Annotated in this window: 40 protein-coding genes (2 of these 40 running past the window's edge); 18 read left to right on the forward strand and 22 right to left on the reverse strand. The window is 76.4% G+C overall.

Annotated elements, in window-relative coordinates:
• The 4 genes from EDC03_RS04550 to EDC03_RS04565 form a co-directional block, all read right to left on the reverse strand.
• Nucleotides 1-1,884, reverse strand: partial view of a glycoside hydrolase family 13 protein gene (locus tag EDC03_RS04550; RefSeq protein ID WP_123379013.1) — the 5' portion only. 27 nt of this gene lie to the left of the window's left edge; only the first 1,884 of its 1,911 coding nucleotides appear in the window; its start codon is at nucleotides 1,882-1,884; its stop codon lies beyond the left edge, outside the window.
• Complete coding sequence (locus tag EDC03_RS04555) at nucleotides 1,881-2,735, reverse strand: sugar ABC transporter permease (protein ID WP_123379289.1); 855 nt, start codon at nucleotides 2,733-2,735, stop codon at nucleotides 1,881-1,883. Before EDC03_RS04555 ends, EDC03_RS04550 begins: the two co-directional genes overlap by 4 nt.
• 109 nt (nucleotides 2,736-2,844) lie before the next feature.
• Nucleotides 2,845-4,440, reverse strand: coding sequence for an ABC transporter permease subunit (locus EDC03_RS04560; protein ID WP_123379014.1), 1,596 nt, complete (start codon nucleotides 4,438-4,440; stop codon nucleotides 2,845-2,847).
• A gap of 237 nt (nucleotides 4,441-4,677) precedes the next feature.
• Entirely contained in the window at nucleotides 4,678-5,982 is a 1,305-nt protein-coding gene (locus EDC03_RS04565) for a sugar ABC transporter substrate-binding protein (protein ID WP_123379015.1), read from the reverse strand.
• 239 nt (nucleotides 5,983-6,221) lie between these two features.
• On the opposite strand from EDC03_RS04565, the gene EDC03_RS04570 reads away from it, so the two are divergent.
• Nucleotides 6,222-7,283, forward strand: coding sequence for a LacI family DNA-binding transcriptional regulator (locus EDC03_RS04570; RefSeq protein WP_123379016.1), 1,062 nt, complete (start codon nucleotides 6,222-6,224; stop codon nucleotides 7,281-7,283).
• A 134-nt stretch (nucleotides 7,284-7,417) separates the two neighbouring features.
• On the opposite strand, the gene EDC03_RS04575 is transcribed toward EDC03_RS04570, so the two are convergent.
• Nucleotides 7,418-11,599 (reverse strand): ExeM/NucH family extracellular endonuclease, encoded by a 4,182-nt coding sequence (locus tag EDC03_RS04575; RefSeq protein ID WP_123379017.1) that lies wholly within the window; start codon nucleotides 11,597-11,599, stop codon nucleotides 7,418-7,420.
• Nucleotides 11,600-11,890: 291 nt separating this feature from the next.
• On the opposite strand from EDC03_RS04575, the gene EDC03_RS04580 reads away from it, so the two are divergent.
• Entirely contained in the window at nucleotides 11,891-12,958 is a 1,068-nt protein-coding gene (locus tag EDC03_RS04580; protein ID WP_123379018.1) for a DNA polymerase domain-containing protein, read from the forward strand.
• Nucleotides 12,959-12,985: 27 nt separating this feature from the next.
• Here EDC03_RS04580 and EDC03_RS04585 read toward each other — a convergent pair whose 3' ends face one another.
• Nucleotides 12,986-14,629 (reverse strand): phosphodiester glycosidase family protein, encoded by a 1,644-nt coding sequence (locus EDC03_RS04585; protein WP_123379019.1) that lies wholly within the window; start codon nucleotides 14,627-14,629, stop codon nucleotides 12,986-12,988.
• A 195-nt stretch (nucleotides 14,630-14,824) separates the two neighbouring features.
• Here EDC03_RS04585 and EDC03_RS04590 point away from each other — a divergent pair, with 195 nt between their 5' ends.
• Nucleotides 14,825-15,118, forward strand: a complete 294-nt coding sequence (locus tag EDC03_RS04590) for a DUF4190 domain-containing protein (protein WP_123379020.1) — start codon at nucleotides 14,825-14,827, stop codon at nucleotides 15,116-15,118.
• A gap of 42 nt (nucleotides 15,119-15,160) precedes the next feature.
• Nucleotides 15,161-15,934: a meso-2,3-butanediol dehydrogenase gene (gene budC / locus EDC03_RS04595; protein WP_123379021.1), complete on the forward strand. Its 774-nt coding sequence runs from the start codon at nucleotides 15,161-15,163 to the stop codon at nucleotides 15,932-15,934.
• 165 nt (nucleotides 15,935-16,099) lie between these two features.
• Here budC and EDC03_RS04600 read toward each other — a convergent pair whose 3' ends face one another.
• A complete protein-coding gene (locus EDC03_RS04600) occupies nucleotides 16,100-17,152 on the reverse strand; it encodes a LacI family DNA-binding transcriptional regulator (RefSeq protein ID WP_199719938.1) in 1,053 nt (350 codons plus the stop codon).
• A gap of 228 nt (nucleotides 17,153-17,380) precedes the next feature.
• Here EDC03_RS04600 and EDC03_RS04605 point away from each other — a divergent pair, with 228 nt between their 5' ends.
• From EDC03_RS04605 to EDC03_RS04645, 9 genes are all read left to right on the forward strand, one after another.
• Nucleotides 17,381-18,316: a carbohydrate ABC transporter permease gene (locus tag EDC03_RS04605; protein WP_123379022.1), complete on the forward strand. Its 936-nt coding sequence runs from the start codon at nucleotides 17,381-17,383 to the stop codon at nucleotides 18,314-18,316.
• Nucleotides 18,317-18,321: 5 nt separating this feature from the next.
• Nucleotides 18,322-19,254, forward strand: a complete 933-nt coding sequence (locus tag EDC03_RS04610; RefSeq protein WP_123379291.1) for a carbohydrate ABC transporter permease — start codon at nucleotides 18,322-18,324, stop codon at nucleotides 19,252-19,254.
• Between the two features lie 104 nt (nucleotides 19,255-19,358).
• Nucleotides 19,359-20,705 carry an ABC transporter substrate-binding protein gene (locus tag EDC03_RS04615; RefSeq protein ID WP_123379023.1) on the forward strand — a complete coding sequence of 449 codons (1,347 nt, stop codon included), beginning with the start codon at nucleotides 19,359-19,361 and terminating at the stop codon, nucleotides 20,703-20,705.
• A gap of 95 nt (nucleotides 20,706-20,800) precedes the next feature.
• Nucleotides 20,801-22,582, forward strand: a complete 1,782-nt coding sequence (locus EDC03_RS04620; RefSeq protein ID WP_123379024.1) for a glycoside hydrolase family 35 protein — start codon at nucleotides 20,801-20,803, stop codon at nucleotides 22,580-22,582.
• Nucleotides 22,583-22,675: 93 nt separating this feature from the next.
• On the forward strand, nucleotides 22,676-25,675 hold the full coding sequence (locus tag EDC03_RS04625; protein ID WP_123379025.1) for an RICIN domain-containing protein: 3,000 nt from the start codon (nucleotides 22,676-22,678) through the stop codon (nucleotides 25,673-25,675).
• 413 nt (nucleotides 25,676-26,088) lie between these two features.
• Nucleotides 26,089-27,408: an ABC transporter substrate-binding protein gene (locus EDC03_RS04630; protein WP_123379026.1), complete on the forward strand. Its 1,320-nt coding sequence runs from the start codon at nucleotides 26,089-26,091 to the stop codon at nucleotides 27,406-27,408.
• Nucleotides 27,409-27,555: 147 nt separating this feature from the next.
• Nucleotides 27,556-28,596 (forward strand): carbohydrate ABC transporter permease, encoded by a 1,041-nt coding sequence (locus tag EDC03_RS04635; protein ID WP_123379027.1) that lies wholly within the window; start codon nucleotides 27,556-27,558, stop codon nucleotides 28,594-28,596.
• On the forward strand, nucleotides 28,593-29,480 hold the full coding sequence (locus EDC03_RS04640; protein ID WP_123379028.1) for a carbohydrate ABC transporter permease: 888 nt from the start codon (nucleotides 28,593-28,595) through the stop codon (nucleotides 29,478-29,480). Before EDC03_RS04635 ends, EDC03_RS04640 begins: the two co-directional genes overlap by 4 nt.
• An 87-nt stretch (nucleotides 29,481-29,567) precedes the next feature.
• Nucleotides 29,568-31,427: a PP2C family protein-serine/threonine phosphatase gene (locus tag EDC03_RS04645; protein ID WP_123379029.1), complete on the forward strand. Its 1,860-nt coding sequence runs from the start codon at nucleotides 29,568-29,570 to the stop codon at nucleotides 31,425-31,427.
• A 24-nt stretch (nucleotides 31,428-31,451) separates the two neighbouring features.
• Here the strand turns inward: EDC03_RS04645 and EDC03_RS04650 are convergent, their stop codons facing one another.
• From EDC03_RS04650 to EDC03_RS04660, 3 genes are read right to left on the reverse strand one after another with little or no spacing between them, the layout of a single operon-like run.
• Nucleotides 31,452-33,443, reverse strand: coding sequence for an NHL domain-containing thioredoxin family protein (locus tag EDC03_RS04650; protein ID WP_123379030.1), 1,992 nt, complete (start codon nucleotides 33,441-33,443; stop codon nucleotides 31,452-31,454).
• Between the two features lie 57 nt (nucleotides 33,444-33,500).
• Nucleotides 33,501-35,693: a S9 family peptidase gene (locus tag EDC03_RS04655; RefSeq protein WP_123379031.1), complete on the reverse strand. Its 2,193-nt coding sequence runs from the start codon at nucleotides 35,691-35,693 to the stop codon at nucleotides 33,501-33,503.
• A gap of 55 nt (nucleotides 35,694-35,748) precedes the next feature.
• A complete protein-coding gene (locus EDC03_RS04660) occupies nucleotides 35,749-37,791 on the reverse strand; it encodes a bifunctional copper resistance protein CopD/cytochrome c oxidase assembly protein (RefSeq protein ID WP_123379032.1) in 2,043 nt (680 codons plus the stop codon).
• 805 nt (nucleotides 37,792-38,596) lie between these two features.
• On the opposite strand from EDC03_RS04660, the gene treS reads away from it, so the two are divergent.
• Genes treS through EDC03_RS04675 form a run of 3 tightly spaced genes read left to right on the forward strand, consistent with a single transcriptional unit; the run spans nucleotide 38,597 to nucleotide 42,713 of the window.
• Nucleotides 38,597-40,837 (forward strand): maltose alpha-D-glucosyltransferase, encoded by a 2,241-nt coding sequence (gene treS, locus EDC03_RS04665; protein ID WP_123379292.1) that lies wholly within the window; start codon nucleotides 38,597-38,599, stop codon nucleotides 40,835-40,837.
• Nucleotides 40,838-40,866: 29 nt separating this feature from the next.
• Complete coding sequence (locus tag EDC03_RS04670; RefSeq protein ID WP_123379033.1) at nucleotides 40,867-41,976, forward strand: Gfo/Idh/MocA family protein; 1,110 nt, start codon at nucleotides 40,867-40,869, stop codon at nucleotides 41,974-41,976.
• Nucleotides 41,973-42,713, forward strand: coding sequence for a ThuA domain-containing protein (locus EDC03_RS04675; RefSeq protein ID WP_123379034.1), 741 nt, complete (start codon nucleotides 41,973-41,975; stop codon nucleotides 42,711-42,713). The genes EDC03_RS04670 and EDC03_RS04675 overlap by 4 nt, the downstream gene beginning before the upstream one ends.
• Before the next feature lie 27 nt (nucleotides 42,714-42,740).
• On the opposite strand, the gene EDC03_RS04680 is transcribed toward EDC03_RS04675, so the two are convergent.
• From EDC03_RS04680 to EDC03_RS04715, 8 genes are all read right to left on the reverse strand, one after another.
• Nucleotides 42,741-44,078, reverse strand: coding sequence for a dihydrolipoamide acetyltransferase family protein (locus tag EDC03_RS04680; protein WP_123379035.1), 1,338 nt, complete (start codon nucleotides 44,076-44,078; stop codon nucleotides 42,741-42,743).
• Nucleotides 44,079-44,135: 57 nt separating this feature from the next.
• Nucleotides 44,136-45,152: an alpha-ketoacid dehydrogenase subunit beta gene (locus EDC03_RS04685; protein WP_123379036.1), complete on the reverse strand. Its 1,017-nt coding sequence runs from the start codon at nucleotides 45,150-45,152 to the stop codon at nucleotides 44,136-44,138.
• A complete protein-coding gene (gene pdhA, locus EDC03_RS04690) occupies nucleotides 45,149-46,360 on the reverse strand; it encodes a pyruvate dehydrogenase (acetyl-transferring) E1 component subunit alpha (protein ID WP_241967032.1) in 1,212 nt (403 codons plus the stop codon). Before pdhA ends, EDC03_RS04685 begins: the two co-directional genes overlap by 4 nt.
• A gap of 211 nt (nucleotides 46,361-46,571) precedes the next feature.
• Nucleotides 46,572-47,681, reverse strand: a complete 1,110-nt coding sequence (locus EDC03_RS04695; protein ID WP_123379038.1) for a histidinol-phosphate transaminase — start codon at nucleotides 47,679-47,681, stop codon at nucleotides 46,572-46,574.
• A gap of 220 nt (nucleotides 47,682-47,901) precedes the next feature.
• Nucleotides 47,902-48,867: a UDP-glucose 4-epimerase GalE gene (gene galE, locus EDC03_RS04700; RefSeq protein ID WP_123379039.1), complete on the reverse strand. Its 966-nt coding sequence runs from the start codon at nucleotides 48,865-48,867 to the stop codon at nucleotides 47,902-47,904.
• A gap of 108 nt (nucleotides 48,868-48,975) precedes the next feature.
• A complete protein-coding gene (locus EDC03_RS04705; protein WP_148058008.1) occupies nucleotides 48,976-50,748 on the reverse strand; it encodes a hypothetical protein in 1,773 nt (590 codons plus the stop codon).
• Nucleotides 50,745-51,266, reverse strand: coding sequence for a hypothetical protein (locus EDC03_RS04710; RefSeq protein ID WP_123379041.1), 522 nt, complete (start codon nucleotides 51,264-51,266; stop codon nucleotides 50,745-50,747). Before EDC03_RS04710 ends, EDC03_RS04705 begins: the two co-directional genes overlap by 4 nt.
• 143 nt (nucleotides 51,267-51,409) lie before the next feature.
• Complete coding sequence (locus EDC03_RS04715; RefSeq protein ID WP_123379042.1) at nucleotides 51,410-51,736, reverse strand: hypothetical protein; 327 nt, start codon at nucleotides 51,734-51,736, stop codon at nucleotides 51,410-51,412.
• Nucleotides 51,737-51,815: 79 nt separating this feature from the next.
• Here EDC03_RS04715 and EDC03_RS04720 point away from each other — a divergent pair, with 79 nt between their 5' ends.
• Together EDC03_RS04720 and EDC03_RS04725 are read left to right on the forward strand one after the other, a co-directional pair.
• A complete protein-coding gene (locus EDC03_RS04720; protein ID WP_241967033.1) occupies nucleotides 51,816-52,460 on the forward strand; it encodes a molybdenum cofactor biosysynthesis protein in 645 nt (214 codons plus the stop codon).
• A 187-nt stretch (nucleotides 52,461-52,647) separates the two neighbouring features.
• Nucleotides 52,648-53,697 carry an NAD(P)-dependent alcohol dehydrogenase gene (locus EDC03_RS04725; RefSeq protein WP_123379043.1) on the forward strand — a complete coding sequence of 350 codons (1,050 nt, stop codon included), beginning with the start codon at nucleotides 52,648-52,650 and terminating at the stop codon, nucleotides 53,695-53,697.
• Nucleotides 53,698-53,766: 69 nt separating this feature from the next.
• On the opposite strand, the gene csrA is transcribed toward EDC03_RS04725, so the two are convergent.
• The 4 genes in view from csrA to flhA are tightly spaced (at most 58 nt apart) and all read right to left on the reverse strand, a layout consistent with a single transcriptional unit that may run on beyond the window.
• Nucleotides 53,767-54,042: a carbon storage regulator CsrA gene (csrA, locus tag EDC03_RS04730; RefSeq protein ID WP_123379044.1), complete on the reverse strand. Its 276-nt coding sequence runs from the start codon at nucleotides 54,040-54,042 to the stop codon at nucleotides 53,767-53,769.
• A gap of 58 nt (nucleotides 54,043-54,100) precedes the next feature.
• Nucleotides 54,101-54,379 (reverse strand): hypothetical protein, encoded by a 279-nt coding sequence (locus EDC03_RS04735; protein WP_123379045.1) that lies wholly within the window; start codon nucleotides 54,377-54,379, stop codon nucleotides 54,101-54,103.
• Nucleotides 54,376-55,995, reverse strand: coding sequence for a hypothetical protein (locus tag EDC03_RS04740; protein ID WP_123379046.1), 1,620 nt, complete (start codon nucleotides 55,993-55,995; stop codon nucleotides 54,376-54,378). Before EDC03_RS04740 ends, EDC03_RS04735 begins: the two co-directional genes overlap by 4 nt.
• Nucleotide 55,996: 1 nt before the next feature.
• Nucleotides 55,997-57,671 carry the 3' portion of a flagellar biosynthesis protein FlhA gene (flhA, locus tag EDC03_RS04745; protein WP_199719939.1) on the reverse strand. The gene runs 404 nt beyond the window's last position, so 1,675 of the gene's 2,079 nt are visible here — the last part of the coding sequence; its start codon lies beyond the right edge, outside the window — the gene reads right to left on this strand; its stop codon occupies nucleotides 55,997-55,999.

Consider the following 57,671-nt stretch of genomic DNA (forward strand, 5'->3'; position numbering starts at 1 on the left):
GGCGGGGCCGTCGCCCGGCAGGACGACCGTGCCGTCGCCGCCGTCCGTCGCGCCGCCGCCGACGAGCGGCACGAGCTGGGACGCCGACCGCAGGCCGAGGGCCGCGAGGGGCAGCCGGACGGGCTCGTGGTCGGCCCGGGCGACGTGGACGAGGACGCGCTGCTCGGCGTGCTCGCGCAGGTGCACGAGGACGTCGTCGCGGGCCGTGACCCAGCGCAGGCCGCCCCGCCGCAGCGCGACCGAGCCGCGCCGCAGCCGGCCCCAGGTGCGGACGGCGTCGAGCGTCGGGGCGTCCCACGCCTCGGGGCGGTCCCACGGCATGGGGGTCCGGGAGTGCTCGCCGTCGAGGCCGGTGAGCCCGACCTCGTCGCCCGCGAAGAGCGTCGGGACGCCGGGCAGCGTCATCTGCAGGGCGAGGCCGGCGACGTACCGGTCGCGGCCGCGGCCCGTCAGGTCGGCGAGGCCGCTGCGCCCGCCCCCGGTCACGGTGCGGAAGCGGGGCGTGTCGTGGGTGTCGAGGTGCGACGTCGACGCCGCCCACGAGCGCCACGGCATCGCCGCGTGGACCGCGCGCATGGTCGCGACGACGTCGCCGCCCGGCTGCACGGGCACGGGCACCGGCCAGCCGAGGAAGCGCAGGCCGTGCTCCTCCCCCGGACCACCGGGGTAGCCGCCGTTGAGCCACGCCCAGACCGGCCGGGTGAAGCCCGCGTAGTCCATCGCCCCGTGCCAGCCGTCGCCCACGAGGTCCGCGGCGGCGTCGTGGCAGTGCTCGGCGAGCATCCAGGCGCCGGGGCTGACGGCGTGCGCCGTCGCCCGGGCCAGGCGGGCCACCTCGACCGCGAGGTCGTCGGGGCCGAGGCGGCCGGTCATGTTGGCGACGTCGATCCGCCACCCGTCGAGCCCGCGCCGCAGGTGCTCGGCGACGACGGAGCCGGGCCCGTCGACGAACCGCCGCCGGAGGGCGGCCGACGAGTGGTCCAGCTTGGGCAGCGTGTCGACACCGAGCCACGTCTCGTAGCCGATCGGGTCGTCCTCGAGGAAGCGGTAGTAGCCCGCCTCCTCGGAGGTGCGGTCGGCGACGGCCGCGCGGAACCACGGGTGCTCGACGCCGGTGTGGTTGGTCGTGAGGTCGCCCATGACCCGCAGGCCCCGCGCGTGCGCGGCGTCGACGAGCCGGCGCATGGCCTCGTCGCCGCCGAGCACCGGGTCCACGCGGTCGAAGGTCACCGCGTCGTACCGGTGGTTGGAGCGGGCCTCGAAGAAGGGCGTGAGGTACAGCAGCGAGGCGCCGAGGGACTCGACGTGGTCGAGGTGGGCGGCGATCCCGTCGAGGTCGCCGCCGAACCACTGCCGCCCGACGCCGGGCCCGCGGTGCACCACCGCGTCGTCCCAGGCGGCGCGGTCGGCCCACGACGGCGTCTCCCGCTCGGCGCCGGAGCGGGCGAAGCGGTCGGGGAAGACCTGGTAGGCCACCTGGTCGGCCACCCAGTCCGCCGGCCCCTCGGAGGCGAGGAGCCGGAAGTCGGCGGCGTCGGTGACGTCGCGGGCCGTCGTCCCCTCGCCGGTGAGCCAGCGGTGCGCCGGCCGGCCGGCGCCGTCCCGGCCGGACAGGAGGAAGCGGTAGGACGTGACGGGGTTGCGGGCCTCGACCTCGACGGCGAACCACGTGCCCCCGGGGTCGCGACCGTCCGGCTCGGCGGCCCGCAGCAGCGGCTCGCCGTCCCGGAGCTGGCGGAGGTGCACCTCCCCGCCCCACGCGGAGCCGTCCGCCGCGTCGGGGACGAGCACCCGGACGGGCACGCGCTCGCCGAGGGCGGGCGACGACGTGCCGACGCAGCGGGCGGAGCCGTCGTGGTGCGGGGCGGAGAGCTCGTGGGTCACCCCTTGACCCCGCCCGCCGTGATGCCGCCGACGATGAAGCGCTGCAGGTACTGGAAGAGCAGCACGACGGGGATGGCCGTGAGCAGCGCGCCCGCGGCGAAGAGCCCGAGGTTGTTCGAGCGGTCGTTCTCGATGACGGACCACAGGCCGACGGCGACCGTCCGGACGCCTGCCTCGCGCAGGAAGATCGAGGCGATGAGGAACTCGCTGATGACGCCGACGAAGGCGAGCAGGCCGGTGACGGCGAGGATCGGCTGCAGCAGCGGCAGGAGGATGCGGAAGAAGATCGTCGCGTGCCCGGCGCCGTCGACCGTGGCGGCCTCGTCGAGGGACTGCGGGATCGAGTCGAAGAAGCCCTTGATGAGCCACACCTGCGCGAAGGCGTTGCCGCACATGACGAGGATGTAGCCGAGCAGGGTGTTGAGGCCGATGGCGGGGACGACCGTGCCCAGCTCGGTGAAGAGCAGGAACAGCGCGATCGTCGCGAGGATCTGCGGGAACATCTGGATGAGCAGCAGGGCGAGCAGCCCGCCGCGCCGCCCGCGGAACCGGAAGCGGCTGAAGGCGTACGCCGCCAGCGCGCTGCACGAGACCTGGATGACCGTCACCGCGGTGCACACCGCGAGCGTGTTGAGCATCCACCGGCCGAAGGGCCGCGAGGGGTCGGAGAACAGCGCCTGGAAGTTGACGAGGCTCAGCTCGCGCGGGATGAGGTTCGTCGAGACGACGCTGCCGAGCGGGTTGAAGGCCGCCGAGACGATGTAGAGGATCGGGAAGACGGCGAAGGCGACCGCCGCGAGCCCGACGACGTGCCGCCAGCCGACCTCGCGCCACCAGCGGCCGCGGCTCATGCGGTGGGCGACGGGCGGTGCAGTCGGCGACGAGGGGCCGCCGCCGGCCGGGTCGGCGAGCCGGGCGGGCGGGACGGGGGCGCCGGTCTGCAGGTCCGGGGTGGTCATCTCAGAGCACGTCCTCGAGTCGACGGGTCAGGCGGAACTGCAGGGCGGCGACGACGCCCGTGATGACGAAGAGCAGCACCGCGATGGCGGACGCGAAGCCGAACTGGGCGCCGCTGGCGCCGAAGGCGAGGCGGATCGTGTAGCTGATGAGGAGGTCGGTCCCGCCGGCCGTCGGGTTCTCCGGCGTGAAGGGCCCCCCGCCGGTGAGCAGGAAGATCGTGTTGAAGTTGTTGAAGTTGAAGGCGAAGGACGCGACGAGCAGCGGGGCCGTGGGGATGAGCAGCAGCGGGAAGGTGATCTTCCGGAAGCCCATGAACCCGCTGGCGCCGTCGATGCCGGCGGCCTCCTTGAGGTCCTCGGGGATCGCCTGCAGCGCGCCGGTGACGACGAGGAACATGTAGGGGAAGCCCAGCCAGAGGTTGGTGAGGATGACGGCGACCTTCGCCGTCGTCGCCCCGCCGAACCAGTTGACGGACAGCCCGGTCAGGTCGTTGATGAGCCCGAAGTCGGTGTTCCAGAAGCCCGACCACAGCAGCAGCGAGATGAAGCTCGGGATGGCGTAGGGCAGCAGCAGCACCGAGCGGTAGACCTTCTGGCCCCGGACGCGCCGGTCGTTGAGGACGATGGCCAGCACCGTCCCGAGCGCGAAGGTCGTCGCCACCGACAGCGTCGCGAAGACGAGCGTCCAGCCGAAGATGCCGAGGAAGTCGGACAGGATGCGCCCGTCGGTGAAGGCCCGGACGTAGTTGGCGAAGCCGACGTCGGCGGCCCAGGACTGGTCCGACAGCCGCTGGCCGTCCGCGCTGACGAAGTACTCGCGGTCCCCCTGCAGCGTCGGCGTGTAGGAGACGCCCGTCGAGGTGTTGGTGATCGTCTCGGAGTCCTCGTCGTAGACGAGGGGCGTCGAGCCCTCGAAGGCCTGCCGGATGCCGAGCTGGCGGATCGCCCCGCCCTCGGTGGGGACGGTGACCTCGGCGAGCGCGGCGCTGGCGGCGTTGACCTCGGCCGGCGTCAGGAGCGTGTAGCCGTCGGCCGCGGTGACGAAGCCCTCGGTGACCGTGGCGTCGTCGAGCGGCTCGAGGCCGTCCTCCGTGCCGACGGACGCCTCCCCCGTCGCCGGGTCGACGAGGAGGAAGGCGAAGGGGCCGTCGGTCGCGGAGCCGGTGGTGCCGACCGTGAGGTTGTAGCGGGGCGCGTCGGGCGTCTGGACGACCGAGGCGCCGAGGATCTGCGTGACCGCCTGCTCCTGCGTGGACCGCGTGCCGTCGCCGAGGTTCGTCAGCGACACCTGGAACGTCGAGATGACGGGGTAGACGACGAAGCTGAAGAGCAGGATCGACCCGGGCAGCAGGTACTTGAGCGGGATGGCGCGTCGCGTCGCGTAGACGGCGACGACGAGCAGCACCAGCGCCCAGAAGAAGACGAGGAAGCCCCAGCGCTCGGCGGCGACGAGCGCCGGCGTCAGGGAGATGACGGTGCTGAGGACCACCGCCAGCAGCAGGATCTTCAGCAGGAGGACCGGCGTCGAGCGCGAGCCGCGGGGCGGCGGGTGCGCCGCCGGGCTCTCGGTGGGGGCGGTGCTGAGCTGCTGGACCACGGCGCCTCCTGGGGCGTGGTGGGGCGGCCGGCGCCGGGCGCGGCGGTGCGGGCGCGCCTGCGGGGGCCGGTGACGGCACGGGCTGGGGCCGGGGCGGAGGACCCCGGGGGCGGCGGCCGGGAGGCCGGCGGGACGGGGCGGCCCCGGCGTCGACGGTGACGCGGGTCCGGCCCTCGAGGGCTGGGTGGGTTCCTGCTGCCGGTGCGGGGCGGCGGTCGCCGCCCCGCACCGGCCGGGTCACTCCGCGATGGCGGTGCGGATGGTGTCGCCGGTGGCGACCATCGTCTCGGCGCCGTCGGCGCCGCCGATGATCGCCGAGTAGGCCTGGCCGAGCGGCTCGAAGACGGCGCCCATCTGCGGGATCGACGGCATCGGCTCGCCCGCGTTCGCCGCGTCGAGGTAGGCCTGCAGCTGCGGGTCGGCGGCCACCTCGGACTCCTGGAGCGTGGTGAGGCTCGGCGGGATGTTCGCGCCGTCGTACATGACCTTCATGGCCTCCTCGGTGTTCATCGTGGTGCCGACGAACTCCTGGGCGAAGGCCTTGTTGGCGCCGGCCGAGGCCACGTAGAAGGCCTGGATGCCGGTGAAGGGCTGCGCCGGGCCGGCGCCCTCGAAGCCGGGGACGGCCTGGACGTCCCAGCCGAAGCCCGCGGCCTCGACGTCCGCCCGGGCCCACGGGCCGGAGAGGAGGAACGGCGCCTGGCCGTCGGCGAAGAGGGCGATCGAGTTGTCACCGCTGACGGAGCGCGTGAGGGCGCCGGAGCCGCCCTCGCCGAGCTCGGCGATGCGCGCGCCGGCGGCCTGGGAGGCCTCGTCGCCGACGCCGAGGTCGGAGGCGTCGTAGCCGCCGTCCGCGCCGCGGCCGAAGACGTACCCGCCGAGCGAGGTGTACAGCGGCTGCATGTGGTACGCGTCGCCGAGCTCGCCCACGGGCAGGTTGAAGGCCGACTGGACGGTGCCGGCCGCCTTGAGCTCGAGGCCCGTGGCGAAGGCCTCGTCGAGGGTCGCGGGCGCCTCCGGCACGAGGTCGGTGTTGCGGTAGAGCACGAGGGCCTCGACGCCGTAGGGCAGGCCGTAGAGCTGCTCGTCGTAGGTGACGGCGTCCACCGCGACCGGCGAGTACTGGCTCACCTGGTCGGCCGTGATCTGCAGCGGGTCGATGGCGCCGTTCTGCACCATGTTGCCGATCCAGTCGTGGGCGCCGACGACGACGTCGGGGCCGTTGCTCGCCGCGTTGGCGGTGATGAAGTTCGACTGCAGGTCGGTGACGGCCTGGACGGCGACGGTGATGCCGTTGTCCTCGCCGAAGTCCTCGGCGATCTCCGTGATGGGGCCGATCTTGAGCTCGTCGGTCCAGATGACGAGGTCGGCGTCGCCGCGCTGGGGGGCGCCGGTGGTCTCGGCCGCGGTGTCGCCGCCCGTCGTCGGGGTGGAGCCGGCGTCCGGCGTGGTCGGGGTGTCCCCACCCCCGCCGCAGCCGGTCGTGACGGCCAGGGCGGCGATGCCGGCGGCGGCGACGACGGCCCTCAGGGACATGCGCATGGGTGCTCCTCGGTGCTCGGGTGCAGGGGTGTGCCGGGACGTACGGGTGGTGCAGGTCGGTGCAGCGGGCCGGGGCCCGTCGCAGCGGCCGGGGCGTCGGTGCCCGGGCGGACGACGGGTGCGGGGTCGTCCGGTGCGCTGCGCTGCGTGGCGGGACCGTAGCAAGGATCTTGCAAGGTGCGTAAGACGCTTGCGCGAATCGTTACGCAGACCACGTCCGGCGCCCTAGAGTTCCCGGCGTGAAGGTGAGGCTCGCGGACGTCGCCGTCCGCGCCGGGGTCAGCGAGGCGACGGTCAGCCGCGTCCTCAACGACAAGCCCGGGGTGTCGCAGGCGACCCGGGACAAGGTCCGCTCGGTCCTCGACGTGCTCGGCTACGACGACCGCTTCCTGCCGCCCGCGGCGGCAGGGCTCGTCGGCGTCGTCGTGCCGGAGCTGTCCAACCCCGTCTTCGCGGCGCTGTCGCTCGTCGTGCAGACCCACCTGGCGCGCGCGGGCTACACGCCCGTCGTCTGCAGCCTCGTGCCCGGCGGGGTGCACGAGGCGGACTTCGTGCGGGTCCTCGTGCAGCAGAAGGCGGCCGGCGTCGTCTTCCTGTCCGGCGTGCACGCCAACACGGAGGCGGACGCCAAGCCCTACGTCGACATGCTCCGCCGGGGGCTGCCGGCCGTCTTCGTCAACGGGCGGATGGACGGGGTCGACGCCCCCTTCGTCTCCACCGACGACGCCGTGGCCGTGGACCTGGCCGTCGAGCACCTCGTCGGGCTGGGCCACGAGCGGATCGGCCTGGCCATGGGCCCGCCGCGGTACGTGCCGTCGCTGCGCAAGACGGCCGCCTTCCACGACGCCGTCCGGCGGCACCTCGCCGGGGTCGTGCCGGCGGGCGAGGTCGACTCGCTCGTCATGTACACGCAGTTCCGCGTGGACGGGGGCGAGAGCGCCGCGCGGGCGCTGCTCGACCGGGGCGCCACCGCGATCGTCTGCGGCTCGGACCTCATGGCCCTCGGGGCCGTGGGCGCCGCCCGCGCCCGGGGGCTGCGGGTGCCCGAGGACGTGTCGGTCGTCGGGTGCGACGACAGCCCGCTGCTCGACTTCACCGACCCGCCGCTGACGACCGTGCACCAGGACGTCGAGGCCGTCGGCACCGCCGCGGCCCGCGCGCTGCTCGCCGAGCTGAAGGGCGAGCACCCGCTGCGCGGCGAGCTCCTCGTCCGTCCGCACCTCGTCGTGCGGGGGTCGACGGCCGCCGCACCGGCACCGCGGGCGCCGGTCGCCCGCCCGCGCCGCGCCCGCACGCGCTGACGGGCGCCCCCGGACGTCACTCGTGTGACGCAGGCCACTTGCGCGATCGCGCAAGAAGTTGCGCACTCAGGCACCGGGGACGGCAGAGCCCCCGCAGCCGGTCGGCTGCGGGGGCTCCGTCGTGCGGGGGCGCCTCAGCGGGCGACCACCGTGATCTCCACGGTCGCCTCGAGCCCGGAGACGACGCCGCGGGCGACGCCCGGGTACGTGCCGGCCGGGGCCTTCGGCACCCGCACCGTCGTCGACCCGGCGCCCTCGGCGTCGGTGCGGACGCGGCCGACCTGCTCGCCGCCGACGGTGAGGACGACGGCCTCGCGGGCCGCGAAGCCGGTCACCTCGACGGCGACGCGGTCGCCGGTGCGGACCGTGGTCGCCGCGGGGACGACGGTCGGCCCCTCGGCCGGCGCCTCCCCGACGGTCACGCGGTCCGTGTAGTCCTCGGGGGACAGGGGGCTGTTCTCCCGCAGGAAGGCCTCGAAGGAGTCGAAGTCGATGAGGCCGGTCAGCTCCGTCGTGCCCTCGGCGAAGGCGGTGAAGTTGTCGCCGCCGGAGGCCAGGAAGCTGTTCGTCGCCACGCGGTAGGTGGCGGACGGGTCGAGCGGCTCGCCCGAGACCCGGACGCTGCTCGCGATGATCCGGCTGCCCGCGGGGGCCGCCGGGTCGTAGGACCAGGTGAGCTCCTCGGACGTGCCGAGCGCGAGGAAGGGCCGCGAGGCCCCCGCCGGCTGCCACTGCTGCTCGAGCACGCGCAGCAGCTGCTCGCCCGTCACCGTGACGACGACGAGGTCGTTGGCGAAGGGCGTGACCGCGTTGGCCTCCGCGAGGGTGATCTGCCCGTCCTCCCCGTAGAGGAGGTCGGCGCGCAGACCGCCGGGGTTGACGAGGCCGAGGTCGGCCGGCTCGCCCGGGGCCAGCTCGGAGCCGTACACGTACGTGTCGGCCACGAGCCCGCCGAGCGCGGAGTAGCTGCCGCGGTCCTCGCGGCCCTCGGCCGTGAAGGCGCGGGTGATGTCGGCGGTGACGGAGCCGATCACCTCGCCGCCGACCTCCTCGGCGTAGTCCTCGGCCGCCGCGACGGTCTCGGCCACCGCCGCGACCACCGGGTAGGTGGCGACGAGGTCGGCCTCGGGGGTCTCCGTCAGCGGCAGCAGGGCCGCCGTCGTCGCGACGACGTCGCCGCTCGCGCGGTCGACCTCGATCTCGACGCTCGCCAGCGCGGCGCCGTAGGACCCGGCCTGGACGACCGGGCGCGTGCCCTCGCCGCCCGGGACGGGCACCTGGACGGCGTACTCCTGGTGCGTGTGCCCATTGAGGATGACGTCGACCGCGGGGTCGGTCTCCTCGACGATCCGCTGGAACGCCGTGCCCTCGGGCACCTCGCCCTCGGACACGGCGGCGCCGTCGGGGGCGCCCTCGTGGGCGGAGAGGACGAGGACGTCGGCCTCGTCGCCCTCGCCGTCGGTGAGCTCGGCGGCGACGCGGTTCGCGGCCTCCACCGGGTCGCCGAAGGTGAGGCCCTCGATGCCGGACGGGGAGACGAGCGACGCCGTCTCCTGCGTCACGACACCGATGACGCCGACGGTCACGCCGTCGACCTCGTGGAGCGAGTACTCCGGCAGTGCGGGCTCGCCCGCGGCGTCGTAGACGTTGGCGCCGAGGTACGGGAAGGCGGCCAGGCCGCTCTCGCCGTCGACGCCCACCCGGCCGGTGAGGTCGTCGAAGCCGCGGTCGAACTCGTGGTTGCCGACCGCGCTCGTGTCGAGGCCGAGCTCGTCGAGCACCTCGAGCGTGGGCGCGTCCTGCTGCACCGACGAGACGAAGGGCGAGGCGCCGATGTTGTCGCCGGCGGACACGAGCAGCGTGCCGTCGACGTCCTCGCGGGCGCGCTGCTCCTCCACCGTGCCGGCCAGCGCCACGCCCGCCTCGGCGATGCGGCCGTGGAAGTCGTTGAAGCCCAGCAGGTTGATGGTGCTGGTGCCCGAAGGCTCCTCCGCACCGGCGAGGCCGAGCCCGACGACGACCGGGTCGTGGTCGGAGGCGCGGTACGGGTCGGCGGCGTACCAGGGGCGGTAGCCGTCGTACTGGTAGCCGTAGCTCTCGACCGCGTTGATGTTCCAGACGTCCGCGCCGGTCACCTTCGCCGCCGCCGAGGGCGAGGCGAAGACGTGGTCGAGGCTGCCGGTGCGGCCGGAGAAGACGTACGTGTCGCCGGCGTCGAAGGCGCTGCCGAGGTCGGTCCAGCCGGCCGCGGCGAGGACCGCGAGCGGGTCCTCCTGCGTGTAGGAGTTGAAGTCGCCGAGCAGGAGCACGTCCTCGGGGGCGTCCTCGATGCCGTCGACGAACTCGAGCAGGCGCTCGGCCTCCGCGACCCGCGTCGCGTTGCCGTTGCCCTGGCCGTCGCCGGAGTCCTCGTCGCCGGGGCGGGCCGGCGAGGGCACCGAGCCCTTCGACTTGAAGTGGTTGACGACCGCCATGACCTCGTCGCCGTCCGGCGTCACGAAGGTCTGCGCGAGGGGCTGGCGGGCGCGGCCCACCCACTCCTCGTCGACGTCGACGACGGACTCGCCGACGGGCTCCACCGCACCGACGCGGTAGATGAGGGCGTTGCGGATGACGTCCTGGTCCTCCACCGGGGGCAGCACCGAGGGCGAGGGCACGTAGGCCCAGGTCTCCTCGCCCGTGGCCTCGTTGAGCGCGGCCGTGAGCGTGGCCAGCGCCTCGTCGCGGTCCTCGCCCAGGGCGGCGCCGTTCTCGATCTCCTGGATGCCGACGACGTCCGCACCGAGCGCGTTGATCGCCGCGACGATCTTCGCCTCCTGGCGCACGAGCCCGGCCGCGTCGCTCGCGCCGCGGGCCTCGCCGCCGAAGGTCGTGAAGTAGTTGAGGACGTTGAAGGAGGAGACGACGAGGTCCCCGCCCACCTCCTCGGGCGCCGCGGTGCGCGGGTTGGCGTCGTCGAAGGTGGCGCCCGCGACGTCCGGCGTCACGACGGTGGTGGGCTGGAGGCGCCACGCGTCGAAGCGGTAGTCGAGGACGTAGTCGACGTCGCCGAAGCCGCTGACGCGGTCGCCGACGCGGACCGGGTCGTCCGCCGCGCCGTAGGCGGGGGCGGCACCGGCGTTCGCGAGGTTGGTGCTGCTGCCGTCGTCGAGGAGCACCTGGCGGTCGCGCTGGGCGGCCTCGAAGGCGCGGGCCTCGTCGCCGGGGGCGACGACGTCGGTCGCCTGGCGCAGGACCTCGTCGCCCGCGGCGAGGGCGACCTCGCCGAAGCGGTTGAGGTTGTAGACCTCGGTGACCGTGTAGGTGCCGGTCGGGCGGACGAGCATGCTCTCGAGCTGCTCGCGCTCGGCGTCGGTCGCGCTGAGGCGGTCGACGACGACGGCCTCGGGCAGGTCGACGCCCGTGGCGCAGACGGCGACGGCGTCGACCGAGACCTGGGTCTGGCCCTGGTACTCGTCCACCTCGCCGGCGACCTGGACGAGGTCGCCGACGGCGAGGCCGGCGAGCGCGGTCGCCCCGGTGGAGCCCTGCGGGGCGAAGGCGACGACAGCGGTCGACGCGGCGCCCGGCGCGGCGTCGGGGTCCTGGACGAAGACGCTGCCGAGGCCGGAGGCGTCCTTCGTGACGACACCCTGGACGACGACGTCCGTGCCCTCGAGCGGGCTCGTGGGGCCCGTCCCCTGGACGGCGGTGATGGCGGTGAGGCCGTCGGTGACGCACTCGGCGGCCGGCGGCGGGGGCGTGACCACCTCCTCGCCGTTGCGGACGCCGAAGCTGTTGGTGCTCGGGCTGACGCGCCACGTGCCGTCGTCGCCCCGCTGCAGCGAGCCGTCGGCGGTGCCCGTGGCGCCGTCCTCCTGGACGCCGATGTCGGTGGAGGTGACGGTGGCCCCGCCGAGGGAGGCGCTGAAGACGCCCTCGTAGGAGAGGAACTCGACGAGGGCGCCGCTCGCGTCGAGCAGCGCCAGGCCGTCGGGGGCACCGTTCTGGAGGCCGGGGAAGTCCACGACGACGACGCCGGACTCCCCGACGACACCGCTCAGGGCCTTCGGCGAGTAGGTCGCGCCGCCGTTGCCGTTGACGCCGACGAGCGTCCAGCCGGTGAGGTCGGTGCCCGGGTCGGCCTGGACCTCGACGCGCTCGTTCGCGTCCGTGCCCGGGTTGTCGTAGTGGATCTCGCTGATGAAGGGGCTGCCGGGCGGGGCCGGGACGGCGGCCGCGGGGGCGGCCAGCAGTGCGCCGCCCAGCAGGGCGGCGGTGGCGGCGGCGGCAGCTCGCGCTGCGGGGCGCGCTGCCGGGTGGGGTGCTCGTGGCACGGAGGTCCTCCGGTGTCGACGGTCGTACGCAGGTGGTGCGCCGGGTCCGCCGGTCGGCGGCCCCGGGTCCGGTGGGTGGTGGCAGGGCGGGTCGCCCGCGACACTGCACCGACCGGGTGAACAGCATGTGTCCGGTCGGCGCAGAACGGGAGGCCTTGTCCCGACCCGATCCGGGTCGTGACGAGCGCCACCCTGTCCTGCGGCACCGACGGTGACCGGTGGTGACCGTCGGTCGACGAAGGGCCCGGCCGGACGACGAGGCGCGCCGCCCGGCGGCGCGGAGGAGGACCTGTGGCGAGCAAGACCCCGGCGGAGGAGCTCGACGTCGACGGCACCGCCGTGCGGCTCACGAGCCCGGACCGCGTGCTCTTCCCGGCGCTGGGCGCGGACGGCGGGACCAAGCGGCACCTCGTCGACTACTACCTCGCGGTGTCGACCTCGTCCGCCGACGGAGCGGTGGGCGGGCTCGGCCCGCTGGTGCGGGCGCTGCGGGACCGGCCCACCTACCTCCAGCGCTTCCCCGACGGCGTCGAGGGCGAGGAGGTGTACCAGAAGCGGGTGCCGGAGCGGGCGCCCGACTACCTGCGCCGGGTCCGCGTGACCTTCCCCTCCGGCCGGCACGCGGACGCCCTGCGGGTGGACTCCGCCGCGCCTCTGCTCTGGGCGGTGCAGATGTCGACCGTGACCTTCCACCCCTGGCCCACCCGCGCCGACCACGTCGAGCTGCCCGACGAGCTGCGCGTCGACCTCGACCCGCAGCCCGGCACCGGCTTCGAGGAGGCCCGCCGGGTCGCGCTCGACGTCCTGCACCCGCTGCTCGACGAGCTCGGCCTCGTCGGCTACCCCAAGACCTCCGGCGGCCGGGGCGTCCACGTCTACGTGCGGATCGAGCCGCGGTGGGAGATCCGCGAGGTCCGCCGCGCCGCCATCGCCCTCGCCCGCGAGGTCGAGCGCCGCGCGCCCGACCTCGTCACCACCGCCTGGTGGAAGGAGCAGCGGACCTCGGCGATCTTCGTCGACTACAACCAGAACGCCCGCGACCACACCATCGCCAGCGCCTACTCCGCCCGCCGCACCCCCACCGCGACCGTCTCCACCCCCGTCACGTGGGCCGAGCTCGCCGACGTCCACCCCGACGACTGCACCATCGCCACCGTCCCCGGCCTGCTCGCCGAGCGCGGCGACCCCATGGCCGGCCTCGACGACGTCGCCCACTCCCTCGACGGCCTCCTCCAGATGGCCGACCGCGACGAAGCCGAGGGACAGGGCGAGATGCCCTACCCGCCCAACCACCCGAAGATGCCCGGCGAGCCGAAGCGCGTGCAGCCCAGCCGCGACCGGGACCGGCCGGACGCCTGAGGCCGTCGACGCCCCCGGCGGGCCGGGTCAGCGGGGGCGGACGACGACCGCGTCGCCGACGGGCCGCTCGCCCGTGGCGTCGGAGACGCTCGTCACGAGCTCGCCACGGACGACCATCGCCGTCGAGCCCCCGCCGTCGAGGTTGACGGCGTCGCGCAGCCCGAGGGCCCGGGCGACGTCGGCCGCCTCGCCCACGGAGAGGCCCAGGGAGTCGAGGCGGCGGCCCGCCACCGTGACGAGCACCGTCCGCCCCTGCCCGTCGACGCCCGCGAAGGTCCGGGGGTTGCGCTGCAGGGCCCAGCCGTAGGCGAAGGACGGGTCGTCCGGGTGCACCATGCCGTCGCGGGCCTGCGTCACGTGGGCGCGCCCGTCCCGGACCAGCTCGGGGCCGCCGTTGACGACGGAGACACCCGGGGCGGCGAGCGAGCGGCCGTCCGCGACCGTCGCGGTGCGGAGCCGCAGGCGGTCACCGGGCCGCGCCGCCGCCACCTCCGCGACCCGGTCCCCCGTGGCCTGGAGCGAGCGCCGGCCCGCCGTCAGGGCGACGCCGCGCCGGTCCTGCACCGCGACGACGCGGCCGCTCGCGTCCACGACGACCTCGCGGCCGGGGCCGGCGGGCGTCGAGGCGCCGAAGGCCGTCGTGAAGGCGACGAGCTCGTCGTCGTCGGTGCACGTGACGTCGTGCCGCGGCAGGTCCGTCGGGGTGTCGCCCGTGCCGCCGCAGTTGCGGACGAGGCCGGGCACCCGGTCGACGCCGTCGAGGTCGAGCAGCTCCCCCGCCGCTCCCGGGCGGGACGGGCGGGCGGTGAGCGCCGCGGTCCCGCGCCAGGCGGGGCGGGCGACGGCGGCACGGCCGTCCTCGTGGAGCACGAGCGCCGGACGGTCACCCACCGGCTCGGAGACGACGCGGCCGTCGTAGACGCCCGTGCCGGCGGGGTCGCCGGGCGCACCGGCGGCCGGGTCGAGGACGAAGAAGCCGCCGTTGACGGCCGCGACGGCTCCCTCCGCCGCCGCGAGCGCGCTCACCGTCTCGCGGCGCTCGAGGTCCGGGCCGTACGAGGCGCCCAGCTCGCCCTCGAAGGTGGCGGGGTCGACGACGAGGACGTCCATCTCCCACCGGCCGGGGGCCGTGCTGCCGCCGTCCCAGCCGCTGTACCAGTCGCGGGCCGTGAAGCCCGCCGCCCGCAGCCGGGCCACGGCCGCCTGCGCCGCCGCCCGGTCGGCGAAGCCCTCGACGAGACGCACCCGCTGCCCGAGGACGGAGGCGGGCAGGTCCGCCGCCGCCGTCTGCCGGACGGGCTGCGCCGCGGCGGGGAAGCCCGCGGCGGCGAGCCGGGCGACGAGGTCGGCGGCGGACGCGGCGTCCTGGACGCTGCGCGCGGGCGCGTCGGGGTCGGGCCCCGTGGCGCCGGCGGGGATGGAGAGCTCGACGACCCAGGGGACGTCCGCGTCCACGGCGCCGCGGACGACGCGGGTCCGCGTCACGCCGGCGGCGAGCTGCTCGACCTCCACGGCCTGCGGGAGACCTGCGGGCCCGAGCGGCAGGTCGGGGACCACGGCGGCGGGCGCCGCGCGGGCCACCGGGCTGGCGGTGACGGGCGCCGTCCCCCCGACGAGCGCCGTGACGGTGGCGGCGACGAGCAGCAGCGGGGCGCGGCGACGGGTGCTCACCGGCCGAGTGTCCGCCCGCGCGGGTGACGGCGGGGTGGACGGCGGGCACCGGCTGCCCGTCGGGGAGGCCGCCCTGACGGGTGACGCGACGCCCCGCCCGGGTGGTGGGGCGCCCCCGACGGGCGCGGGGGCCGCCCTGCCGCTGTGATCACGAGCAGGGCGGCCGCGGGGGCGCCCACGACCCGAGGGGGAACCATGTCCACCACGTCCGACGTCGGCCTGCGGCCGACGCCCACGAGCGCCGCGTCCACCAACACCAAGGCGATCGTCGCCCTGCCGCTCGCCCTGGCCCTGCCGCTGGTGGGGCTCGTCTTCGGCGTCCTCGCGCTGCGCGAGATCGGCCGCAACGGGGACGGCGGCAAGGGCCTGGCCCTCGCCGCGGTGATCATCGGTGCCGTCGTCCTCGTCTTCTACGTCATCGGCTTCGCCACCTTCGCGACGGCCTTCGCCGGCCTGATGTCGCAGATGCAGGGCACCACCGGCATGTGACGCCCGGAGGCGGTGGTCCGCGGCGCGGGCGAGCATCGGGGCATGCGGACCACCACCTCCGACTTCACCGGCAGCGTCGTCCTCGTCACGGGCGGCGGCTCCGGCATCGGCGCCGCCGTGGCGCGGGCCTTCCTCGCGGCGGGCGCGACCGTCGCCGTCACCGGGCGTCGGCGCGAGCCCCTCGAGGCGCTCGTCGCCGACGCCCCGGACGGGCGCGGCGTCGCCGTCGTCTGCGACGTGGCCGACGGCGCGCAGGTGCGCGACGCCGTCGAGCGCCTCGTCGCCGAGCACGGCCGGCTCGACGTCGTCGTCAGCAACGCGGCCGGCTACGAGGGCGGCCAGCTGACCGACCTCGCCGACGACGCGTGGGAGCAGCTGCGCGCCACGAACGTCGACGGCTTCTTCCACCTCGCCAAGGCGACGCTCCCCCACCTCGAGACCTCGGGCGGCTCCTTCGTCGCCGTCTCCTCGGTGTCCGGCGACCGCGGCGACTGGGGCCAGGCCGCCTACAACGCGACGAAGGCGGCGGTGACGAACTTCGTCCGCTCGCTCGCCCTCGACTGGGGCGGCCGCGGGGTCCGCGTCAACGCCGTCGCCCCCGCCTTCACCCGGACCCCGCTCACCGAGGGCGTGTGGTCGGACCCCCGCGCCCTCGAGCCCTTCGTCGAGCGCGTCGCGCTCGGCCGGGTCGGCGAGCCCGAGGACGTCGCCCCCGTCGTCCTCTTCCTCGCGAGCGACGCCGCGGCGTACGTCACGGGCGCCGTCGTCCCCGTCGACGGCGGCACGAGCGCCTCGACGGGCCAGCCCGCCGGCTGACCCGCCCCCTCCACCCCCGCGACGTGCGGCCGTGTCGCGCCTCCCCGCCCCGCGGGCCGGCGCACACGGCCACACGTCGCGGGGAGGAGCGTCGCGCGGGGGCCGACGTGGCCGCACGTCGCGAGGGGGCGGCCGCACGAGCGGGCACATCGCCACGCGGCGCGGTCAGGGGGCGGGCGGGGGCGCCGTGCTCGCGCGGACGACGAGGCGCGTCGGGACGAGCGTCGTCCCCGGGGGCGCTGCCCCGTCGGCGACCTGGCGCAGCGCGAGCTCCACGCAGAGGCGGCCGACCTCGTGGAAGTCCTGGTGCACCGTCGTCAGCGGCGGGGCGTAGTCGCCCGCGTCGGGGAGGTCGTCGAAGCCGACGACGCTGACGTCCTCCGGCACCCGCCGTCCCGCCTCCCGCAGCGCCCGCATCACCCCCAGCGCCATCTGGTCGTTCGCGGAGAAGACCGCGGTGCAGCGGGTCTCGCGGGCCAGGCGCCGGCCTGCCTCGTACCCGGACGTCGACGACCAGTCCCCCACGAGCGGCGGCGGCACCTCCCGGCCCGCTGCGCGCAGCGTCTCCGCCCATGCCCCGGCGCGGGTCCCCGCCGCGAAGGAGTCCTGGGGTCCGGCCACGTGCCAGACGGTCGCGTGGCCGAGGTCGAGCAGGTGGCGGACGGCCTGGCGGGTGCCGTCGGCCTGGTCGGTGTCGACGACGGGGTAGCGCGAGCCCGCGTCGGAGTCGACGACGACGACCGGCACGCCGGGCGGCAGCAGCACCGTCATCGTGTCGAGCAGCTGCACCTCCATGACGACGACGACGGCGTCGACCGCCAGCTCGGTCAGCCGTGAGAAGGCGCCGCTGACCTCCTCCTGCGTGTGCTGCTGCACCGGGACCACGGTGATGCCGTACCCGGCTGTCGCCGCGGAGGCGAGGATGCCGTCGAGGGTCCGCACGTTGCCCACCGTCGACAGCGTGAACAGCAGCACGCCGATCGAGCGGAAGCGGCCCGACTTGAGCGCCCGCGCAGCGCTGTTCGGGCGGTAGCCCAGCCGCTGCATGGCCTCGACGACGACCCGCCGCGTCGGCTCGCCGACCCCGGGGGCGCCGTTGGCGACGCGCGAGACGGTCTGCGCGGAGACGCCGACCTCGCGGGCGACGTCCGACATCCGCACGCCGCGGCGGGCGGGGGTGCCGGGCGCACCGCCGGGAGCGCCGGTGGCGGCGGTCATGGGGCCTCCTCGCTGGGTCCGCCGGTCCGGCTGCCGAGCGGCCCGGCCACCTGCTCGCGGGGGCCGACGACGACGTCCGCCCGGCAGATGGTTGCGCAAACGTAGCGCGGGAGTCCATGCTGTCCGGGCAGTTAACGCAAACGTCCACCCAGGTCGACGACGACCGCGGGGCGCCCGCCGCAGCGGGGCCACGCTCCCGTCGCCCGCGAGCACGGAGCGAGGACGCCCATGACGGCCGCCGCCCCTCCCGCCCCCGCCACGCCGCCCCCGGCCGCGGCCGCACCCCGCCGCGGCGCGGGGACGCGGCGCCGCTGGGCCGGCTGGTGGTTCGTCGGCCCCTTCATGGCCGTCTTCGCCCTCGTCTTCCTCGCGCCGATCGCCTACTCGGTGTGGCTCAGCCTCTTCCAGGACCGGCTCGTCGGCGGGACGTCCTTCGTCGGCCTCGACAACTACGCGGCCGCCCTCGGCGACCAGCGGCTGTGGTCGGGCCTGGCGCGGGTGGCGCTCTTCCTCGTCGTCCAGGTGCCGGTGATGCTCGGCCTCGCGCTCTTCGCGGCGCTGGCGATCGACTCGGGGCGCCTGCACGGCGCCGCGTTCTTCCGCATCTCGGTCTTCATGCCGTACGCGGTGCCCGCCGTCGTCGCCACGCTCATGTGGGGCTTCATGTACGGCACGCGCTTCGGCCTCGTCGGCAACCTCCAGGACGCGCTCGGCGTCACGCTGCCCGCGCCGCTGTCCCCCGACTACGTCCTCGTCGCCATCGGCAACATCGTCACGTGGTCCTTCGTGGGCTACAACATGCTGATCTTCTACTCGGCGCTGCGCACGGTGCCGCGCAGCCTCTACGAGGCCGCCGAGATCGACGGCGCCGGCCAGCTGCGGATCATCACGGCCATCAAGCTGCCGGCCATCCGCGGCGCCCTCGTCGTCGCGACGATCTTCTCGGTCATCGGCAGCTTCCAGCTCTTCAACGAGCCGAGCATCCTCCAGGCGCTGGCGCCCAACGCCATCACGACCGACTTCACGCCCAACCTCTACGCCTACTCGCTGTCCTTCTCGGGCCAGCAGTACAACTACGCCGCCACGGTCGCGCTGATCATGGGCCTGGTGACCATGGTGGTCGCCTACGTCGTGCAGCTCCGCGGCCTGCGGCAGGAGAAGTGACCGCCGTGACGACGTCGACCCCCACCGCCCGCCCCACCGCGGCGACGTCGCGCCGTGCCTCGTCGCTGCGCCCGACGCGCAGCCGTCGCGTCGACCGGCCGCGCCGCTCCGTCCTCCTCACGGTGCTCTGCGCGCTCGTCCTCGTCTACGCGCTGGTGCCGCTCGTGTGGCTCGTCATCAACGCGACGAAGTCCCAGGGCGACCTCTTCGGCTCCTTCGGGCTGTGGTTCGCGGGCGACGTCAACCTCCTCGACAACATCGTCCGCACGCTCACGTACGACGACGGCGTCTTCGGCCGGTGGTTCCTCAACACCCTGCTGTACGTCGTCGCCGGCGCCGGCGGCGCGACCGTCCTCGCCGTCCTCGGCGGGTACGGCCTCGCGAAGTTCGACTTCGTCGGCAAGAAGGCGGTGCTCGCCGTCGTCATCGGCGCGGTGGCCGTCCCGGGCACGGCGCTGGCGGTGCCGACCTTCCTCATGTTCAGCCAGATGGGGATCACGAACACCCCGCTGGCGGTCATCGTGCCGTCGCTCATCTCGCCGTTCGGCCTCTACCTCATGTGGACCTTCGCGTCCGAGGCGATCCCCACCGAGCTCCTCGAGGCGGCGCGGGTCGACGGCGCCGGCGAGCTGCGCACCTTCGCGCAGGTCTGCCTGCCGCTGCTGGCGCCGGGGACCGTGACGGTCCTGCTCTTCACCGTCGTCGCGACGTGGAACAACTACTTCCTGCCGCTCATCATGCTGCGCGACCCCGACTGGTACCCGCTCACCCTCGGGCTCAACGCGTGGAACGCCCAGGCCGCCACCGCGGGCGGCGAGGCGATCTTCGACCTCGTCATCACCGGCTCGCTTCTCACCGTGCTGCCGCTCGTCGTGGCCTTCCTCTTCCTGCAGCGCTACTGGCAGAGCGGCCTGTCCGCCGGCGGGGTCAAGGAGTGACCCCGCCGTCGGACCGGGGCCGCCGCGGCCCCCGCTCCCCCCTGGCCCGCCCGTCCCGCACCACCCCCTCGACCACCGCAGCCCAGACCTCCCGGAGGACACCGATGTCCAGCCCCACCCCGTCCCGCCGCCTCGCGGCCCGCACCCTGCGCGGCACGGCGCTCGTCGCCGTGCTCGGCCTCACGCTCGCCGCGTGCGGCGGCGGGGACGGCTCGCCCGAGGACGTCGCCGCCGCCGTCGAGGAGGGCGGCACGCTCACCGTCTGGGCGTGGGACCCGACGATGGAGCAGGTCGCGGCCGACTTCGAGACCGCCAACCCCGGCGTCACCGTCGAGCTCGCCAACGTCGGCACCGGCAACGACCAGTACACGGCCCTGCAGAACGCCATCTCCGCCGGCAGCGGCGGGCCCGACGTCGCCCAGGTCGAGTACTACGCCCTCCCCCAGTTCGTCCTCGGCGAGGCGCTCGCCGACCTCGGCCCCTTGGGCGCCGACGACCTCGAGGGCACCTACACCCCCGGCCCGTGGAACGCCGTCCAGGCCGCCGGCCAGGGCGAGGGCATCTACGGCCTCCCGATCGACTCGGGCCCCATGGCGCTCTTCTACAACGCCGCCGTCTTCGAGGAGGCGGGCGTCGAGGTCCCGACGACGTGGGACGAGTACGTCGAGGCGGGCCGCCAGATCCACGCCGCGCTGCCGGACACCTACATCACCGCCGACACCGGCGACGCCGGCTTCGCGACGTCGCTCATCTGGCAGGCCGGCGGCGAGCCCTTCACGGTCGACGGCACCGACGTCGGCATCGACCTGGCGGACGAGGGCTCGGCCCGCTTCGCCGAGATGTGGCAGCCGATGATCGACGAGGAGCTCCTCGCGCCGATCAACCCCTGGACCGACGAGTGGTTCGCCGCCCTCGGCGGCGGGCAGGTCGCGAGCCTCGTCACCGGTGCCTGGATGCCCGGCAACCTCGTGAGCGGCGCCGCGGACGCGTCCGGCGACTGGCGTGTGGCCCCCATGCCGCAGTGGGAGGAGGGCGGCGCCGCCACCTCCGAGAACGGCGGCAGCTCGCTGGCCGTGATGGAGGCGAGCGAGCAGCAGGAGCTCGCCTACGCCTTCCTCGACTTCGCCGCCGCGGGCGACGGCATCGCCTCCCGCGTGGAGGAGGGTGCCTTCCCCGCCACCGTGGCCGAGCTCGAGTCCGAGGAGTTCCTCGCGCAGGAGCCGGAGTACTTCGGCGGCCAGCGGATCAACGAGGTGCTCGCGGAGTCCGCGACCGAGGTCGTCGACGGCTGGCAGTACCTGCCCTTCCAGGTCTACGCGAACAGCGTCTTCAACGACACGGTCGGCCAGGCGTACGTCGGCGGCACGACGCTCTCCGAGGGCCTGCAGTCCTGGCAGGGCGACCTCACCACCTACGGCGAGCAGCAGGGCTTCGGCACCGCCGCCCGCTGACGTCGCGGGCCGGCCGGGCGGACCACCGCCCGGCCGGCCCCGCACCACCGCCGCACGACCCGCCCTCCCCGCACCCCGCGCAGCCAGGAGCACCCATGCCCACCTTCGAGATCGGCGCCGAGGACTTCCTCCTCGACGGCCGGCCCCTGCGGCTCGTGTCCGGCGCGCTGCACTACTTCCGCACGCACCCCGACGCGTGGGCCGACCGGCTGCGCACCGCGCGCCTCATGGGCCTCAACACCGTCGAGACGTACGTGCCGTGGAACTTCCACAGCCCCCGCCGCGGCGAGCTGCGCCTCGACGGCCCCGCGGACCTCGGGCGGTTCCTCGACCTCGCCGCCGCCGAGGGCCTGCACGCCGTCGTGCGCCCCGGCCCCTTCGTCTGCGCCGAGTGGGACGGCGGCGGCCTCCCGGCGTGGCTGCTGGCCGAGGCCGGCGTCGGCGTGCGCCGCGCCGAGCCACGCTTCCTGGCGGCCGTCGAGGAGCACTTCTCGGCGCTGCTGCCCGTCGTCGCGGAGCGGCAGGTCACGCGCGGCGGCAACGTCGTGCTCGTCCAGGTCGAGAACGAGTACGGCGCCTACGACGAGGACGCCGACCCCGCCGACCGGCAGAAGTACCTCGAGGCCCTCGTCGACGTCGTCCGCGGCGCCGGCATCGACGTCCCGTTGATCACCTGCGACCAGGCCGATGACGCCATGCTCGAGCGCGGCGGCCTGCCCGGCCTCCACCGGACGGCCACCTTCGGCTCCCGCTCCCGCGAGCGCCTCGAGGTGCTCCGCCGCCACCAGCCCACCGGGCCGCTCATGTGCACGGAGTTCTGGGCCGGGTGGTTCGACACGTGGGGCGGGCACCACCACGTGCCCCCGGCCGGGACGAGCGCCGGCGACCTCGACGACCTCCTCGCGGCGGGCGCCTCGGTCAACATCTACATGGCCCACGGCGGCACGAACTTCGGCACGACGAGCGGCGCCAACCACAAGGGCGTCTACGCGCCGACGACGACGTCCTACGACTACGGCGCGCCCATCAGCGAGGACGGCACGCCCGGGCCGCTCTTCGACGCCTTCCGGACGGTCATCGCCCGGCACGAGCCCGTGCCCGCCGAGGTGCCCGCGCCGCGCGCGCCCGCGCCGACGCTCGACGTCGCCCTCGACCACCGGCTCGACGTCGCGGACGCGACGGCGGCCCTCGGGCCGTGGCGCACGTGGGACCACCTCCCCACCGCCGACGAGGTCGAGCAGTGGACCGGCCTCGTGCTCTACGCCGCCGACGTCACGGCCGCCGACCGCGCCGTCGTCCTCGGCGAGGTCCGCGACCACGCCGTCGCCCGCCTCGACCGCGACCCCGTGGCCGTCCTCGACCGGGCGCGCGGCGACCGCGTCGTCCCGCTGCCCGCCCGCGCGGGCGAGCTGCAGCTCCTCGTCGAGGACATGGGCCGCGTCAACTACGGCGAGCGCATCGGCGAGGCGAAGGGCCTGGTGGGCCCGGCCCGCACGGCCGCCCGCGGGCTGACGGCCTGGCGGACGGCCGCGCTGGACCTCGAGGACGTCACCGCCCTCACCGCGCAGGTGCGGGCGACGCCCGCCACGGCGCCCGACGCCCCCGTCGTCGGCCCGGCCTTCTGCGCCGGCACCTTCGACGCCGCACCGGGCGCCGACCACTTCTTCTCGGTCGACGGCTGGGGCAAGGGCCTCGTCTGGGTGAACGGCTGGTGCCTGGGCCGCTACTGGGGCGCCGGACCGGCCCGCACCCTCTACGTGCCCGGGCCCCTCCTGCGCGCCGAGGGCAACGAGCTGCTCGTCCTCGAGCTGCACGGCGCCGCGGCCGCCTGCGGGCGCCTCGTCGACGCGCCCGACCTGGGGCACACCGAGTTCTGACCCCGCCGTCGCCGCCCCTCCGGGCGGCGACGGCCCTCCGACGCACCACCGCACGACCCCGCACGCGACGACGACGACGCGAGAGGCACTCCCATGACGACCGACCACCACGCCCCGACGACCCGGGGCCGCACCGGCCGCGGGACGCCCCGGCCGGGACGGCGGGTGCGGCGCTCCGCCGCCGCCGTCGGCCTCGCCGCCGTCCTCGCGGCGACGGCCCTGCCGGCCGCCGGCGCACCGGCCGCCGCCCCCGACGACGCGGCCGCCCAGGACGTCGCGCAGGTGACCGTCCGGCCCGACCCGTCCTACCGCGGCGAGGCCTTCGAGGGCTGGGGCACGAGCCTCGTGTGGTTCGCCAACGCCACCGGCGACTACCCCGACGAGGTGCGCGAGCGGCTGGCGGACCTGCTCTTCGGCGAGGACGGGCTGCGGCTCAACATCGCCCGCTACAACGTCGGCGGCGGCAACGCCCCCGACGTCCCCGACTACCTGCGCCCGGGCGGCGCCGTCCCCGGCTGGTGGCAGGCACCGGAGGGCACCACCCGCGAGGACACGGACTGGTGGGACCCGGAGAACCCGGAGCACTGGGACGAGGAGGCGGACGCGGCGCAGCGCTGGTGGGTCGACCGCATCAAGGGCGACGTCACCCACTGGGAGGCGTTCAGCAACTCCCCGCCGTGGTTCCAGACGGTCAGCGGCTACACGTCCGGCGGCTTCGACTCGAGCGCGGACCAGATCCGCTCCGACCGGGTCGACGACTTCGCCGCCTACATGACCGGCGTCGTCGACCGGCTCGAGGCCGCGCACGGCATCGACGTCGACACGATCGACCCGCTCAACGAGCCGAACACCCCCTACTGGGGAACGCAGCTCGGCGAGGACGGCAACCCGACCGGCGGCCGTCAGGAGGGCGCCCACGCGGGTCCCCGCTCGCAGGCCGAGGTCCTCGCGGCGCTCGACCGCGCGCTGGAGACCGCCGGCACCGACGCGGTGATCTCGGCGATGGACGAGACGAACCCGGGCACCTTCGCCACCAACTGGTACGCCTACCCGGACGAGGTGCGCGACGCCGTCGAGCAGCTCAACGTCCACACGTACGGCACCGGCCAGCGTCCCGTCGTCCGCGACATCGCCAAGGGCTGGGACAAGCCGCTGTGGCAGAGCGAGGTCGAGGGCTCGTGGGGCTCCGGGCAGGACTTCGAGTCCATGGAGCCCGGTCTTGGCATGGCCGGCCGCATCGTCGACGACCTCCGCGAGCTCGAGCCGACGGCCTGGGTGTTCTGGCAGCCCGTCGAGGACTACGACAACATGAAGCCGGGCGGCGAGAGCGCGGCGGGCGCTAACTGGGGCAGCATCCAGCTCCCCTTCGACTGCACGGCCGAGGACACCCTCGAGACCTGCCCGATCTACACCAACACGAAGTTCGACACGACGCGGAACTTCACCCACTACATCCGCCCCGGCGACCACCTCCTCGGCGTCGACGACACCTCGACCGTCGCGGCGGAGACCCGCCGGGGCGCCACCGTCGTGCACGTCAACGACACGGCCGCGCCGCGCGAGGTGACGCTCGACCTGTCCGGCTTCCGGCTCGTCCAGCGGGGCGCCACGGTCACGCCCGTCGTCACCGACGCGGACGGCGCCCTCGTCGGGGGCGAGCCCGTGCCTGTCGCCGACGAGCGCGCGAGCCTCGTCGTGCCCGCGGAGTCCGTGACGACCTTCCTCGTCCGCGGCGTCCGCGGCGCCGACGCCCGCGAGGCCACGGTGCAGGACGGCCACGTCTACCGCCTCGACGGCGTCCAGAGCGACCGCCTGCTGGCGGCGGAGGGCGACGGCGCGGTGATCCGCGGCGACGACGTCTCCGCCGTCGAGCAGCTGTGGCGGCTGGAGGCCGTGACCGGCACCGGCAACCAGACGGAGTACGCGCTGACCTCGGCCGCCGACGGCCGCGTGCTGCGGGACGGCACCGACGGCCTCGTCCTCGTGGACGGTGACCCCGCGTCCGACCCGGCCGCCCGCTGGGTCGGCTCGACGACGGGCGACGGGACCTGGACCTTCGTCAACCGCGGCACGACCCGCCTGCTCGACGTCGGCGGCCAGGCGACGGCCGACGGCTCCCCCGTCGGCACGTGGCAGGCGGGCGGCGGCGCCAACCAGCGCTGGGCGCTCGTCGACGAGACCGTGCTGGGCGGGGCCCCGGTGGAGGTCTTCACGCCCACGGGCGAGGTCCCGCAGCTGCCGGCCACCGTGCCGACGCGGCTGCGCGGGGGCACGGGCGTCGCGGTGCCCGTCACCTGGCGCCTGCCCGCGCCGCGGGTCTGGGACAGCCCGGGGACGCGCACCGTGCGCGGCACCGCGACCGATCTCACCGGCCGGACGCACCGCGTCGAGGCGACGGTCGTCGTCGACACGCTGACGACGACGGAGCCCGCGGCGGCCGCGACCGTGCCCGGCGAGCTGCCCGTCCTCCCGGCGTCCGTGACGGCGACCGGCTCGCTCGGCGTGCCGGTGCAGCGCCCCGTCGTCTGGGACGCCGTCGACGTCGCCGACCTCGCCGAGGTGGGTCAGGTCGAGGTGACCGGCACGGTCGACGCCGGGGCCGGACGCACGCTGCCCGCCGTGGCCGTCGTCGACGTCACGCCCGGGGTGCCGGGCAACGTCGCCCTGGACGCCGGCGTCTCCTACGCCGCGTCCTTCAGCGAGCCGGGGTACGGCCCGGCCGGACTGCGGGACGGGCGGACCACCGACAAGGCGTGGTCGACGTGGACGCCGGACCAGTCGCGCGGCGCCGAGACGCTGACGGCCACGCTGCCCGCACCGCGCACGGTGACCGGCCTGCGGCTGCACGTGCTGCCGGAGGGCGAGGGCACCGCCCCCGTGGACGCCCGGGTCCAGGTGCGGGCGGCGGACGGCACGTGGGTCGACGCCGGGTCCGTCACCGGCCCCGCCACGGCGACCGTCGTCGACGTCCCGCTCACGACGCCGACCCGCTCGGACGCCGTCCGGGTGGTGCTGACGCCGGCGGCGGGCCGGTACCTCGTGGCCTCGGAGCTCGAGGTGCTGGCGCTCGTCCCCGGGACGCCCGCCGGCTGACCGAGCGCTCCCACCGCAGGCCCGTCCCCCTCGGGGGGCGGGCCTGCGGCATGTCCGGGCCCGTCCCGGTCCCCGAAACATTCGAGACCGATCCGTGACGGGTGGACCTCGGCGAAGTGCTTGACAGGCCCCACCGGCGGACCGCAGGGTTCAGGCGTCGCGTGAGAGCGCTTCCACGGCGTCGTGGACGGCTCGGCGACCGCACCGACCCAGGACGACGGTCGTCCCGGGCGGCGAGACCGCCCCATCGGTCCGCCGACGTCACCGACACGTCCCGCACCTTTCGTCAGCCCGGGCCCGCACCGTCGCGGTCCCGGGGGCCGGTCGCCCGGGCTCTCGCCCGGCGCCGGCAGCCGGACCCAGCCCGTCGTCGACCGACCTCCTCCCCCGGGGGAGGTCCGTGAGGAGAACCCGTGCACCGCTTCCGCTCCCGCAGGGCCGTCACCGCGGTCGCCGCCCTCGGCGTCACGTCCCTCGGCCTGGCCGCCTGCGGCGGGTCGTCCGCCGACGGCGCCGGCCCGGTCGGCACCGCCGACCCCGACGAGGCCGTGACGATCACCGTCGACAGCTTCGGCGGCATCTTCGCCAACTACGAGAAGGCGGGACTCCTCGACCAGTACCAGGAGGAGCACCCCAACGTCACGATCGAGTACTCCGAGGTCCAGCAGGAGAGCGACTACTGGACGGCCCTCGCGACGAAGATCAACTCCGGCTCGGGCCTGGCCGACATCCAGCCCCTCGAGATCAGCCGGGCGGCGCTCGTGGCGAGCCAGCAGCAGGACGTCTGGACGGACATGCTCCAGACGCCCGTCGCCGACCAGCTCGAGGAGGAGACCGACGCGGCCGTCGGCGCCGTGACGACCCAGGACGGCGCCGTGCTCGGCCTGCCGACCGACGCCGGCCCCATGGCCATCTGCTACCGCAGCGACAAGCTCGAGGAGGCGGGCCTGCCGTCCGACCCCGCCGAGCTCGCGCAGCAGATCACCGACTGGGACTCCTACGAGTCCGTGGGCGAGCAGTACGCCGCGGCCACGGACGGCGCCGCCTGGATGGACTCGGTCGGCGGCTACTACCGCGTCCTCACCTCGGTCGAGCCCGTCCGCAACTACGACGAGGAGGGCGAGCCGACCTGGGAGTCCAACGACACGGTCAGGCCGTCCTTCGACCGCGCGGCCGGTGCGGCGGAGAAGGGCCTCACGGCCGGGCTGTCCCAGTTCGACCCGGCGTGGAACACGGCCATGAACACCGGTGACTTCGCCACCATCGCCTGCCCGGCGTGGATGCTCGGCTACATCAAGCAGCAGGCCGGTGACGAGAACGCCGGGAACTGGGACGTCCTGCCCCTCCCGCAGCAGCTCGGCGGCAACTGGGGCGGCTCCTTCCTCGCCGTCCCGCAGGACAGCCCCAACCGCGAGGCGGCCGTGGAGCTCGCCGCCTTCCTCACGAGCGCCGACGCGGAGGCCGACGAGTTCCGGCAGGGGCTCGCGTACCCGTCCAACACGGCCGCCCAGGAGCAGACGCTGGACGTGACCGACGAGTACTTCAACGGCGCGCCCATCGGGGAGATCTTCTCGACGGCGGCCCAGGCGGCCCCGAACCAGCCGCTCGGCGTGGACGACGGCGCCATCGACCAGGCCATCGGCGACGCGCTCACCGCCGTCGAGGCCAACGGCGTGGCGCCCGACGAGGCGTGGCAGCTGGCCGTCCGCACCATCAACGACACGGTCGGCTGACGACCGGGCGCACGGGTGGCCCCCCGCTCACCAGCGGGGGGCCGCCCGTCCACCGCGGCGGCCCGCGCCGCCGCGGTCGTCCCGCCCCGCGGGACCCCCACCCGGTGAGCGCCGGCGCCGACGCGCCGGCCGAGGAGGAGAGCTGACATGGCGGCCCACGCACCGACGACGACCCCCGCGGAGCCCGCGGGGGCCGGGCACCCCCCGACGCGCACGCCACCGGACGAGGTCGCGCGGCGGTCGCGCCGGGAGGGCCGCGCCTACCGCCGCGCGCCGTACGTCTACATCGCGCCGTTCTTCCTGCTCTTCGGCGCCTTCGGCCTCTTCCCGCTCGTCTACACCGTGTGGATCAGCTTCCAGGAGTACCGCCTCGGCGGGGGCGACCCGGAGTTCGTCGGGTGGGACAACTACGTCTGGCTCTTCGGCAGCCCGTCCTTCTACAACAGCCTGTGGAAGACGCTGACCATCGGCCTCATCTCCACCGTGCCGCAGCTGCTCATGGCCCTCGGCCTCGCGCACCTGCTGAACATGAACATGCGCGTCCGGGCCTTCTTCCGGGTCTCGATGATCGTGCCCTACGCCACCTCGCTCGTGGCGGCCACGCTCGTGTTCGCGTCGATCTTCGCGAACACGCCCGGCGGGCTCATGAACGTCGTGCTGGGGATGGTCGGCATCGACCCGATCAACTGGACGAACGGCAACTGGACCGCGCAGATCGCCATCGCGACCATCGTCACCTGGCACTGGACGGGCTACAACGCGCTCATCTACCTGGCGGGCATGCAGTCCATCCCCAAGGACCTCTACGAGGCGGCCTCCATCGACGGCGCCGGCCGTTTCCGCCAGTTCCTCCACGTGACGGTCCCCGGCCTGCGGCCGACGATCCTCTTCACCATCGTGCTCTCCACGATCGGCGCGACCCAGCTCTTCACCGAGCCGTTCCTCTTCGGCAACGGCGCGGAGGGCGGGGCGCTCGGCCAGTACCAGGTGCTGACGCTGTACATGTACAACATCGGCTTCGAGATCGGCCGCCTCGGCCGTGCCGCCGCCATCGCCTGCGTCACCCTGATCATCGTCATCGCCCTCGTCCTGCTCAACACGGGCCTCGCCTTCCTGCGCACCCGTGACAAGAGCCAGCCGCTGCTGCGACGACGCCGCGGCGCCTCCTCGAAGAAGGTGTCCCGATGACCTCGACGCCCGACGTCCGCGTGGCCGCGGCCCTGCCGGCGGCGACCGCGCCCCGCCGTCGCCGCCGCGCCGAGGACAGCGCCGGCCCGCTCACCTACGTGGTGCTGACCGTCACGGCGCTGCTCTTCCTCTTCCCCTTCTACTACTCCCTCGTCGCCGCGTCGCACTCGCCCTCCGACCTCTACGACGGCACCCCGCCCCTGCTGCCCGGGCCCCAGATCTTCGAGAACATGCGGCTGGCGCTCGAGCAGGCCGACCTCGTCGCGGCCCTCGGGCGCTCGCTCGTCGTCTCCCTCGCGGTCACCGCCACCACGGTCTTCTTCTGCACCCTGGCGGGCTTCGCCTTCGCCAAGTCGCGGTTCCGCGGCCGCAACGCCCTCTTCGGCATCACGGTGGCGACGCTGACGATCCCGCCGACGCTGAGCATCATCCCGCTCTACGTCGTCATGACCCGGCTGGGCCTCGTCAACAACCTCATGTCCGTCATCCTCCCGGGCGCCGTGACGGCCTTCGGCGTCTTCTTCATGCGGCAGTTCATCTCCCAGGCCCTCCCCGACGAGCTCGTGGAGGCGGCCCGGGTCGACGGCGCGTCGATGCACCGCACGGTCTTCGCGATCGTCTTCCCGCTGGCCCGCCCCGGGATGGCCGTGCTGGGGATCCTGTCCTTCATGGCCGCCTGGAACGACTTCCTGTGGCCCTTCATCGTCGTGCGGCAGAGCCCGACGATCCAGGTGGCCGTCGCCGGCATCGGCGCGGGCTACACCCCGGACATCTCCGTCATCCTCGCGGGCACCGTCCTCGCCACCGTGCCGCTGCTCGTCGTCACGGCGATCTTCGGCCGCCAGATCGTCGGCGGCATCACCGCGGGCGCGGTCAAGGGCTGACGACCCCGGCGCCGGCCGCGGGAGGGGTGTCCACGGGGGGGCCCCTCCCGCGCGGCGGGGCACCGGACGGGGCAGTACCTTCCGCCCGTGCACGCAGAGGGCGCGGACGGCGTCGACGAGGTCGGCGCGGGCACGGCACCCGGCCCGGCGGTCCCGCCGGACCTCCTGGAGGCCTTGTCCTCGGGCATCGCGGAGCTGCGCGCGCGGGAACGCGGGCTGCTGCAGGCCGGGCTGTCCTTCAGCGTGGCCGACGCCCGCCTCCCCGACCTGCCGCTCGTCTGGGTGAGCCCGGCCTTCACGGCCCTGACGGGGTACCCGGTCGAGGAGGCGGTCGGGCAGAACTGCCGCTTCCTGCGCGGTGGACTCCTCGGGCCCGAGTCGACGGCTCTCGGCGCCGCGGCCGTCGCCGGCGAGGCGACGGTGCAGACGCTCCTCAACGTCCGGCGGGACGGCACCGTCTTCCACAACCGGGTCGCCCTCAGCCCGGTGCGGGACGCGGACGGCGTCCTCACCCACGTCGTCGGCGTCCAGACCGACGTCACCGACCTCGTCGAGGCCGCGCGCGACCGCGACGCCGCGGCCGCGGCCGAGCACGAGGCGCGGCTGCTCGCCGAGGGCGCCCTCGCCCGCGCCGAGGAGACCCGCCGCCACCTCGACCTCCTGGCGGACACCGAGGCCCGGCTGTCCGGCCACCTCGACGAGGAGACCTGCCGGCAGCGGCTCGCCGGGCTGACGGTGCCCGCGCTCGGCGACCGCGTCGTCGTCTGGACCGACGAGGGCCGGGGCCGGCCGCCCCGCGTCCAGGTGCACCCGGCGGACGACCCCGCGGCAGCCGCCCTCGCGGCGGCCGCGGCGGCGACCTCCCCCGCCCCGCCACCGGCCGGCGCGGTGGTGCTCGGCGCCGACGCCCGGCTCCTGGGGGCACCGCACGAGCCGGACCTCGCCCGGCTGCTGGACGGGCTCGGCCTGCTCGCCGCCGACGGGTCCGACGGCCGCACCGCCGTCGTCGTCGCCCTGCCGGGCGGCGGGCAGGTGCTCGACGTCGCCGTCGTCGTCCGCGAGCCCGGCCGGGTCCCGCTCACCGCCGACGAGGTCGTCCTCGCGGCCGAGCTCGGGCTGCGCTCGGGGGCCGCGCTGCACGCCGCCCGGGTCGCGGGCGAGCAGCGCACCATCGCGGAGACGCTGCAGCGCAGCCTCCTGCCCGTGCTCCCCGCCGTCCCCGGTGTCATCGCGGCCGCCCGCTACCGGGCCGCCGCCACCGGCGCGTCGGTGGGCGGCGACTTCTACGAGCTCCTCGACCTCACCGGCGGCGCGGTGGGGGTGGCCGTCGGCGACGTCGCCGGGCACGACGTCATGGCCGCCGCGGCCATGGGCCACCTGCGCGGGCTCCTGCGCGCGTGCGCGTGGGAGGCCTGGGAGGACCCGCCCGGCACCGCCGGCCGGGTCGACGCGCAGGGACGCCCCGTCGAGCGGCGCCGCCGGACGCAGTCGCCCGGGGCCGTGCTGCACCGCGTCGACCAGCTCGTCGTCGGCCTGCGCATCAGCACGCTCGCGACGCTGGCCTACGCGCGGCTCGAGCCCGACGGCGCGGGCGGCTGGTCGCTGCACCACGCGGCGGCGGGGCACCCGCCCTTCGTCATCCGGCAACCGGACGGCTCGGCCGAGGTGACCGCGGCCGACGAGGGGCTGCTGCTGGGCGTCCTGCCCGGCGAGCGCCCGACCACCCGGCGGGCCGTCGCGGCGGGCAGCACCCTCGTGGCCTTCACCGACGGCCTCGTCGAGCGCCGCGGGGAGCACCTCGACGAGGGGATCGAGCGGCTGCGCCGGCTCGTCGAGACGGGGCCCGCCGACGTCGAGGGGCTCGCGGACCACCTCGTCGCCCTCGCCGACGGCGACGACGACGCCGCGGTGCTCGTCGTCCACCTCGACGGGACGCCGACGGGCTGACCGGCCCCGCCCGGGGCGACGGCGTCAGACGCCGCGCAGGTCGAGCACGAGCTCGTCGGGGGCGTCGTCGCCCAGCACGACGGGGATGCCCCAGTCCTGCTGGTAGAGGTGGCAGGCGGCCCCGAGGAGGGCGTCGTCGTCCGCGCCGTCCGCGGGGGCGTCGCACGCCGCGGCCTGCGCCGACACGTGCAGGACCCCGCGGGTACCCGGCGTCCCGCGCAGCACGAGGTCGCGCCCGAGCTCCTCGCCGGCGCCGTCGCCCGCGGCGAGGAGGTCGGCGGGCGTGGCCGAGACGAGGACGCGGACGGGCGAGCCCCACCGGTCGTCGAGGTGCTGGCCGGTCGGCGGCGTGAAGCGGACGCGCAGCGCCACGGCGCCCGGGGCGAGCGGCGTCGGGGGGCGCTCGACGGACCCGGCCGACCCGCCGACGACGCGACCGGCGGTGAGCGGGAGCCGCAGCACCCGGTGCGCCCGGGACTCCACGACGACGAGCTCGGCCGCCTCCCCCTCGCCGACGACGGCGACGCCCGTCGGCTCGGCGAGGTCGCCGACGAGGGTGGTGACGGCGCCCGTCGTCGGGTCGTAGCGGCGGACGGCGCCGTTGTAGGTGTCCGCCACCGCGACCGAGCCGTCGGGCAGCACCGCGCCGCCGAGCGGGTGCTGCAGGAGCGCGCCCCCGGCCTCGCCGTCGCGGTCGCCGAACTCGAAGAGCCCCGAGCCGACGACCGTCGTGACCCGGTAGCCGGGCGCCGCGACGGGCGCGGCGTTGGCCAGCCGGACGTCCTCGACGGCGTGCACCGACCGGTCCACGGGGGCGCCGGTGCGCTCGAGGCGGCGCAGCGCCGACGTCTCGCTGTCGACGACCCACAGCACCGCGCCGTCCGCCGAGGGCACGAGGCGCGAGGTCTGCGCGAACCAGGCCTGCTCGGCGTCGCCGTCGCGCAGGCCCTCGGCCGACGTGCCGGCGAGGACGCGCACCGTCCCGTCCGCCGGCGCCGCGCCGGGCTCCAGCGCCCACAGCTGGTGGACGCCGGCCATGGCGACGACGACCTGGTCGTCCCACCACGCCACGTCCCACGGCGTCGAGAGGTCCTGCCGGAGAGCCGGTCCCCCACCCTCACGGCGCCGGAGCTGGCGGCCGGTTCCCGCGAGCGTGACGACCTCGCCGCCGTCGGCGCCCAACCGGACCCCGCGGACGGCGTGGTTGACGGTGTCGGCGACGAGGACGTCGACCCCGGTGCGGGCGGCCACGTCCGCGGGCAGGAGGCACAGGCCCTGCGGCTCGGCGAAGCGCGCGGTCGCGGCGGGCCCGTCGACGAGACCGCGCCCGCCGCCGCCGACGGCGCGCCGGACGGTCCGCCCGTCCTCGTCGAGGACGACGAGGCGGTGGTGACCGGTGTCGGACACGAGCAACCCGCCGCCGAGCCGCTCCGGCAGGGGCAGCACGCTGGACGGGAAGCGCAGGCCGTCGTCGTCGGCGTCCTCCGCCAGCGGCGTGAAGAGCCGCTCGCCGCGGACGAGCGTGCCGGCGGCCTCGTGCTCCGGGACGAGCTCCCCGAGCAGCCGCTCGAGCCCGTCCGCGTGCCCCTCGCCGGACAGCGACGCGACGACGTAGCCGGTCGGGTCGACGAGCACGAGCGTCGGCCAGGCGCGGGCCGCGTACGCCCGCCACGTCGTCATGTCCGCGTCGTCGAGGACGGGGTGGTGCACCTCGTAGCGGCGGACGGCGTCGTCGAGCACGCCCGGCTCGGCCTCGTGGGGGAACTTGGGCGAGTGCACGCCGACGACGACGAGCTCGGCGGCCCAGCGCTCCTCGAGCCCGCGGAGCTCGTCGAGGACGTGGAGGCAGTTGACGCAGCAGCTCGTCCAGAAGTCGAGGAGGACGAAGCGCCCCCGCAGGTCCGCCAGCCGCAGCGCCCGCCCGTCGGTGCCGACCCACCGGCGGCCGACGAGCTCGGGCGCGCGGGTGCGGGGCGTGCGGGCGGCGGCGGACGGCGTGGCGGCGGACGTGCTCACGGCGCCATCCTCCCCCGCCCGCGACCCGCCCCCCGCCGCCCCTCCGCCGCGGGGCGGTCAGACGTGGTCCGGCTGGACCCAGTCCTTCCCGAGCACGTGCTGGTCGAGGAAGCCGACGACCGTCTGGTACCAGGTGACGGCGCCGCCGGGCCGGAGCACCCAGTGGTTCTCGTCGGGGTAGTAGAGGAAGCGGTGGGGCGAGGAGCCGTCCTCGGCCTCGCTGCGGGACAGCAGGTCCCACCACAGACGGAGGCCCTCGCCGACGGGCACCCGGTAGTCCTTGTCGCCGTGGACGACGAGGACCGGCGTGGTGATCGCGTCGGCGTGCCGGTGCGGGCTGTTCTCCTCCGCCACCTGCGGCGTCATCTCGCGCGCCCAGAAGAAGCCGGCGTCCGTCGTGCCGGCGAACTGGTCGAGCGCCCAGAGGCTCGCGTGCGTGACGACGGCGTCGAAGCGGTCGGTGTGCCCCGCGACCCAGTTGGCCATGTAGCCGCCGAAGGACCCGCCCAGCGCGGCCGTCCGGGTGCCGTCGACGTCGTCGCGCGCCACGGCGCCGTCGACGGCGGCGAGGAGGTCGGTGTACGGCTCGCGGCCCCACCGGCCCCAGCCGCGGTCGACGAAGGCCTGGCCGTAGCCGGTCGACAACGCCGGGTCCGGCAGCAGCACCGCGTAGCCGCGGGACACGAGCAGCCACGGGTTCCACCGCCAGGACCAGGCGTTGGACGAGGCCAGCGGGCCGCCGTGGATGAACGTCGCGAGCGGCGCGGGGTGCTCGGCGTCGGCGCCGTGGGGCAGGCAGAGCCAGCTGCGCACCGTCGTGCCGTCCGGCGCGGTCGCGCTGACGTCCTCGAGCCGCCCGGGCAGCGCGAGCGGGGGCACGGGCGTCGGCAGGTGCTCGACCGTCCCGGCCGCGCCGGCGGGGCCGTCCTCGAGCCGGACCCGCACCGGGGCGGGCGCGGCGTCGTAGGCCGACCGCAGGGCGTAGGCCCAGCCGTCGGGGGTCACGCGGGCGCCCGCGTAGGCGCCGTGGTCGGCGGTGAGGCGCCGGACGTCGCCCGTGGCGGAGTCGACGAGGAAGAGCGGGCCGGCACCGCCCTCGTCGGCCTCGACGACGAGGTGCCGGCCGTCGGCGGTCCAGGAGACCGCGTCGGGCCAGCGGTCCCAGCCGCTCGTGAGGTGGCGGAGCGGCCCGGCGCCGGTGACGACGCCGTCGGCGTCCCGGCGGAGCTCGGCCGTGGCCACCCAGTGCGAGGTCGCGCGGTCCGCCGTGCCCACGCGGCTGACGACGAGGGCGACGGTGCCGCCGTCGGGGCTCACCCGCGCGCCCCGGTGCTCGAGGTCGCGCTCGTCCGCGAGCGTCGTGCGCCGCCCCGTGGCGACGTCGACGGCCACGAGGGTGTCGGACTGCTCGCCGTGCGCCCGGGGCACGACCCACGTGCCGACGGCGGTGCGCCCGTCGTCCGTGAGGGTCCAGCCGGTGTCCTCGAGCCCCGCACCGACGTGGCCGGTGAGGTCGCGCAGCTCGAGCCGCGGCTCCTCGGCGCCGACCTCGCCGGGCGCGGCCGCCAGCGGCTCCGCGGCGAGCAGGCGCGGGCGGGCGGGACCGAGGTCGGCGTCCCAGAAGCGGACCGGCGTGGCGGTGTGGAGGACGGCGCTGACGCCCGCCTCCGTGCGGGCGCGCCGCTCGTCGGCGTCGTCCCCGTCCCGCCCGGCGGCCGGCATCGTCGAGGACGTCAGCAGCAGCGTGCCCGCGGTGCGCGCCACGGCCTCGACGGCGACGCCGCCGGGCCGGGTCGCCACGAGCCGCGCCTCCCCGCCCGCCGCGGGCAGCGCCCACAGGGCCGGGGGCGCGTCGTCGTCCCCGCCGCCGCCCGCGGGCCGGCCGGGCGCCGTCGTGTCGGCGGGCCCCGGGTCGCTGCCCGGGTCCGGCGCCGGGGCGCCGCCCGCGCGCCCCGGCACGACCGGCGCGGGGCGACGGGCGGTGAAGAGCAGGTCCCCCTGCGGCGTCCACACGGGCGCGGCCTCGCCGGTGCCGCCGCGCGTGAGCCGTCGGCACGGCCCGCCGTCCAGCGGCGACTCCCAGAGGCTCGTCGCGTAGCCGGTGCCCTCGCCGTCGAGCGTGACGACGGCGAGCGCGAGGCGCCGCCCGTCCGGGCTGACCGCGAGGCCGCTCACCCGCGGCTGCGCGACGTACGCGTGGAGGTCGTGCAACGGGTCCGGGCCGGGCGTCGTCCGTGCGTCAGGGGTCACGGCACCGTGCTACCACGCGGCGGGCGCCGCGCAGGGGCGGCGGTCGCCCTGCGGGTCAGGGGCGGCCGCGGCCCTTCTCGGCGAGCATCGCGTTGTACGCGGTGAGGTCGGCGTCGCCGTCGCGGTCGGCGGCCCGGTCCCGGCGCCGCTGCTCCCGCTCGTCGCTGCGCGACCACTGGACGGCCACGACGACGAGCAGGACGACGGTCGGCAGCTCCCCGAGGCCCCAGGCGATGCTGCCGCCCGTGCGCTGGTCGGCGAGGGCGTCGATGCCCCAGCCGGTCGAGGAGAACCAGCTCTGGGCGAGCAGCGCCTCGCTCGAGATGATGGAGATCCCGAAGAAGGCGTGGAACGCCATCGTCGCGAAGAGCAGGACGAGGCGGAGCGGGTAGCCGAGCCGCGGCGGCCCCGGGTCGACCCCCACGAGCGCGTTGGTGAAGAGGAAGCCCACGCCCACGAAGTGGGCCGTCATGAGCAGGTGCCCGACGTGGGTGGACAGCGCCAGCTCGAACAGCGGCGTGTAGTAGAAGACGATCAGGCTGCCCGCGAAGAGCACCGCCGCGACGACGGGGTGGGACACGAAGCGGGCCCACCGCGACTCGACGAGCACGAGGAGCCACTCCCGCGGCCCCCGGGAGCCGTCCCGACGGCGCGGCAGCGAGCGGAGCGCGAGGGTGACCGGCGCGCCGAGCACGAGCCCGATGGGCACGAGCATCGACAGCGTCATGTGCTGGAGCATGTGCGCGCTGAAGACGGTGCGGCCGTACGCGGCCGGGGCGCCGCTCGTGAGGTAGGCCAGCAGCGCGGCGCCGAGGAGGAAGGCGACGGTGCGCCCGACCGGCCACCGGTCGCCGCGACGCCGCAGGGCGAGGACGCCGCGGACGTAGGCCAGGGCGAGGGCGATCGCGACGCCGAGCCAGAGCACGTCCGGCTGCCACTGGGTGAGGACGCTCGAGGGGCGGAAGGGCTCCGGCAGCAGCTCGCCGGTGAGGTACTCCGCCGGCGTCGGCGCGGGCGGCAGCTCCTGCGGCACGGGGGGCGGCGTCAGCGACAGGGCCGCGGCGACGCCGAGGACGCCGCCGACGAGGACGACCTCCCCCGCGACGAGGCGCCAGAAGGGGCCTCGCACGCGGTCGCCGGCGGTGGCGCGGGCGTCGAGGGTCGCGAGCAGCGAGCGCCGGTGAAGGTACCCGGCGACGCCGAGGACGACGCTCGCGACCGTCTTGACGAGGACGAGGCGGCCGTAGCCGGTGCCGAGCAGGTCGCCGAGGCCCGCGACCCGCAGCGACGCGTTGAGGACGCCGGAGACGACGACGAGGGCGAAGCCGACCCCGGCGAGGGTCGAGAAGCGGCGCGCGACGACGGGCAGCTCGGGGCCGAGGCGGCGGGCCGTGGCCACGAGCGCCATGAGCCCGCCGATCCACACGGCGACGCCCAGCACGTGCAGGCCCCAGGAGCTGACGGCCGTCTCGTGGCCGCTCGTGCCGGTGGAGTGCGCGTTGAGCGCCAGCGGCGCGAGGGCGAGGACGGCGAGCGCCGCCGTCCAGCCCGCCCCGGCCGGGGTGCGGACGCCGACGGCGGCCGTGGCGACGAGCGCGACGACGACGGCGGAGACGAGCAGGGCCTGGCCCTGGCCGATCTGCGTCGCGACGACGGCGAGCTGGCTGCCGAAGGTCGGGTCGGACAGGGCCGTGCCGGAGAGGTTGGCGGCGGTGAGGACGAGGACGGCGAGGCTCGCCGGCGTCCACACGAGGGAGCCGACCATCCCGGCGCGCAGCGCCGCCTGCCAGGACGGGGCCCTCGCCGGCACCACCCCCGCGGCGAGGACGAGGCCGCCGATCGTCACGGCGAGCGCGAGGTCGCGGACGACGACGGCGAGCGGGAGGCCGTAGCGGACGACGGCGCCCGGGTCGCGGACGAGGTCCGGCTCGGCGGCCCCGCCCTCGGCGAGCGCCCAGAGGAGGCCGGCGACGGCGACGACGGGCGTGAGGACCACGACGGCGAGCCACCAGCGCGGGAGGGGGCCCGTGGGCCCGTCCGCGGGCGTGCGCGTTGCGTCGTCGTCCCGCCGCGCCCTCGGCGCCGTCCCTGCGCTCACCGCACGAGGGTAGGCGCCCCCGGCGTCGTCCCGGTCGGCGGCCGCGCCCCGGACCTCCCGCCTCGCCGTGCCCGGACGGCAGGGATCTGTACGGTCGTCCCTCGTGAGCGAGGCGTCGGCGGCTGCCCCTGCGGACCAGGAGATCGTGGAGCTCCCGGCTCCGCCGCAACTCCCCGAGGGGGAGCCGGTGGCCGGGCCCTGGCGGACCCGTGCCGTCACCGACCTGCTGGACCGGCTGGAGCGCGCCGCGGGGACCGTGCGCGGCCGGCCGCGGGTCGTCGCCGTCGACGGCCGCGGTGGCGGCGGGAAGTCCACGACGGCCGCGCGGCTCGCCGCCGCGGCCCCGCAGGCGGTCGTCGTCGCCGCCGACGACGTCGCCTGGCACCACTCCTTCTTCGGGTGGACCGACCTCCTCGCCGAGGGCGTCCTGCGCCCCGCGCGCGAGGGGCGCGCCGTGTCCTACCGGCCGCCGGCGTGGGAGGCCCGCGGCCGCGAGGGGGCGATCGAGGTGCCGGCGGGGACGCAGTGGGTCTTCGTCGAGGGCGTCGGCTCCGCCCGGCGCGAGCTGGACGGCGTCGTGGACGCGGTCGTGTGGGTGCAGTCCGACGCCGACGAGGCCGAGCGGCTCGGGCTCGCGCGCGACGTCGCCCACGGGCAGAACGGCGACGCGGCGCAGAGCGAGGCCTTCTGGCACGAGTGGCAGGCCGAGGAGCTGCCCTTCCTCGCCGACCAGCAGCCCTGGACCCGCGCGGCCGTCGTCGTCGGCGGCGTCGGCCTCCCCGACGTCGAGGAGGGGCGCGTCCTCGTGGCCGACGGCCCCCTCGTCGCCGAGCAGGCCCCGCCGGCGGCGCACGACGCCCCGGAGATCACCTACGACGAGCAGCGCTACCCCGCCCGCCCCCGGCGGCTCCGGCCGCGCGCGCAGCTCGAGGGCGGCCGCCGCCGGCGCACCCCGCGCCACCGCGAGGCCGACGGCTCGAACCCGGCGTACGTCGACTGGCTCGTCCAGCAGTCGATGCTCGCCGACGCCGAGCACCTGAGCCGCCAGCTGACGGGCAGCCCGGCCATGTGGCGCAACCCCTACGCCCGCCCCGACGCGCGGCGGGCGGTCGCCGCCACCTCGGTGTGGTTCAACGCCTACCCGATCTCCCTCATCACGCGGCCCGGCGAGTCCTTCCTCGCGGCGGTCGGCGGCGAGCAGCTGTGGGAGGCGTTCCAGGCCATCGGGATCGACGGGATCCACACCGGCCCGGTCAAGCGGGCGGGCGGGCTGACCGGCTGGGAGGAGACGCCGAGCGTCGACGGCCACTTCGACCGGGTCAGCACCCAGATCGACCCGGCCTTCGGCACCGAGGAGGAGTTCCGGGCGCTGTGCGAGGTCGCGGACGCCCACGGCGGCTCCGTCATCGACGACATCGTCCCGGGCCACACCGGCAAGGGCGCCGACTTCCGCCTCGCCGAGATGGCCCACGGGGACTACCCGGGGATCTACCACATGGTCGAGATCCCCGAGCCGAGCTGGCACCTGCTGCCCGACGTCCCGGCCGGCCGCGACGCGGTCAACCTCGACGCGGCGACGGAGGCCCGGCTGGCCGCCGAGGGCTTCATCATCGGGGCGCTGCAGCGCGTGATCTTCTACGCGCCGGGCGTCAAGGAGACCAACTGGAGCGCCACCGGGCCGGTGGTCGGCGTCGACGGCGTCACGCGCCGCTGGGTCTACCTCCACTACTTCAAGCAGGGCCAGCCGTCGATCAACTGGCTGGACCCCACCTTCGCGGGCATGCGCCTGGTCATCGGCGACGCGCTGCACAGCCTCGCCGAGCTCGGCACGAGCGCCCTGCGGCTGGACGCCAACGGCTTCCTCGGCGTCGAGCGCTCCTCCGAGGGCTCCCCGGCGTGGTCCGAGGGGCACCCGCTCTCGCAGGCCGCGAACCACGTCATCGCCAGCACCGTCCGCAAGGTCGGCGGCTTCACGTTCCAGGAGCTCAACCTCGGGATCGAGGACATCCGCGACACCGGGGCGGTCGGCGCTGACCTGTCCTACGACTTCGTCAACCGGCCCGCGTACCACCACGCCCTCGCCACGGGCGACGCCGAGTTCCTGCGCCTCACGCTGCGGACGTCGCTGCGGCTCGGGGTGGACCCGGCGACGCTCGTCCACGGCCTGCAGAACCACGACGAGCTGACCTACGAGCTCGTCCACTGGGCGACGGCGCACGCCACCGACACCTACGAGTTCCGCGGCCGCGAGGTCACCGGCGACGAGCTCGCCCGGACCGTCCGCGCCGACCTCCTCGAGGCGCTCACGGGCCCCGCGTCCGACTACAACCGCGTCTTCACGACGAACGGCATCGCCTGCACCTCGACGTCGGTCATCGCGGCCACCCGCGGCCACACGACGCTGGACAGCATCGGCGACGACGACGTCGAGATGATCCGGCGCGCGCACCTGCTCCTGGCGATGTTCAACGCCTGGCAGCCGGGCGTCTTCGTCCTCTCGGGCTGGGACCTCACCGGCATGCTCACCGTGCCGGAGGAGCAGGTCCGCGCCCTCACCGAGACGGGCGACACCCGCTGGGTGGAGCGGGGCGCCCACGACCTGCTCGACGTCGCCCCCGAGGCGACGACGTCGGCCAGCGGCATGCCGCGCGGCCGGTCGCTCTACGGCCCGCTGCCGCAGCAGCTCGAGCAGGCGGACTCCTTCGCCACCCGGCTCTCCGGGCTGCTCGCCCTGCGTGCGCAGCACCACCTCGCCACGGCGACCCAGGTCGACGTCCCCGACGTCGCCCACCCGGGGATGCTCGTCATGGTCCACCGCCTCGACGGCGGTGACGCCTCGCTGACCTCGGCCACCATCCAGGTCACCGTCCTCAACTTCACCGGCGAGCGCGTCGAGGGCACCGTCCGCTCGGACACCTTCGTCCCGCGCGCCGCCGTGGTCGACGCCCGCGACGGCGGCGAGGTCGGCTGGGTCGACGACCTGCACAGCTTCAGCGTCTGGCTCAGCCCCTACAGCGGGCTCTTCCTGCTCATCCACCCGAGCTGACCCCGCCCGCCCCCACCCGGAGGAGCCCCGTGAGCACCGCGACGTCGTCCCGCCCGTCCGAGGAGCCGGTGCGGCTCGTCCACGTGGGGCTCGGGGACTGGGGCACCAACTGGGAGCGGCACGCGATCCCGCCGGTCCCCGAGGTGGACCGGGTCGCCCTCGTCGACCCCCACGAGCCGACGCTGCGGGCCGCGCAGGAGACCTTCGGCGTCCCCGACGCGGCGTGCTTCACCTCGCTCGACGCGGCGCTCGGGGCCGTCCGCGCGGACGCGGTGCTGCTGACGACGCCGATGACGACCCACGTCCCCTTCGCCCTCGAGGCGCTGGCGGCCGGCGCGCACGTGCTCGTGGAGAAGCCCTTCGCGGGCACGGTCGCCGAGGCGCGGGAGGCCGTCGAGGTCGCCGAGCGAGCGGGCCTCACCCTCCAGGTGAGCCAGAACTACCGCTCCTACCCGGCCCCGCAGGAGGCCCGGCGGCTCCTGCGCGCCGGTGCCGTGGGCGAGCTGTCGGCCGTCGCGGTCGACTTCCGCCGCTGGGACCACGACGCGCCCGCGGGCGCGTCGCGGCACTACGACTTCCCGCACCCCCTGCTCTTCGACATGGCGATCCACCACGTCGACCTCCTGCGGATGATCACCGGCCGCGACGCCGTCGAGGTGTACGCGAAGGTCATGGACCCGCCGTGGAGCCGGTACCGCGAGGAGGCGTCGGCCGCGCTGACCGTCGAGATGACCGGCGGCCTCGTCGTCAGCTACCGCGGCAGCTGGGTCAGCCGGGCCCCGCAGACCGCGTGGGCGGGCCGGTGGAGCCTCGAGGGCAGCGACGGGCACCTGGCCTTCACGAGCCGCGGGGGCGAGGGGCCGGACGACGACGAGCTCGAGCTGACGACCGCCACCGGGCCGGGCGCGGGGGAGCCGCGGCGGGTCGAGCTGGCGCGGCCGGCGCTGTGGGGCCGCTCCGCCGGGCTGCGCGCCTTCGCGGCGGCCGTCCGCGGCGGCCCCGCCCCCGAGACGACGGGACGGGACAACCTCGGGAGCGTGGCCCTCATGGAGGCCGCCGCCCGCTCCGCCGCGAGCGGTCGCGTCGAGGCCGTCGAGCAGGTCGGGCAGGTCCAGCGGGTGCAGGAGGAGCAGGCGTGAGCCGGTCGTTGCGGGTGCTGGTCTGGAACGAGGGCGTCCACGAGCGGGACGACAACCCGCCGGGGATCGGCGAGTACTACCCCGACGGCATCCACGGGGCGATCGCCGCGGGGCTGCGGCGCCTGCTGCCCGACGCCGAGGTGGGCACGGCCACGCTCGACGATCCCGAGCACGGCCTCACCGAGGAGGTGCTCGCCCGCACCGACGTCCTCCTGTGGTGGGGGCACATCGCCCACGACCAGGTGGACGACGCCGTCGAGGCCCGGGTGCGTCGCCACGTGCTCGGCGGCATGGGGCTGCTGGTGCTGCACTCCGGGCACTACGCCAAGGTCTTCACCCGCCTGCTCGGCACCACCTGCTCGCTGGCCTGGCGCAACGACGGGCAGCAGGAGCTCGTCTGGACCGTGAAGCCGACCCACCCCGTCGCCGAGGGCGTGCCGAGCCCGCTGGTCATCCCCGAGCAGGAGATGTACGGCGAGCTCTTCGACATCCCCGACCCGGACGACCTCGTCTTCATCAGCTCGTTCGCCGGCGGCGAGGTCTTCCGCTCCGGGGTGACCTTCACCCGTGGGCGGGGCCGGATCTTCTACTTCTCCCCCGGCGACCAGGACTACCCCGTCTACCACCACGAGGACGTGCAGCGGGTGCTCGCCAACGGCGTGCGGTGGGCGGCGGCCCCGGAGGGCGTCGACCGCGCCGTCCCGGACGTCACCAACCCGGGGCGCACCTGGCGGTGACGCCGCCCGCCCGGTGACGGGCGCGCGTCAGGACCAGACGAGGGCCTGGGCCGGCTGCTCGACCACCGCCGCGACGTCGGCGAGGAAGCGACCGGCCTGGGCGCCGTCGACGACGCGGTGGTCGACGGTGAGGGCCAGCGTGGCCGTCCAGCGCGGTCGGACCTTGCCGCGGTGGACCCACGGGCGCCGGGCGAAGGCACCCGTCGCGAGGATGCCCGTCTCCCCCGGGTTGAGGATGGGCGCGCCCGACTCGATGCCCAGCGCCCCGATGTTCGTGATGGTGAAGGTGCCGCCCGTCATGGCGGCCGGGGGCGTGCGGCCCTCGCGGGCCGTCGTCGTCAGCGCCGTGAGCCCGGCCGCCAGGCCGTGGAGGTCGAGCGTGTGGGCGTCCCGCAGCACGGGGACGACGAGCCCGCGGGGCGTCGCGGCGGCGACGCCGACGTGGGCGCCGGCCGGGACGACGACCTCGCCGGCGGCCTCGTCCCAGCGTGCGCCCATCTCGGGGGTGCGGCCGAGGGCCAGGACGACGGCCCGGACGGCGACGACGAGCGGGGAGACGCGGACGTCGGCGAAGCGCTCGTCCGCCTTCATCGCCGCGACGAGCTTGACCGTCCGGGTGACGTCGAGGGTGTGGAAGAGAGTGGCCTGCGGCGCCTGCGCGACGCTGCGGACCATCGCGTCGGCCATGGCGCGGCGGACGCCGCGGACGGGCACGCGGGTCTCCCCGGCGACGGCCGGCGGGGCCGCCGGTGCCGGGGCGGGCGCGGACGCGTGCGCGAGGACGTCGGCGCGGGTCACCTCGCCGCGGGTGCCCGTGGGGGTCACGGCCGCGAGGTCGACGCCGCGGCCCCGGGCCAGCAGCCGCACCGGGGGCGCGGCCAGCGGGCGGGCGGCGACGGGCGCGGCGGAGGGCGCCGGCTCGGGGGCCGGCTCGGGCTCGGGGGCCGGCTCGGGCTCGGGGGTCGGGACGGGCTCCGCGGCCTGCGGCGGCGTCGTCGGGCCGGTCGCGCGCGCCCGGCGGCGGGAGGCCCGGCGCGTGGGCCCGTAGCCGACGAGGTTGCCGCCGGGGTCCTCGTCCTCGCCGCCGTCGGCCCCGCCGCCGTCCGCCGGCGCCCCGTCGGCGCCCTCGACCTCCACCGCGATGATCGGCGTGCCCACCTCGACGGTGACGCCCGGCTCGACGAGCAGGTCGCGGACGACGCCGGCGAAGGGCGAGGGCAGCTCGACGAGCGACTTGGCCGTCTCGATCTCGACGACGACGTCGTTGACCGCGACCGTGTCGCCGCGCGCCACCCGCCAGGTGACGACCTCGGCCTCGGTCAGCCCCTCGCCGACGTCGGGGAGGCGGAACTGCTGCACGGGCACGGCGGGCACCTCTCGGCGGGCGGGACGGCGGGGTGGGCGGGGCGGGGCGGCTCGGCCTCAGGTGTCGAGGACCCGGTCGACCGCGTCGAGGAGGCGGTCGGCGTCGGGCAGGTACTCCTCCTCGAGCCGCGAGACCGGGTACGGGACGGCGAGGCCGCCGACCCGGAGCACCGGGGCCTCCAGCGAGAAGAAGCAGGTCTCCGCGACCCGGGCCGCCACCTCGGCGCCGAGGCCGAGGAACGTCGGTGCCTCGTGGGCGACGACGAGCCGGCCGGTGCGGCGCACCGACTCCTCGACGGGGCCGAGGTCGAGCGGGGTGAGCGAGCGGAGGTCGACGACCTCGAGGCTGCGGCCCTCGCCGGCGGCGACGTCGGCGGCCCGCAGCGCCATCGGCACCGTGGGCCCGTAGGCGACGACCGTGACGTCGGTGCCGGGGCGGACGACGCGGGAGCGGTGCAGCGGGTACGGCGTCGCCGCGGTGTCGAGCTCGGCCTTGTCCCAGTAGTGCCGCTTGGGCTCGAGGAAGACGACGGGGTCGGGCGACTCGACCGCCTGCTGGATCATCCAGTAGGCGTCGACGGGGTTGCTGGGGCTGACGACCCGTAGGCCCGTCGTGTGCGCGAAGTACGTCTCGGGCGACTCGCTGTGGTGCTCCACCGCGCCGATGCCGCCGCCGAAGGGGATCCGGACGACCACCGGCATGGACGCCGCCCCGCGCGTGCGGTGCGTCATCTTCGCCAGCTGCGTCGTGATCTGGTCGAACGCCGGGAAGACGAAGCCGTCGAACTGCATCTCGCAGACCGGCCGGTAGCCGCGCAGGGCCAGCCCCACCGCCGTCCCGACGATGCCGGACTCGGCGAGCGGGGTGTCGAGGACGCGGTCGTCGCCGAAGTCCTTGGCCAGCCCCTCGGTGACGCGGAAGACCCCGCCGAGGGCGCCGACGTCCTCGCCCATGACGAGGACCTTCGGCTCCTTCTCCATCGCCGCCCGCAGCCCCAGGTTGATCGCGCGGGAGAGGGTGACGCGCTGCGTCGTCCGGCCCTCGCCCGGCGTCCCGTGGACGTCGTCCGTCATGCCCGCTCCTCGCCGTCCGCGGCGGCGCCCCCGTGCTCGAGGCCGGCCACGTACTCCTCGTACCAGCGGCGGTCGGCCTCGACGTGGGCGTGCGGCGCCGCGTACGCGTGCTCGAACATCTCGCCGTGCCCCGGCTCGCGCATCCCGAGGACGTCGCGGCGAAGCCGGGCCGCCAGCGCGTCGCCCTCGCGGGCGACCTCCGCGAAGGCGTCGTCGCCGACCCCGTGGTGACGGCGCAGGTGCGCCTCGAGCCGGGCCAGCGGGTCGCGGTCGCGCCACTGCTCGACCTCGACCGACGGGCGGTAGCGGCCCGGGTCGTCCGACGTCGTGTGCGCGCCCATCCGGTAGGTGAAGGCCTCGACGAGCGTGGGCCCCTCGCCCGCGCGGGCCCGGTCGGCCGCCGCCCGGACGACGGCGTAGCAGGCGACGACGTCGTTGCCGTCGACGCGCACGCCCGGGAAGCCGAAGCCCGCGGCGCGGCGGGCGATCGGCACGCGCGCCTGCCGCTCGGCCGGCACCGAGATGGCCCACTGGTTGTTCTGGCAGACGAAGACGACGGGCGCCTGGTACGTCGCCGCGAAGACGAATGCCTCGTGGACGTCGCCCTGGCTGCTCGCGCCGTCGCCGAAGTACGCGAGGACCGCGGTGTCGCGGGCGGGGTCGCCCGTGCCGACGGCGCCGTCGCGCTGCACGCCCATGGCGTACCCGGTGGCGTGCAGGGTCTGGCTGCCGATGACGAGCGTGTACGGGCTGACGCCGGTGGCCTCCGCGTCCCAGCCGCCGCGGTCGACGCCGCGGAAGAGGCTGAGGACGTGCGCCGGGTCGACGCCGCGCACGAGGGCGACGGCGTGCTCGCGGTAGGTCGGGAAGAGCCGGTCCTGCGGCGCGGCGGCCCGGGCGGAGCCCACCTGGGCGGCCTCCTGGCCGAGCAGCGAGGCCCACAGGCCCAGCTCGCCCTGCCGCTGCAGCGCCGTCGCCTCGGTGTCGACGCGACGGGCGAGCGCCATGTCGCGGTACATGCCGAGCAGGTCGTCCGCCGTGAGCGCCGCCGCGTGCGCCAGGGCCTCGGCGCCGACCGCCTGCTCGAGCTCCGCCCGCCGGCCCTCGTCGAGGTCGAGGCGCTCGCCGTCCGGCGTGAGCATCTGCACCGTCGCGGTGCTCGGCGTGGCGCTGCTCCCGGTGGAGGCGGGGTGCGTCGACGACGTCACGTGCCCTCCTCGATGTCGTCCGTGGTGCGGGCCCACCGCCCCCGGCGAGCCTGCGGCACCGTACTCCGCCCTGTGGCGGGGCTCACGGACGCGGCCGCGCGGCGGACGCCGCCCCGCCCCTCCCGGCCTCCCCTCCGCGACGTGTGGCCATGACGCGTCGAAAGCGGGGCTCCCGTCCGCGTCATGGCCACACATCGCGGTGGCGAGGGCGTCAGGGACGGCGGAAGGCCGCGGCCACCTCGAGGAAGCGGTCGTTGGCGGCCGGCTCGGCGACGGTGACGCGCACGCCGTCCTCGGCGAAGGCGCGCACCGACAGGCCGACCTCCGCGCACGCGGCCGCGAGCTCGGCGGTGCGCTGCCCCACCGGCATCCACACGAAGTTGGCCTCGGAGCGGGGCACGGGCCAGCCCTGCTCGGCGAGCGCGGCGGCCACCCGCTCGCGCTCGGCGACGATGGCGGCGACCCGCTCCAGCAGCTCGTCCTCCGCCTCGAGCGACGCGACGGCCGCGGCCTGGGCGAGCGTGCTGACGCCGAAGGGGATGGCGGTCTTGCGCAGCGCGTCGGCGACGGCGGGGTGCGCGAGCCCGTAGCCGACCCGGAGCCCCGCGAGGCCGTAGGCCTTGGAGAACGTGCGCAGCACGACGAGGTTGGGGTGCGCGAGGTGGAGCGCGACGGCGTCGGGCGCCCCGGCCCCGGGCCGCACGAACTCGCGGTAGGCCTCGTCGAGGACGACGAGGACGTCCGACGGCACCGCCGCGAGGAGCTCGTCCATCTCGGCGGCCGTGACGACCGGGCCGGTGGGGTTGTTGGGGCTGCAGACGACGACGAGCCGGGTGCGCTCGGTGACGGCGGCCGCGAGCGCGGGCATGTCGTGCCGGCCGTCCGCGGTGAGGGGCACGGGGACCGGCGTCGCCCCCGAGAGCCTGACGACGATGGGGTAGGCCTCGAAGGACCGCCAGGCGTGGACGACCTCGTCGCCGTCGCCGGCCGCCGCCGTCAGCACCTGGCTGAGCACCCCGACGCTGCCCGGCCCGGCGACGACGTGCTCCTGCGGCACGCCGTCGTGCGCACCGATGGCCGCCGTCAGCCCGGTGGCGAGCATGTCCGGGTAGCGGTTGGCGTCCGCGGCGGCCCGGGCGACGACGTCGAGCACCGACGGCAGGGGCGGGTACGGGTTCTCGTTGCTCGCCAGCTTGTAGGGCGTGACGCCGTCGGCGGCCTGCGGCGGTCGGCCCGGGACGTACGACGGCACGTCGTCGAGGACGGCACGCAGGCGCGGGACGCCGCTCGCGGCGGCGGGGACGGTCGCGGGGTCGGCCATGGCGCGCAGGCTAGGCCCGCCGCGGCGCCCCGCAGGCTCGGCCTCCTCTCCCGCGCCCCCGCCCTTGCCGACGTCGCTGCCGACGGTGGCGAGACGGACCCCTACCGCTCGACGTCGGCAGCGAAGTCGCGGAAAGAGGGGGCCCAGACTCGACTTCGGCAGCGACGTCGGAGACGGAGGGGGCCCGGCTGCCCTCGCAGCGACGTCGGACGGGACGGCGTCAGCGGGCGAGGCGCTGCTGCGCCGCCCAGGCGCCGGCGACCATGTCGTCGAGGCTGTGGCGCATGGCCCAGTCGAGGTCGCGGGCGGCCAGGTCGCCGCGGGCGACGATGCGGGCCGGGTCGCCCGGGCGGCGGTCGGCCTCCTCGGGCGTGAAGTCGACGCCCGTGACGCGGGCGACGGCCCCCATGATCTCGCGCACGGAAACGCCGTCGCCGCTGCCGAGGTTGTAGACGGGATCGACGGGGTCGCCCGCGGCGAGGCGGCGGGCGGCCGCGACGTGGCTGCGGGCCAGGTCGGCGACGTGGACGTAGTCGCGCACGCACGTGCCGTCCGGCGTCGGGTAGTCCGTGCCGTTGATCCGCGGCGTGCGGCCCTCGGCCAGCGCGGCGAGGACGAGCGGGAAGAGGTTGTGCGGGCTCGCGTCGTAGAGCTCGGGGCGGCCGGAGCCCACGACGTTGAAGTAGCGCAGCGACGTCCCGCGCAGGCCGCCGGCGCGGGCGGCGTCGCGCAGCAGCCACTCCCCGACGAGCTTGCTCTCCCCGTAGGGCGACTCCGGGCCGGTCGGCGTCTGCTCGGTGACGACGTCGGTCGGCGGGGTGCCGTACACCGCGGCGGAGGAGGAGAACACGAGCCGCTCGACCCCGGCGGCCTCCATCTCGCGCAGCAGCGTCACCGTCGCGGTGACGTTCTGCGTGTACGTGTGCAGGGGTCGCTGGACCGAGACGCCGGCGTACTTGAACCCCGCGAGGTGGACGACGCCCGTGACGCCGTGCTCGCGCAGCGCCGCGCCGACGGCGGCGCCGTCGAGGAGGTCCGCGCGGACGAACGGGACGTCGTCGGGCACGAAGGCCTCGACGCCCGTCGACAGGTCGTCGAGGACGACGCACGGCAGGTCGGCCGCGCGGAACGCGTCCACCACGTGCGCCCCGATGTACCCGGCCCCTCCGGTCACCAACCAGCTCACGCGCGTCCCTCCGTCCGCCGCCGGCTCCCCGGCAGCTGCTCGACCTGTCCGCGCATCCTGCCAGCGGGGCCGCCGCCGACGTCCCGGCGCAGGGCGGGGCGGACGTCGTCACGGCCGCCCCGGCACCCGCTCGGCGGCGTACACCTGGACGGTCGACGTCCGCCCCTCGGCCGCGAGGTAGGGGGCCACCCGCTCGCGCCAGGCGACGAGCGACGGGTCGTCCGAGGCGTCCGCCAGGTCGGCCGTCCGCCGGTAGAGGTCGAGGTCGTGGGCGGCCATGCCGTCGCGGAGGTCGCCGCCGCCCGCCAGCACCTCGGCGGCCGGGACGTCGCGCAGGACGGTCGTCCGCCCCGGCCCCGTCGGGTTGTCGGCGCCGTCGAGCGACCGGATCCAGTCCGCCTCGTGCTCGACCTGGAGCACGGCGACCGACGGCGGGAGGTCGAAGCCGCCGACGGGCGACCCGGCGGTGAGGACGGCGTCGACGGCGAAGCGCTCGCGCACCGCCGGGTCCGCGGCGAGCTGGGCCGCGACGATGCCGCCCTGGCTGTAGCCGACGAGGAGCACCGGCTCGTCGGGCGGCACCCCGGCCGCCTCGAGGGCGGCGACCGCCGCGCGGGACGCCGCGTGCGGCACCTGCCCGACCGCGCGCAGGTCGGTGCCGAGGTCCGCCGGGTTGGTCGTCGACGACGACCACGGCGCGGCGGTCGTCTGCGTCGGCGGCAGCACGAGCACCCACCGGCGGGCCCCGTCCGCGTCGACGACCCGCTCCACGGCGAGCGGTGCGGCGCTCCGGCCGCGTCCGCCGGGGCTCAGCGATCCCCCGCCCGCCATCGGCGCGGCCCGGCCGAGGAGGTCGGCCGTCCCGCGCGCGGGCGCGACCGCCGCGGGCGGGCCGTGCGGGCGCAGCGCCACCGCCGTCGGCCGCAGCGCTCCGTCCTGCGTGGCGACGACGGACACGCCGGCCGAGAGGTCGGCGACGGTGCGGGGCGGCCACACGAGGCGGTCGCCGCCGGGGAGCCCTCCCGCCGCGGCGCCAGCACGGCTGCCGGCGTCGAGGAGACGGCCCAGCGGCAGCCCGGCCGTGCCGGCGGCCACCGCCGCGGGCGCGGCGCCGACGACGTGCTGGAGGAGGACCGGGTGGTCCGCCGCGGCCCGCGACAGCCCGTCGCCGAGCACGCCGAGCGGGGCGCCCACCTCAGCGGCGAGGGAGCCGCCGACGGCCGCCGCGTCCGCCGCGGCCAGCCCGCGCACCGTCGTCGGGAGCCCCGTGGCCGCCGACGCGAGGGCGGCGCGCTCGCCGGCGTCGAGACGGCCGTCCGCGAGCGCGACGACCGCCGCGTCCCCGACGGCCGCCGCGGCCGGCAGCGCCCGCACCGCCAGCCAGACCAGCCCGCCGGCCGCCGTGGCGGCGGCGAGGACGACGAGGCCCTCGTCGGCCACCGCCGCGAGGCCCGCCCCGGCCGCCCGCCCCACCGCCGAGCCGACGGCCCCGCGCGCCGCGCCGACCGCCCGCACCACGGCGCCCTCCGCCTCGGCGTAGGCCGCGCCCGCCGCCGCCAGCCGTGCCGCCAGCAGCGCGCACGCCGCCGTCGTCGGCGCGGCACCGCCCGTGGCCCCGGCCAGCGCGGCGGCCACCCGGGCGGCGCCGACCGGGTCGAGGGCACCGCCGTCCGCAGCGCCCCGGCCCACGAGGCCGGCGGCGTCGACCACGGCGGCGACGAGGCCGTCGGCCGTGCGCCGCAGCAGCTCCGAGGCCTCGAGCAGCTCGACCCCCTCGACGACGAGGCCGCCCGCGCCCCCGCGCACGGCGAGCCCGCCCGCCGCGGGGCGCCCCGGCCCGAGCAGCTCGGCGAGGAGGTCGGACGGCGGGCCCGACGTCACCACGGGCCCCGCAGCCCCGCCGGCAGGACGGACCGCACGACGTCGTCCGCCCGGCGCAGCACCGCCGCGGCAGGCAGCCCGACGGCACCGCCCCCGCCGGTCGCCCCGACGCCACCACCCGCCCCGGCCGCCAGCGCCAGCACCGTGGCGGCCGCCTGCCGCAGCGCCCGCTCCCGCTCCTCGACGCCCGCCGCGTGGGCCCGCAGCGCGGCGACGAGGGCGTCCAGCGCAGCGGCGTCCGCCCGCACGTCCGCCGCCAGCCCTGCCGCCCGGGCGCGGTAGACCTCCGCGGCGCGCGACCGCCAGCCCGGCGCGCGGGCCCGCTCGACGTCGGCCGCGTGGCCGCGCACGCGGTCCGCCGTCGCCTCGACGCCCGCGGCGGCCGCCCGCAGCCGCACCGCCGCCGCGGCCGCCGCCGCCCCCGCCGGGCCCAGCACCCCGGCGACGAGGTGCTCGACCGCCCCGCCCACGTCCGTCGTCGCCGCGACGCCGCCGCCCGACCGCCCGCTCGTCCCCATGCCGCCCTCCCCGCGGGGCGCCCGCCCCGACGGCCGGACGCTCGCAGCGCGACGGGGGCCCGTGGGGCGCGCCGGGCGACGCTGTGGGCCGGGCCGGGGCCGCCCGTCGTGGTGGACGGCGGGACGACAGGCCGACCCCGACCTCAGGCGGTCCCGAGGTCCTCGACGGCGTCGACGACGAGCGGCGGCCCCTGCTGGGCCGTCGTCAGCACCCCGTGCAGCTCGGCGCCCGTGACGCGGACGCGGTGGCCGACGAGGGGCGCCTGGTCGCGGCCGACGAGCCACGTCCCGTCCGCCGTCCGCAGGACGACGGCGCCCGCCTCGACCCCCGCCTCGACGACGCCCTCGAGCACGACGGTGGCACCGCGCCCCTCCCGGACCGCGCCCGGCGGCGGTCCGGCGACCCCGAGCACCTCGAGGGCGGGGGCGTCCGGGTCGGGACGGTCGGGGGTCGGGTCGGTGTCGGGCACGCCCCGTGCCTACCCGAGGGGCAGCCGCCCCGCAGCCCCGGCGCGGGCCGACCACCGCGCCCTCCCGCACCATGGGCGCGTGCCCGCCCCCGAGCCCGCGGACGACGCCGACCCCGCCGCCCTCGCCGACCTGCCGTGCCGCACCCCCGTCGAGGTGCTCTCCCTCCTCGCCTCGCCGGAGCACCACTACTTCGGCCGCGCCCGTGACGGGTCGCCGCACCCGCCGTCGCCGTCGCTCGACCGCGTGGAGGTGGTCGCCGGCAAGGGCGTCGTCGGGGACCGGTTCTTCGGCAAGGCCGCCCACATGGACGCGGCCGTGACCCTGCTCGCTGTGGAGGCGCTCGAGGGCGTGGCCGCCGACCTCGGGCTCGCGACGCCGGAGGACCCGCTCGGCGGCCTCGACCCGCGCCTCGCCCGGCGCAACGTCCTCCTGCGCGGCGCCCCCGTCGTCGCCCTCGTCGGCGCGGACCTCGCGCTCGACCAGCGGGCGACCGGCGGCGACGTCGTCCGCTTCTCCGGCCGCCGCCAGGCCGCCCCCTGCGCCTGGATGGACGCCGTCCTCGCGCCCGGCGCGCACCCCGCGCTGCGCGGCCGGGGCGGCCTGCGGTGCGTGCCCACGTCGTCGGGCGTCCTCGTCGTCGGCCCCGCCGAGCTGCGGACCGCCGAGCCCGTCGACCCGCCGGCGGCCGGCGTCCCCGTCCTGCGGCGCGGCCGCCTGCCGTAGGCGGAGGGCCCCCGGCGTGCGGCCCGCCCGCCGTGGCCGCAGAGTGCTGCTGTCGGCCCCGGCCGCCGCCGCGCACCCGGAACACGCGCGCCCGGACGGCCGTTGCCACCCCCCGTCGGCACGACCGGCGCCCGCACGTCCGGCGCCGACCCCCGTCGTGCCTCCCGTCGAGACCCAGGAGACCCCTGTGCCCACGACCGTCAACGCCCTGACCACCGCCTCCGCCGACGCCGCGTTCGAGCGCTCCACCATCGAGCGCCGCGACGTCGGGCCCGCCGAGGTCCTCATCGACATCAAGTTCGCCGGCATCTGCCACTCGGACATCCACACCGCCCGCGGCGAGTGGGGCGAGACGCTCTACCCGCTGGTCCCCGGCCACGAGATCGCCGGCGTCGTCTCCGAGGTCGGGGCCGACGTCACGAAGTTCTCCGTCGGCGACCGCGTCGGCGTCGGCTGCTTCGTCGACTCCTGCCGCGAGTGCGAGAACTGCAAGGCGGGCGAGGAGCAGTACTGCCTCAAGGGCGAGACCGGCACCTACAACGCCGTCGGCAAGGACGGCCGTCCGACCGACGGCGGCTACAGCGAGAAGATCGTCGTCGACGAGAACTACGTCATGGGCATCCCCGAGGGGATCGACCTCGACGTCGCCGCCCCGCTGCTGTGCGCCGGCATCACGCTCTACAGCCCGCTCAAGCACTGGGGCGCGGGGCCGGGCAAGAAGGTCGCGATCGTGGGCCTCGGCGGCCTCGGCCACATGGGCGTGAAGATCGCCAAGGCCCTCGGCGCCGAGGTGACGGTGCTGTCGCAGTCGCTGAAGAAGCAGGAGGACGGCCTCCGCCTGGGCGCCGACCACTACTACGCGACGGGCGACGAGGGCACCTTCGAGTCCCTCGCCGGCACCTTCGACCTCATCGTCAGCACCATCTCCGCCAACGTGGACTTCAACGCCTACCTCGGGCTGCTCAAGCTCGACGGTGCGCTCGTCCAGGTCGGCGCCCCGGAGAAGCCGCTCGACATCGCGGCCTTCTCGCTCATCCAGGGCCGCAAGACCCTCGCCGGCTCGAAGATCGGCGGCATCCGCCAGACGCAGGAGATGCTCGACTTCTGCGCCGAGCACGGGATCGGCGCCGAGGTCGAGGTCATCGGCGCCGACGAGGTCGACGAGGCCTACGAGCGTGTCGTCGCCAGCGACGTCCGCTACCGCTTCGTCATCGACACGGCCACGCTCGCCGGCTGACGCACGGACGACGACGGCCCCCCACCCGCTCGGGTGGGGGGCCGTCGTCGTCGTGGGGCGGCGGTCGCGTCAGCCCGCCGGGGGCGGGGAGGGCTCCTCGGACGACGGCTGCTGCGGCCGCCCGGCGAAGAGTCCGGTGAGGGCGGCCACGGCGTCGTCGCTCACGGCGGCGGCGGAGCGGTTGGCCTCCACGACGGCGCGGTAGACCTCCTCGCGGTGGACCGCGACGCTGCGGGGGGCGTCGATGCCGAGGCGCACCACGTCACCACGGACGTCCACCACCGTCACGGTGACGTCGTCTCCGATGACGATGCTCTCTCCGGCACGACGTGTCAGGACCAGCACCCGGCGAGCATAGGTGCGACCGCCCGCCCGCGCGGGAGCGCGTCGGCCGGTCGGGGGGTCAGCCGCCGGACGAGGAGCGCAGCTGCTCCGCGACGGCGTCCGGCAGGACCCCCGGCTGCGCCGAGGCGGGACCCGGCCTCGTCGTCGTGGCGGGGGCCGCCGCCGCGGGCTCGGGGCGCAGGAGCCGACGGAGGACCGCCTCGGCGACCATCGCCGCGACGAGCGCGGCCAGCAGCCGGACCGCCGCGCCGAGCGGCGACGTGGCCCCCGTCAGGAGGCCGTGGAGCACGGGCAGCGTGAGGACGACCGTGAGGCCCGCGACGACGCCGAGGTTCACCAGGCCACCCCGCGCTCCGGGCGCAGGCGGCGGGCCGCGGGGGCGACGTCGGCGGGGGGCGCCGACGGCAGGAGCAGCGACATCCACGTTCCCGCGCCGGCGGGGCCGCCGTCGACGGTCGCGACGGGCAGGTCGAGGCCGAGCGGCGTGCCCGGGTCGGACGTGCCGCCCGCGCGGACGACGTGGAGGACGTCGGCCGCGCCGGGCGCGACGCCCTCGAGCCACCGCTCGGTGTCGCGCGGCTTGCGCGTGGCGTCGACGACGACGTGCACCTGGTCGGCCTGCAGCGCCACGAGGACGGCGGCCGCCCAGCGGACGTCGTCGGCGTCGCAGTCGGCCTGCACGACGACGACGCCCGGGGCGTCGCCGAGGCGGACCGTGGCGGCGGCGCGGCGGGCCGCGGCGGCGTCGCGGACGACGTCGCCCCGCAGCGCGCCGGTGCCACCGGGGCGGGCGGCGACGACGACCTGCTGCGGGCCGACGCCGAGGCGGCCGGCGACCGTCTGGGCGACCCCGAGGGCGTCCCGCGGGGCGCCGACGACGACGACGAGGTCGCCGTCCCGGGCGGGCAGCGGCGCGGGGCCGGGCAGCGACGCGAGGAGGCCGTGGACGTCCGCGGCGCCGGCCTCGGCGGGCAGCGCGGCGAGGAGGTGCTCCGGCAGGCCGGCGGCGGCGAGCTGCTCGTGCAGCGCGCCGCGCCCGGCGGCCGGGGCCTGCGACGGGGCCGGGGCCGGGGCCGGGGGCAGGTCAGGGGCGGACGCGGGGGCCGCGGCGGCGACCGGCTCGACGACCGGCTCCTCGGCCTGCTCGTCGACGGGCTCCTCGACGGGGGCCGCGTCGCGGCGCGCGGTCAGCAGCTGCATGAGCTCGGCGACGGCCGCGCCCGCGGGCACGGGCTCGGGGCCGGTGGGCACGTCGTCCTCCGCCGTGGCCGACGGCGCGGGAGCCGGAGGAGCGGTCTCGTGGTCCGGCTCCGCGGCGTCGCGGACGGCGTCGAGCACGGCCGCGAAGGCGGCGCTCTCGGTCGAGACGGGACGGCCGGGCGACGGCGCGGGCGCGCCCGGGTCCGCGTGGCGGCCGCGGGCGGCCCGGGCGCCGGGCATCTCCCCCTGCGCGGGCACCGTCGGCGGCACGGGCGCCGACGCCGGCGCGTGCGCGGAGGCGGCCTCCTGCGCGTCGGCGGCGGCGAGGAGGGCGTCGAGACCGCCGGCCGCGGGCGCGGCGCCGGTGGCGCCGGCCTCGTCCAGCGCCTGCGAGCGGACGAGCGCGCGGGCGATGGGCGAGTCGAAGAGGTCGTCGAGGACCTCGTCACGACGGCTCCCGGCGGCGCCGGGCAGCTGGTCTCGACCGTTCACGGCGTCCTCCTGGGCGGGACGGGGCAGGGCGGTGGGCGGGGCGGCGGGGGCGGGGGTCGGGCCCGGCGCCGGGACGGCGGGGGCGTCGTCCTCGTCGTCGACCTCGACGACGAGCTCGAAGCGCTCCTTGGCGAAGAAGCCGGCGACGCCGCCGACACGGACCTTCTCGGCGCGGACGACGCGCGCGCCCGGCCCGTGCTCGCTCGCGACGCGGGCCAGCAGCGGCTCGATCGCGTCCCCCTCGAGGACGACGGTGGTCATCTCAGCCCCCCAGCGCGCCGGCCGGGACCGGGAGCGACCCGGTCACGGTGCCGACGGTCTCGATACGGGGCCCGGCGGCGCCGGCGCCCCCCGCCTCCGTGTAGGACAGCACGGCCAGGCGCGGCACGCCCAGCCCGACGAGGCGCCGCAGGGGCGCCCGCAGCACCGGCGCGCAGACGAGGACGGCCGTCCAGCCCATGTCCTCGGCCTGGCGCAGGGCCGCGTCGGCCTGCTCGACGACGGTCTCCGCGCGGCGCGGGTCGAGGGTCAGGGTGGCCCCCTCCTCGCCCGGGCGGACGGACTCGGCGAGCTGGTGCTCGAGCAGCGGGTCGAGCGTGATGACCCGGAGGACGCCGTCGCGCGCCGCGGCGGCGGCGATGGCCGGGCCGAGGGCCGAGCGGGCCGCCTCGACGAGGCCGTCGAGGTCGGTGCCGCCGGTGCGGGCGCGCATGGACAGCGCCTCGAGGATGCGGGCGAGGTCCCGGATGGCGACCCCCTCCTCCAGCAGCGCGCGCAGCACCCGCTGCACCTCGCCCAGCGTCATGACGGCGGGGACGAGCTCCTCGACGACCGCCGGGTCGTCCACCTTGACGGCGTCGACGAGCGCCCGCACGTCCTCGCGGGACAGCAGGCGGCCGGCGTGGGTCCGGACGACCTCGGCGAGGTGGGTGACGAGCACCGAGGCGCGGTCGACGACGGTGGCGCCGGTCATCTCGGCCTGGTGCTGCAGCTCGGCGGGCACCCAGCGGCCGGCGAGGCCGAAGACGGGCTCGCTGGTCGGCGTGCCGGGCAGGTGGTCGACGTCGTCGCCGAGCGCGAGGACCCGCCCGGGGGGCGCCTGGCCGCGGCCGACCTCGACGCCGGAGATGCGGATGGCGTAGCTGGACGCCGGCAGGTCGATGCTGTCGCGGGTCCGGACCGGCGGGACGACGAGGCCCAGCTCGAGGGCCGTCTTGCGGCGCAGTCCGCGGACGCGGTCGAGGAGGTCGCCGCCGGCGGCCGTGTCGACGAGGTCGACGAGGTCCGGGGCGAGGACTACCTCGAGCGGGTCGACGCGCATCTGCTGCAGGAGCGCCTCGGGGCTGTCCGGGCGGGGGCCGACCGGCAGGGCGAGGTCCTCCTCCGCGGCCGCGATGGCCTCGGCCTCGGCGTTCTTGCCGGCCCGCTGGGAGGCGAGGAGGACGGCCGCGCCGAGGAGCATGAAGGGCAGCTTGGGCATGCCCGGGATGAGGGCGATGACGATGATTCCGGCGCCGGCGATCTGCAGGGCGGGCTTGTGGCGCAGCAGCTGCTCGGCGGCGTCGCTGCCCATGTCCCCCTGCGTCGTGGCGCGGGTGACGATGAGGCCGGTGGCGACGGACAGCAGCAGGGCGGGGATCTGGGAGACGAGGCCGTCCCCGACCGTGAGGAGGCTGTAGGTCTCGAGCGCCTCGGCCGGCTCCATGCCCTTCTGGACCATGCCGATGATGAAGCCGCCGACGAGGTTGATGACCGTGATGATGATGCCGGCGATGGCGTCGCCCTTGACGAACTTCGAGCCACCGTCCATGGCGCCGTAGAAGTCGGCCTCGGCGGTGACGTCGGCGCGGCGGCGGCGCGCGGTGTCCTCGTCGATGAGGCCCGCGTTGAGGTCCGCGTCGATGGCCATCTGCTTGCCGGGCATCGCGTCGAGGGTG

The organism is Pseudokineococcus lusitanus, assembly GCF_003751265.1.
In the GTDB taxonomy this organism is placed as follows: Bacteria; Actinomycetota; Actinomycetes; order Actinomycetales; family Quadrisphaeraceae; genus Pseudokineococcus; species Pseudokineococcus lusitanus.

Excerpts from the sequence above, each read along its gene's own strand:
- EDC03_RS04620 (WP_123379024.1), top strand. The coding sequence starts at position 20,801 with ATGCCCACCTTCGAGATCGGCGCCGAGGACTTCCTCCTCGACGGCCGG.
- EDC03_RS04685 (WP_123379036.1), bottom strand. The coding sequence starts at position 45,152 with ATGACGGACGACGTCCACGGGACGCCGGGCGAGGGCCGGACGACGCAG.
- EDC03_RS04740 (WP_123379046.1), bottom strand. The coding sequence starts at position 55,995 with ATGACCACCGTCGTCCTCGAGGGGGACGCGATCGAGCCGCTGCTGGCC.
- EDC03_RS04590 (WP_123379020.1), top strand. The coding sequence starts at position 14,825 with ATGTCCACCACGTCCGACGTCGGCCTGCGGCCGACGCCCACGAGCGCC.
- EDC03_RS04600 (WP_199719938.1), bottom strand. The coding sequence starts at position 17,152 with ATGACCGCCGCCACCGGCGCTCCCGGCGGTGCGCCCGGCACCCCCGCC.
- EDC03_RS04710 (WP_123379041.1), bottom strand. The coding sequence starts at position 51,266 with ATGGGGACGAGCGGGCGGTCGGGCGGCGGCGTCGCGGCGACGACGGAC.
- EDC03_RS04625 (WP_123379025.1), top strand. The coding sequence starts at position 22,676 with ATGACGACCGACCACCACGCCCCGACGACCCGGGGCCGCACCGGCCGC.
- EDC03_RS04565 (WP_123379015.1), bottom strand. The coding sequence starts at position 5,982 with ATGCGCATGTCCCTGAGGGCCGTCGTCGCCGCCGCCGGCATCGCCGCC.
- EDC03_RS04555 (WP_123379289.1), bottom strand. The coding sequence starts at position 2,735 with ATGAGCCGCGGCCGCTGGTGGCGCGAGGTCGGCTGGCGGCACGTCGTC.
- EDC03_RS04605 (WP_123379022.1), top strand. The coding sequence starts at position 17,381 with ATGACGGCCGCCGCCCCTCCCGCCCCCGCCACGCCGCCCCCGGCCGCG.
- EDC03_RS04640 (WP_123379028.1), top strand. The coding sequence starts at position 28,593 with ATGACCTCGACGCCCGACGTCCGCGTGGCCGCGGCCCTGCCGGCGGCG.
- EDC03_RS04615 (WP_123379023.1), top strand. The coding sequence starts at position 19,359 with ATGTCCAGCCCCACCCCGTCCCGCCGCCTCGCGGCCCGCACCCTGCGC.
- budC (WP_123379021.1), top strand. The coding sequence starts at position 15,161 with ATGCGGACCACCACCTCCGACTTCACCGGCAGCGTCGTCCTCGTCACG.
- EDC03_RS04695 (WP_123379038.1), bottom strand. The coding sequence starts at position 47,681 with ATGGCCGACCCCGCGACCGTCCCCGCCGCCGCGAGCGGCGTCCCGCGC.
- EDC03_RS04635 (WP_123379027.1), top strand. The coding sequence starts at position 27,556 with ATGGCGGCCCACGCACCGACGACGACCCCCGCGGAGCCCGCGGGGGCC.